At 71.0% G+C, this 54,942-nt stretch carries 55 protein-coding genes; 31 read left to right on the top strand and 24 right to left on the bottom strand.

Annotated elements, in window-relative coordinates; translation table 11 throughout:
• Positions 1-119: 119 nt before the first annotated feature.
• From V5F49_RS03860 to V5F49_RS03845, 4 genes are all read left to right on the top strand, one after another.
• A complete protein-coding gene (locus V5F49_RS03860) occupies positions 120-1,085 on the top strand; it encodes a tripartite tricarboxylate transporter substrate binding protein (RefSeq protein ID WP_394114499.1) in 966 nt (321 codons plus the stop codon).
• Positions 1,086-1,207: 122 nt separating this feature from the next.
• Positions 1,208-1,882, top strand: a complete 675-nt coding sequence (locus tag V5F49_RS03855; RefSeq protein ID WP_394114500.1) for a tripartite tricarboxylate transporter TctB family protein — start codon at positions 1,208-1,210, stop codon at positions 1,880-1,882.
• 6 nt (positions 1,883-1,888) lie between these two features.
• Complete coding sequence (locus tag V5F49_RS03850) at positions 1,889-3,430, top strand: tripartite tricarboxylate transporter permease (protein ID WP_394114501.1); 1,542 nt, start codon at positions 1,889-1,891, stop codon at positions 3,428-3,430.
• 177 nt (positions 3,431-3,607) lie between these two features.
• Positions 3,608-3,865 (top strand): hypothetical protein, encoded by a 258-nt coding sequence (locus tag V5F49_RS03845; protein ID WP_394114502.1) that lies wholly within the window; start codon positions 3,608-3,610, stop codon positions 3,863-3,865.
• Between the two features lie 329 nt (positions 3,866-4,194).
• Here the strand turns inward: V5F49_RS03845 and fae are convergent, their stop codons facing one another.
• Both fae and V5F49_RS03835 read right to left on the bottom strand, forming a co-directional pair.
• Complete coding sequence (gene fae, locus V5F49_RS03840) at positions 4,195-4,704, bottom strand: formaldehyde-activating enzyme (RefSeq protein ID WP_394114503.1); 510 nt, start codon at positions 4,702-4,704, stop codon at positions 4,195-4,197.
• A gap of 36 nt (positions 4,705-4,740) precedes the next feature.
• Positions 4,741-5,988, bottom strand: coding sequence for a glycoside hydrolase 5 family protein (locus V5F49_RS03835; RefSeq protein ID WP_394114504.1), 1,248 nt, complete (start codon positions 5,986-5,988; stop codon positions 4,741-4,743).
• A gap of 187 nt (positions 5,989-6,175) precedes the next feature.
• Between V5F49_RS03835 and V5F49_RS03830 the strand changes: the two genes are divergently transcribed.
• From V5F49_RS03830 to V5F49_RS03815, 4 genes are all read left to right on the top strand, one after another.
• On the top strand, positions 6,176-7,090 hold the full coding sequence (locus V5F49_RS03830) for a metallophosphoesterase family protein (protein ID WP_394114505.1): 915 nt from the start codon (positions 6,176-6,178) through the stop codon (positions 7,088-7,090).
• Positions 7,091-7,251: 161 nt separating this feature from the next.
• The gene (locus tag V5F49_RS03825; RefSeq protein WP_394114506.1) at positions 7,252-7,785 is read left to right on the top strand and encodes a Spy/CpxP family protein refolding chaperone; all 534 of its coding nucleotides are present in this window, start codon (positions 7,252-7,254) and stop codon (positions 7,783-7,785) included.
• A gap of 157 nt (positions 7,786-7,942) precedes the next feature.
• Positions 7,943-9,187 carry an MFS transporter gene (locus V5F49_RS03820; protein WP_394114507.1) on the top strand — a complete coding sequence of 415 codons (1,245 nt, stop codon included), beginning with the start codon at positions 7,943-7,945 and terminating at the stop codon, positions 9,185-9,187.
• A gap of 151 nt (positions 9,188-9,338) precedes the next feature.
• Positions 9,339-9,794 (top strand): hypothetical protein, encoded by a 456-nt coding sequence (locus V5F49_RS03815; RefSeq protein WP_394114508.1) that lies wholly within the window; start codon positions 9,339-9,341, stop codon positions 9,792-9,794.
• A 243-nt stretch (positions 9,795-10,037) separates the two neighbouring features.
• On the opposite strand, the gene V5F49_RS03810 is transcribed toward V5F49_RS03815, so the two are convergent.
• Complete coding sequence (locus tag V5F49_RS03810) at positions 10,038-10,946, bottom strand: LysR family transcriptional regulator (RefSeq protein ID WP_394114509.1); 909 nt, start codon at positions 10,944-10,946, stop codon at positions 10,038-10,040.
• 100 nt (positions 10,947-11,046) lie between these two features.
• On the opposite strand from V5F49_RS03810, the gene V5F49_RS03805 reads away from it, so the two are divergent.
• Positions 11,047-11,475 (top strand): DoxX family protein, encoded by a 429-nt coding sequence (locus tag V5F49_RS03805; RefSeq protein ID WP_394114510.1) that lies wholly within the window; start codon positions 11,047-11,049, stop codon positions 11,473-11,475.
• Positions 11,476-11,548: 73 nt separating this feature from the next.
• On the opposite strand, the gene V5F49_RS03800 is transcribed toward V5F49_RS03805, so the two are convergent.
• Positions 11,549-12,556, bottom strand: coding sequence for a polyprenyl synthetase family protein (locus V5F49_RS03800; protein WP_394114511.1), 1,008 nt, complete (start codon positions 12,554-12,556; stop codon positions 11,549-11,551).
• Positions 12,557-12,683: 127 nt separating this feature from the next.
• Here V5F49_RS03800 and V5F49_RS03795 point away from each other — a divergent pair, with 127 nt between their 5' ends.
• The 5 genes from V5F49_RS03795 (at position 12,684) to V5F49_RS03775 (ending at position 19,566) form a co-directional block, all read left to right on the top strand.
• Entirely contained in the window at positions 12,684-12,911 is a 228-nt protein-coding gene (locus V5F49_RS03795; RefSeq protein WP_394114512.1) for a putative signal transducing protein, read from the top strand.
• On the top strand, positions 12,901-13,692 hold the full coding sequence (locus V5F49_RS03790; protein ID WP_394114513.1) for a tRNA1(Val) (adenine(37)-N6)-methyltransferase: 792 nt from the start codon (positions 12,901-12,903) through the stop codon (positions 13,690-13,692). Before V5F49_RS03795 ends, V5F49_RS03790 begins: the two co-directional genes overlap by 11 nt.
• A 295-nt stretch (positions 13,693-13,987) precedes the next feature.
• Positions 13,988-14,866, top strand: a complete 879-nt coding sequence (locus V5F49_RS03785) for a S49 family peptidase (protein WP_394114514.1) — start codon at positions 13,988-13,990, stop codon at positions 14,864-14,866.
• Positions 14,867-14,947: 81 nt separating this feature from the next.
• Entirely contained in the window at positions 14,948-16,618 is a 1,671-nt protein-coding gene (locus V5F49_RS03780) for an NAD+ synthase (RefSeq protein WP_394114515.1), read from the top strand.
• A 134-nt stretch (positions 16,619-16,752) separates the two neighbouring features.
• Positions 16,753-19,566 carry a DUF2339 domain-containing protein gene (locus V5F49_RS03775; RefSeq protein ID WP_394114516.1) on the top strand — a complete coding sequence of 938 codons (2,814 nt, stop codon included), beginning with the start codon at positions 16,753-16,755 and terminating at the stop codon, positions 19,564-19,566.
• A 12-nt stretch (positions 19,567-19,578) separates the two neighbouring features.
• Here the strand turns inward: V5F49_RS03775 and V5F49_RS03770 are convergent, their stop codons facing one another.
• Positions 19,579-19,911 carry a YnfA family protein gene (locus tag V5F49_RS03770; protein WP_394114517.1) on the bottom strand — a complete coding sequence of 111 codons (333 nt, stop codon included), beginning with the start codon at positions 19,909-19,911 and terminating at the stop codon, positions 19,579-19,581.
• 13 nt (positions 19,912-19,924) lie between these two features.
• Positions 19,925-20,806, bottom strand: coding sequence for a 4-(cytidine 5'-diphospho)-2-C-methyl-D-erythritol kinase (locus V5F49_RS03765; RefSeq protein ID WP_394114518.1), 882 nt, complete (start codon positions 20,804-20,806; stop codon positions 19,925-19,927).
• 320 nt (positions 20,807-21,126) lie between these two features.
• On the opposite strand from V5F49_RS03765, the gene V5F49_RS03760 reads away from it, so the two are divergent.
• From V5F49_RS03760 to V5F49_RS03750, 3 genes are all read left to right on the top strand, one after another.
• Entirely contained in the window at positions 21,127-22,866 is a 1,740-nt protein-coding gene (locus tag V5F49_RS03760) for a tetratricopeptide repeat protein (RefSeq protein ID WP_394114519.1), read from the top strand.
• Positions 22,867-22,972: 106 nt separating this feature from the next.
• Positions 22,973-24,670: a formate--tetrahydrofolate ligase gene (locus tag V5F49_RS03755; RefSeq protein WP_394114520.1), complete on the top strand. Its 1,698-nt coding sequence runs from the start codon at positions 22,973-22,975 to the stop codon at positions 24,668-24,670.
• Positions 24,671-24,741: 71 nt separating this feature from the next.
• Entirely contained in the window at positions 24,742-25,908 is a 1,167-nt protein-coding gene (locus tag V5F49_RS03750) for an acetyl-CoA acetyltransferase (RefSeq protein ID WP_394114887.1), read from the top strand.
• Positions 25,909-25,962: 54 nt separating this feature from the next.
• Here V5F49_RS03750 and V5F49_RS03745 read toward each other — a convergent pair whose 3' ends face one another.
• Positions 25,963-26,730, bottom strand: a complete 768-nt coding sequence (locus tag V5F49_RS03745; protein WP_394114521.1) for a DUF1223 domain-containing protein — start codon at positions 26,728-26,730, stop codon at positions 25,963-25,965.
• Positions 26,731-26,846: 116 nt separating this feature from the next.
• Positions 26,847-27,215: a gamma-butyrobetaine hydroxylase family protein gene (locus tag V5F49_RS03740; protein ID WP_394114522.1), complete on the bottom strand. Its 369-nt coding sequence runs from the start codon at positions 27,213-27,215 to the stop codon at positions 26,847-26,849.
• A 202-nt stretch (positions 27,216-27,417) separates the two neighbouring features.
• Between V5F49_RS03740 and moaA the strand changes: the two genes are divergently transcribed.
• The gene (gene moaA / locus V5F49_RS03735; protein ID WP_394114888.1) at positions 27,418-28,464 is read left to right on the top strand and encodes a GTP 3',8-cyclase MoaA; all 1,047 of its coding nucleotides are present in this window, start codon (positions 27,418-27,420) and stop codon (positions 28,462-28,464) included.
• 329 nt (positions 28,465-28,793) lie between these two features.
• The gene (locus V5F49_RS03730) at positions 28,794-29,759 is read left to right on the top strand and encodes a DMT family transporter (protein ID WP_394114523.1); all 966 of its coding nucleotides are present in this window, start codon (positions 28,794-28,796) and stop codon (positions 29,757-29,759) included.
• A 258-nt stretch (positions 29,760-30,017) separates the two neighbouring features.
• Here V5F49_RS03730 and V5F49_RS03725 read toward each other — a convergent pair whose 3' ends face one another.
• From V5F49_RS03725 to V5F49_RS03685, 9 genes are all read right to left on the bottom strand, one after another.
• Complete coding sequence (locus V5F49_RS03725) at positions 30,018-30,206, bottom strand: hypothetical protein (protein WP_394114524.1); 189 nt, start codon at positions 30,204-30,206, stop codon at positions 30,018-30,020.
• Between the two features lie 300 nt (positions 30,207-30,506).
• On the bottom strand, positions 30,507-31,562 hold the full coding sequence (locus V5F49_RS03720; RefSeq protein ID WP_394114525.1) for a sulfate/molybdate ABC transporter ATP-binding protein: 1,056 nt from the start codon (positions 31,560-31,562) through the stop codon (positions 30,507-30,509).
• Positions 31,559-32,464, bottom strand: a complete 906-nt coding sequence (gene cysW / locus V5F49_RS03715) for a sulfate ABC transporter permease subunit CysW (RefSeq protein ID WP_394114526.1) — start codon at positions 32,462-32,464, stop codon at positions 31,559-31,561. The genes V5F49_RS03720 and cysW overlap by 4 nt, the downstream gene beginning before the upstream one ends.
• Positions 32,461-33,315, bottom strand: a complete 855-nt coding sequence (gene cysT / locus V5F49_RS03710; RefSeq protein ID WP_394114527.1) for a sulfate ABC transporter permease subunit CysT — start codon at positions 33,313-33,315, stop codon at positions 32,461-32,463. The genes cysW and cysT overlap by 4 nt, the downstream gene beginning before the upstream one ends.
• A 128-nt stretch (positions 33,316-33,443) precedes the next feature.
• Positions 33,444-34,454 (bottom strand): sulfate ABC transporter substrate-binding protein, encoded by a 1,011-nt coding sequence (locus V5F49_RS03705; protein WP_394114528.1) that lies wholly within the window; start codon positions 34,452-34,454, stop codon positions 33,444-33,446.
• Between the two features lie 115 nt (positions 34,455-34,569).
• Positions 34,570-35,274, bottom strand: coding sequence for a phosphoadenylyl-sulfate reductase (locus V5F49_RS03700; protein WP_394114529.1), 705 nt, complete (start codon positions 35,272-35,274; stop codon positions 34,570-34,572).
• A 5-nt stretch (positions 35,275-35,279) separates the two neighbouring features.
• Positions 35,280-35,774 (bottom strand): DUF934 domain-containing protein, encoded by a 495-nt coding sequence (locus tag V5F49_RS03695; protein WP_394114530.1) that lies wholly within the window; start codon positions 35,772-35,774, stop codon positions 35,280-35,282.
• The gene (locus tag V5F49_RS03690; protein WP_394114531.1) at positions 35,761-37,416 is read right to left on the bottom strand and encodes a nitrite/sulfite reductase; all 1,656 of its coding nucleotides are present in this window, start codon (positions 37,414-37,416) and stop codon (positions 35,761-35,763) included. The genes V5F49_RS03695 and V5F49_RS03690 overlap by 14 nt, the downstream gene beginning before the upstream one ends.
• Before the next feature lie 62 nt (positions 37,417-37,478).
• Entirely contained in the window at positions 37,479-37,793 is a 315-nt protein-coding gene (locus V5F49_RS03685) for a DUF2849 domain-containing protein (protein WP_394114532.1), read from the bottom strand.
• A 368-nt stretch (positions 37,794-38,161) separates the two neighbouring features.
• Here V5F49_RS03685 and cysD point away from each other — a divergent pair, with 368 nt between their 5' ends.
• From cysD to V5F49_RS03655, 6 genes are all read left to right on the top strand, one after another.
• On the top strand, positions 38,162-38,956 hold the full coding sequence (cysD, locus tag V5F49_RS03680; protein ID WP_394114533.1) for a sulfate adenylyltransferase subunit CysD: 795 nt from the start codon (positions 38,162-38,164) through the stop codon (positions 38,954-38,956).
• Between the two features lie 42 nt (positions 38,957-38,998).
• Entirely contained in the window at positions 38,999-40,957 is a 1,959-nt protein-coding gene (cysC, locus tag V5F49_RS03675; protein WP_394114534.1) for an adenylyl-sulfate kinase, read from the top strand.
• 99 nt (positions 40,958-41,056) lie between these two features.
• Entirely contained in the window at positions 41,057-41,851 is a 795-nt protein-coding gene (locus tag V5F49_RS03670; protein WP_394114535.1) for an enoyl-CoA hydratase/isomerase family protein, read from the top strand.
• Between the two features lie 448 nt (positions 41,852-42,299).
• A complete protein-coding gene (locus tag V5F49_RS03665; RefSeq protein ID WP_394114536.1) occupies positions 42,300-43,331 on the top strand; it encodes a GntR family transcriptional regulator in 1,032 nt (343 codons plus the stop codon).
• A 213-nt stretch (positions 43,332-43,544) separates the two neighbouring features.
• On the top strand, positions 43,545-43,667 hold the full coding sequence (locus V5F49_RS03660) for a hypothetical protein (RefSeq protein WP_394114537.1): 123 nt from the start codon (positions 43,545-43,547) through the stop codon (positions 43,665-43,667).
• A gap of 111 nt (positions 43,668-43,778) precedes the next feature.
• The gene (locus V5F49_RS03655) at positions 43,779-44,315 is read left to right on the top strand and encodes a hypothetical protein (RefSeq protein ID WP_394114538.1); all 537 of its coding nucleotides are present in this window, start codon (positions 43,779-43,781) and stop codon (positions 44,313-44,315) included.
• Between the two features lie 51 nt (positions 44,316-44,366).
• Here V5F49_RS03655 and V5F49_RS03650 read toward each other — a convergent pair whose 3' ends face one another.
• Positions 44,367-44,789, bottom strand: a complete 423-nt coding sequence (locus tag V5F49_RS03650; RefSeq protein ID WP_394114539.1) for a SufE family protein — start codon at positions 44,787-44,789, stop codon at positions 44,367-44,369.
• A gap of 132 nt (positions 44,790-44,921) precedes the next feature.
• Positions 44,922-45,359 (bottom strand): DUF5330 domain-containing protein, encoded by a 438-nt coding sequence (locus V5F49_RS03645; protein ID WP_394114540.1) that lies wholly within the window; start codon positions 45,357-45,359, stop codon positions 44,922-44,924.
• A 243-nt stretch (positions 45,360-45,602) separates the two neighbouring features.
• Between V5F49_RS03645 and V5F49_RS03640 the strand changes: the two genes are divergently transcribed.
• The 4 genes from V5F49_RS03640 to V5F49_RS03625 all read left to right on the top strand — a co-directional run bounded on the left by V5F49_RS03640 (position 45,603) and on the right by V5F49_RS03625 (position 48,446).
• Complete coding sequence (locus V5F49_RS03640; RefSeq protein ID WP_394114541.1) at positions 45,603-47,093, top strand: sensor histidine kinase; 1,491 nt, start codon at positions 45,603-45,605, stop codon at positions 47,091-47,093.
• Positions 47,090-47,800, top strand: a complete 711-nt coding sequence (locus tag V5F49_RS03635; protein WP_394114542.1) for a peptidoglycan-binding domain-containing protein — start codon at positions 47,090-47,092, stop codon at positions 47,798-47,800. The genes V5F49_RS03640 and V5F49_RS03635 overlap by 4 nt, the downstream gene beginning before the upstream one ends.
• Positions 47,801-48,145 carry a DUF1491 family protein gene (locus V5F49_RS03630; RefSeq protein WP_394114543.1) on the top strand — a complete coding sequence of 115 codons (345 nt, stop codon included), beginning with the start codon at positions 47,801-47,803 and terminating at the stop codon, positions 48,143-48,145.
• A 106-nt stretch (positions 48,146-48,251) separates the two neighbouring features.
• Entirely contained in the window at positions 48,252-48,446 is a 195-nt protein-coding gene (locus V5F49_RS03625; RefSeq protein WP_394114544.1) for a hypothetical protein, read from the top strand.
• 84 nt (positions 48,447-48,530) lie between these two features.
• Here V5F49_RS03625 and V5F49_RS03620 read toward each other — a convergent pair whose 3' ends face one another.
• From V5F49_RS03620 to purD, 4 genes are all read right to left on the bottom strand, one after another.
• A complete protein-coding gene (locus V5F49_RS03620; protein WP_394114889.1) occupies positions 48,531-49,064 on the bottom strand; it encodes a DUF1254 domain-containing protein in 534 nt (177 codons plus the stop codon).
• A 128-nt stretch (positions 49,065-49,192) separates the two neighbouring features.
• Positions 49,193-49,768, bottom strand: a complete 576-nt coding sequence (locus V5F49_RS03615; RefSeq protein WP_394114545.1) for a DUF1214 domain-containing protein — start codon at positions 49,766-49,768, stop codon at positions 49,193-49,195.
• Between the two features lie 81 nt (positions 49,769-49,849).
• On the bottom strand, positions 49,850-50,284 hold the full coding sequence (locus V5F49_RS03610; protein ID WP_394114546.1) for an acyl-CoA thioesterase: 435 nt from the start codon (positions 50,282-50,284) through the stop codon (positions 49,850-49,852).
• Positions 50,284-51,549, bottom strand: coding sequence for a phosphoribosylamine--glycine ligase (gene purD, locus V5F49_RS03605; protein ID WP_394114547.1), 1,266 nt, complete (start codon positions 51,547-51,549; stop codon positions 50,284-50,286). The genes V5F49_RS03610 and purD overlap by 1 nt, the downstream gene beginning before the upstream one ends.
• Positions 51,550-51,683: 134 nt before the next feature.
• On the opposite strand from purD, the gene xseA reads away from it, so the two are divergent.
• Both xseA and V5F49_RS03595 read left to right on the top strand, forming a co-directional pair.
• A complete protein-coding gene (gene xseA, locus V5F49_RS03600) occupies positions 51,684-53,138 on the top strand; it encodes an exodeoxyribonuclease VII large subunit (protein ID WP_394114890.1) in 1,455 nt (484 codons plus the stop codon).
• A gap of 92 nt (positions 53,139-53,230) precedes the next feature.
• On the top strand, positions 53,231-53,452 hold the full coding sequence (locus V5F49_RS03595) for a DUF2093 domain-containing protein (protein WP_394114548.1): 222 nt from the start codon (positions 53,231-53,233) through the stop codon (positions 53,450-53,452).
• 133 nt (positions 53,453-53,585) lie between these two features.
• Here the strand turns inward: V5F49_RS03595 and V5F49_RS03590 are convergent, their stop codons facing one another.
• On the bottom strand, positions 53,586-54,926 hold the full coding sequence (locus V5F49_RS03590) for a dihydroorotase (protein WP_394114549.1): 1,341 nt from the start codon (positions 54,924-54,926) through the stop codon (positions 53,586-53,588).
• Positions 54,927-54,942 lie beyond the last annotated feature (16 nt).

Here is a 54,942-nt window from a genome sequence, read left to right as displayed (position 1 = left end):
GCGCAAACGGTATTTGAAACGATAAAGGCGGCTCATACTCTCGAACCGCCAGGACCGCATCGGCCGCCGCGCGCGGCCGGAACCAGACGGCCGGACAAGAACAATCTAGGGAGCAAAACATGATCCGTCGCAGTGGAATCGCTTGCGCCGCGGCCATTCTTCTCGCCCTCGGCGCACCGGTGGCGCGCGCGGAGCAGCCCATCTCGATCGTTGTCGCCTACCAGGCCGGCGGCACCACCGACACGCTCGCCCGCGTGCTCGGCTCCCGCCTGTCGGAGAAGCTCGGGACCCCGGTCATCATCGAGAACCGCGCCGGCGCGACGGGGCAGATCGGCTCGAAATACGTCGCGAAATCCGCGCCGGACGGCCGCACGCTGCAGCTCGCCACCCAGACCACGCACGCGGTGGCCCCGGCGCTCTATCCCAACATCGGATACGACCCGCAGAAGGACTTCACGCCGATCAGCCTCGTGGCGTGGTCCCCGCTGGTGCTGGTCACCAACCCGTCGTTCGCCCCGGCGACGGTGAAGGACCTGATCGCCTACGCCAAGGCCAACCCGCGCGACCTGAGCTACGCCACCGGCGGGCGGGGCGACGGCTCGTTCATGGCGGCCATGTTCTTCAACAACATGGCGAAGATCTCCCCGGTCGCGGTGCCGTTCCCGGGCGAGGCGCCGGCGTTGCCGCAGGTGCTCGGCGCCCAGCTGCCCTACATGTTCTGCAGTGCGCCGACGGTGGCCGCCTCCATCGAGGCCGGCCAGCTCAAGGCGCTGGCGGTCACCAGCAAGGTCCGCGCCTCGACGCTGCCCAAGGTGCCGACCATGGCCGAGGAGGGGCTTCCCGGGTACGAGATGGTCAACTGGTGGGGCATCTTCGGCCCGGCCGGCATGTCGCCGGAGCTGGTGGCCAAGCTCAACACCGCCTTCATCGAGATCCTGAAGGAACCCGAGACGCGGGCGCGGCTGGAGCAGCTCGGCTACGAGCTCACCGGCACCTCGGCCGCCGAGTTCAAGGCCTATGTGGCGGCCGAGACCGACAAGTGGGCAGCCCTGGTGAAGGCCGAGAACGCCGTGCCGGCCCAGTAGGGCCTTGCCGGCCGCGCGCCGGCCGGAACCCCCGCCCGTCGCCGGGCCGCCGCGCGCCTTGTCGGCGCGGCGTCTCCCGACCGGCGGGCGTCGACACCCTGGCACATGTTCGGAGACTTCCGATGGACCTCACGCCGCCCCGTGTCCGGGCGTCCCTTATCCGTGATCCGCAGAACTTCGCGGCCGGCCTCGTGCTCATCGGCTTCGCCGTGGTCGGCTGGCTCGGCACGTCCGACCTCGACGTGGGCCGTCTCACCGCCATGGGGCCGGGCCTCGTGCCGCGCTTCCTGGTGGTCTGCCTCACCTGCTTCGGGCTGTTCATGTGCGTCAACGCCTGCTTCCAGGACGGGGCGCGGATCGAGCTCGCCGATTTCAGCGGCGTGCTGGTGATCCTGGCCCTCGGGGCGGCCGCGCTCGGCATCGCCTCGCTGCTGCCGCAGGCGCCCTTCGGGTGGCCGGCAGTGGGCTTCGTCTTCTGCGTCCTCTATCTGGCGCTGATGGTGGTCCTCGTCATCCTCGCGGCGCGGCGCTCCACCTTCCTCGACCGGAGCGGACTGCGCGGGCCGGTGTTCGTCATCGGCGGCATCATCGCCTTCGCGCTGACGGTGCGCTCCGCCGGGCTGCTGGTGGCGGGGCCGCTGCTGGCGATCATCAGCGGGGCGGCGGCCTCCGATACGCGCTTCGGCGAGCTCATCCTCTATGCCATCGGCATGACCCTCGTCAGCATCGGGCTGTTCCGCTACCTGCTGCAGCTGCCGATGCCCGTCCTCGTCATCCCCGGCGTGCTTTATCTGTGAGGAACGATGGACATCCTCGCCAACCTCGGTCTCGGCTTCGCCACCGTCCTCAACCTCGCTGACGTCCATCTGCCGCTCATCGGCACGGTGCCGCTGCCCACCAACATCCTGCTGTGCTTCGTCGGCTGCCTGGTGGGCACGCTGATCGGCGTGCTGCCGGGCGTGGGGCCCATCGCCACCATCACCATGCTGCTGCCGATCACCTTCGGCCTGCCGCCCACCGGCGCCCTCATCATGCTGGCGGGCATCTACTACGGCGCGCAGTACGGCGGCTCGACCACGGCGATCCTGGTCAACATTCCCGGCGAGGCGACCTCCGTGGTCACCGCCATCGACGGGCACGAGATGGCCAAGCAGGGGCGGGCGGGGGCGGCGCTGGGCATCGCCGCCATCGGCTCCTTCTTCGCCGGCTGCGTGGCGACGGTGGTGATCGCGGCGCTGGCCGTGCCGCTGACGCGCATGGCGCTGCTGTTCGGGCCGGCGGAATATTTCTCGCTGATGGTCATGGGCCTGGTGTTCGCGGTGGTGCTGGCCCACGGCTCGCTCCTGAAGGCCATGGCCATGATCTTCCTCGGCCTGCTGCTCGCCACCGTGGGCACCGACCTCGAGACCGGGCAGGACCGCCTGACCTTCGGCTTCGCGCCGCTCTCGGACGGGATCGACTTCGCGATCCTCGCCATGGGCGTGTTCGGGTTCGCCGAGGTGCTGCGCAATCTCGGCATCGACGAGAAGCGCGATCTGGTCGCCAAGCCCATCGGCCGGCTGATGCCCTCGCGGGAGGATTTTCGCGAATCGGCCCTGCCGGTGGTGCGGGGGACCATCGTGGGCGCCATCCTCGGCATCCTGCCCGGAAACGGGGCCGTGCTCGGCCCGTTCGCCTCCTACACGCTGGAGAAGCGGCTCTCGCGGACACCGCAGCGGTTCGGCCGCGGGGCCATCGAGGCGGTGGCGGGCCCGGAGAGCGCCAACAACGCGGGGGCGCAGACCTCCTTCATCCCGCTGCTGACGCTGGGCGTGCCCCCCAATGCCGTGATGGCGCTGATGGTGGGCGCCATGACCATCCAGGGCATCATTCCCGGCCCGCAGGTCATGACCAAGAACCCCGACCTGTTCTGGGGCATGATCACCTCCATGTGGATCGGCAACCTGATGCTGCTGGTCATCAACCTGCCGATGATCGGCATCTGGGTGCGGCTGCTGCGCATCCCCTACCGGCTGCTGTTTCCCACCATCCTCATCTTCTCGTGCATCGGCATCTATTCCATCAACAATTCGCCCCTGGACCTGCTGGTCACCGCCGCCTTCGCGCTGGTGGGCTACCTGTTCATCAAGCTGGGGTTCGAGCCGGCGCCGATGCTGCTCGGCTTCGTGCTGGGCAAGCTGATGGAGGACAACCTGCGGCGCGCGCTGCTGATGTCGCGGGGCAGCCTGCTCGGTGTCATCGAGCGGCCGCTGAGCGCCGCCTTGCTCGCGGTGGCGGTCGTCATCCTGTGCGCCGCGGTGCTGCCGACCCTCCGGCGCGGACGCGACCGGGTGTTCGCCGAATAGGGCGGCACCCGGCTCCGGCGCGGGGTTTGCGGCCCCGGCCGATCTGACCCAGCGTAAATGCTTCGAGCCATTATCCTTTTCGCAAAATGACAAAGAGGGTGTTCACCGCCGCGTTTTCTGCTTTACTCAGCGTCCAAACACACAACCCTGGGGTACCGGGGACCGGGAGGACAAAGGGTGGACTTCAATCGGAACGGGCATGCGCGCCAGCCCATTGGGCGCGCGGCGGCGACCAGCATCGCCGCAGGAGACGAGATGGCGCGGCAGGGAGCGGCAGTGCTGGTGGTGGCCATGTCTTGCGCCCTTTCGGGCCTGGTCATGGGCCTGTGCCTCGCCGGCGCCCACTGGCCGGCGCTGGCGTTCGTGTTCGGCGCGGTTTTGGCCGGAACGGGAAGCTGGTTCGCCAAGGACCTGGTCGCCCAGATCAAGGGCTGACCCCGCGCGGACTGCCGCGCGCCGACATACGGCCGCCGGGCGACGAGAACGCCGGCGTCATCGTTCTCCAGAAGGCCGGCTCCGCCGGCTTCTTTTTTGGCGGGTGCGCTTGCCCGGGCGGGCAGGGGCAGCCAACGCGCCCGAGCGGCGGCGAGCGCGCATCCCGGTCGGCCGAAACCGGCTCACGGCGGGCCGGCGCTGCCGATATCCCCGTCGCAAGCCGGCTCCCCGCATATCCCTAGGAGAAGCGCCGCCGTCCAAGAGGACTTCGCGCCCAAGAGGAGCGCCCTCCGCCGTCCGTCCGCGGGTCGGCCCGCCGAGACCGCTCCTTACCCCGCGGCGAACGGGTGGCGGGCGCTGCCGACGCGCTCCAGCACCTCCTGCGGGCGGGGCGATCCGGTCACCGCGCGCTGGATGGCGAGGCGCGTCGCCTCGTGGTTGAAGGCCTGGATCTTCGCGTCGTCCGTGGCATCCCAGTGGATGAAGACGCCGACGCAGATGAAGATGTCGTCCGCTTCCTCCACCGGGATGATGCCTTCGGCCACGCAGTCGGTCACCGCCTTGGCGACCGCATATTGCGCCGGGCCGAACATCTGCACCGCCTGGCGGGCATCGCGGATGGTCACCTTGTTGAACAGAACCGTGGAGGGCTTGGCCATCAGGTTCGGCTCCACCACCGCGAGCAAGGCGGTGAAGCCGTCCTTGTTGTTGGTGAGGGCGTTGACGAACGCGGTTTCGGCCGAGGAGCCGCGCGGGCCGAGGATGAGGTCGATATGGGCCACCTCGTTGCCGTCGCCCACGAGGGCCTCGCCCACCATGAGCCGGTCGATCTTCGGCATCCAGTCCTCCGGAAAGTCTCAAGCTGAAAGAAGGGGCTACTGCACCTGGAACGGCAGGTTGCCGGTGGCGGCAGCGCCGCGGCCGTCCCGCACCGTCACGAACAGGCGGTAGGCGCCCGGTTGCAGGCCGGCGACGCGCACGCCTGTGGGGGAAGGCTCGCGCAGGCCGGAGGGGAAGCTCGGCGGCACCGGCTCGGGATCGCCGCCGACGCTGCGCACCTGCGTCTCGGCCATGATCTGCCAGTCCACCTTCAGCGGGTCGCCGTCCGGGTCGGTCGCCACCAGCCGCGCCTGGGTCTCGCCCTCGATGCCGAAGCGCGCCGGCCCGGCGAAGGCGAGGGAGACGATGCGCGGCGCGCGATTGGGGGCGCCCGGCACCTGCCCGCCCCACACCTCGGCCATCTCGCCCACGGTCTGCGTCCATTCGCCGGTCGGCAGCAGCAGGGAGTACCAGGTGGGGGTCACTTCCTGCTTCTGGCCCCACAGGAAGGGAATGGCGCCCACGCCCGCCTGGCGGGCGGTCGTCAGGTAGCGCTTCACCCGGTCGGCCTTCTGGGTGGAGGTGAGCTCCACCGGCGCGCCCCACTCGGTCATCGGGGCGTCCCAATGGCCGAGGGCACCCATCTCGGTGATGATGACGGGGCCGGTCCAGCCCTGCGCCCGCGCCCGCTTGGCAGAGGTGAGCAGTCCGTCGCCATAGCCGTTGATGCCCAGAACGTCGATGCTGGGGGCAAGGCGCTTCACCAGCTCGGCCTTGCCGTTCCCCACCTCCGCCACCACCGCCATGGTGGGGTGCTGGCCATCCAGCGTCTTCGCCAGCTTCGCCGCCTCCTCGATGGCCGGCCACACCACCATGGCCTCCTCGGGGGTGAGGTCCACCTCCACCTCGTTGCCGATGCCCCACATGAGCAGGGCCGGGTGGGAGTGGTAGCGATCCACCATGTGGCGCAGCGCCTCGAGCTGCTGGGCCACGGCCGCGCGATTGGCGTAGTCGAAGCCGAGCCGCGGGTGGCCGAGCCAGAATCCCACGATCACCTTCAGCCCGGCGCGCTGGGCGGCGTCGAGGATCTCTCCCGGCTCCTGCCCGTAGGTGCGCAGCACGTTGGCCCCCAGCGCCTTCAGCTCGACCAGCCGCTCGACGCCGCTCGCGCCCATCGGAACGAACGGCTTGCCGTCCACGAGGATCTCGGAGCCGCGCAGGCTCACCTGCGCCGCCGTGGCCAGGGACGGATGGATGCCGGAGAGAAGCAACGCGCTGAGCGCGGAGAGGAAGGCTTTGCGCACGGGAGACGGCTCGCTCGGTGACCGGTCGGTTCGCGCCGCACCATCGCCCGTGTGCGGGCGCGAACGCAACATGAACTTTCGCGTGTGCGCCGCGCCCTTCCGCCGCCGGGCGGGGCCGGCCGATGCCGCGCGCGTCCGGCGCGATCTGCTATAAGCGCCGCGTGTGAGCCGGTGCGAGGTCTGCCTCATGTTCGTGATCGCCCATCTGTCCGATCCCCATCTGGGGCCGATTCCCGAGGCCCGGATCTCGGAGCTGCTGGGCAAGCGCTTCTTCGGCATGATGAACTGGATCGGCGCGCGGCGGCGCAATTTCGGCCAGGCGACGCTGGCGCCCCTCATGGCCGACCTGCAGGACCAGGCGCCGGACCACATCTGCGTCACCGGCGACCTCGTGAACGTGAGCCTGCCGGCGGAATTCGACACAGGCGCCACCTTCCTTGCCGCCCTCGGCGAGGCCCGGGACGTCAGCGTGGTGCCCGGCAACCACGACGCCTATGTGCGCTCGGCGATGCACTATCATCTGGAGCACTGGGCGCCGTTCCTCGCCGGCGACGACAGCCATCCCCACACGCCGGTGGACGTGGACGCCTTCCCGTACGTGCGGCGGCGCGGGCCGGTGGCGGTGGTGGGCGTGTCCACCGCGGTCCCGACCGCGGTGTTCCTCGCCAGCGGCGAGGCCGGGCGCGGCCAGCTGGAGCGGCTCTCCCGGCTGCTCGCCGCGCTGGGCGAGGAAGGGCTGTTCCGCGTGGTGATGATCCACCATTCGCCGGTGGGCGAGCGCCCGTTCCACCGTGACCTGCGCGACGCGGCGCGGGTGCGGGCCGTGCTGGCGGAGGCCGGCGCCGAGCTGGTCCTGCACGGGCACGATCACCGCGCCTCGTTGGGCAGCGTGGCGGGTGCGGCGGGGCCGATCCCGGTGGTGGGCGTTCCCTCAGCCTCGGCGGGCCCGGACTCCGAGCGCGGGCCCGGCGGCTATTGCCTCTACCGCATCTCCGGCGGCACTGGCGCGTGGCGCTGCGAGATGGAGCGGCGGGGCTATCGCGCCGGCAGCGGGGAGGTGCACGCGCTTGCGCGACAGGTCCTCCTCGGGGAAAATACGTAAAGGACAACTTGTCGCCACAAATGTTTTCGCGGAACTGGTTCCTGTATCCGGAAGTTTCCATTTGTAATCACTTGTAACCAGATGCCAATTACAGAAGTTTAAGTTGTTTGCAGGGGCGCGCCGCTCAATTCTCCTCATCGTCCCTTGAAGGAGGACCTGACATGAAACGTGCCGTCATTGCCGCCACCGCCGCTGCGCTCATCGCTGGCTCTGCGGCCACCTTTGCCGCCAATCCCGGCACTGGCGCGGGCCCCGGCAACGGCCCCGGCGCCGAGCGCGCCGCCCGCTGGCAGCCGAGCGCCGAGGACCGCGCCATCCTCACCGACGCCCGCATCGCCGCGCTGAAGACCGCGCTGAAGCTGACCCCTGATCAGGAAAAGCTGTGGCCCGGCGTCGAGACCGCGCTGAAGGATGTGGCCAAGGATCGCGCCGCCCGCCGCGACCAGGCCCGCGCCGCCCGCGAGGCCGCCCGCCAGGCCAGCACGGCGCCCGATCCCATCGCGCGCATGCGGGCCATGGCGACCCGTATGGACGCCGGCGCGGCCGACCTGCGCAAGATCGCCGATGCGGCGGACCCGCTCTACAAGACGCTGGACGATGCCCAGAAGCACCGCCTGAACGCGCTGCTGCACCAGCAGTTTCGCGGCATGCATGGCCCGAAGGGGCCGCATGGCGACGGCCCCCGCCGCGGCTGACGGGCGTTCCGGGGACGGCCGGGCTCCGGCCGTCCCGCGACCCATGAGGTTCCCTGATGGGTCATGTGACGAAGATTGATTTACGCAGGTGTGGACTGATCCCATAGACTGTCTGTGAAACGCGCCGCAGCGGCGCAGCAGCACAGCGAGTCGGTTCATGTCCGCCACGTCCCCGGCGCCCTCCGAAGGAGCGCGCAGCGCGATGCCTGTCGTCGCCATCGTCATCGCCGGCTGCGCGGTGGCGCTCATCACCTTCGGCCCGCGCTCGGTCTTCAGCCTGTTCCTCTTGCCCATGTCGCAGGAATACGGCTGGGGACGCGACGTGTTCGGCCTCGCGGTGGCGGTTCAGAACCTCCTGTGGGGCCTCGGGTCTCCCTTCGCGGGCGCCGTCGCCGACCGCTTCGGCATCGTGCGCGTTCTGTGCGCCGGCGCGCTGCTCTATGCCGCCGGCCTGGCGCTGATGGCGTTCGCGAGCTCGCCGGGCCTGCTGCACCTGAGCGCCGGCGTGATGGTGGGGTTCGGCCTGTCCGCCGCCTCGTTCAACCTGGTGCTCGCGGCGTTCGGCAAGCTGCTGCCCAACGAATGGAAGTCGCTCGGCTTCGGCGCCGCCACGGCGGCCGGCTCGTTCGGGCAGTTCCTGTTTCCCCCGCTGGCGCGCGGGCTCATGGACAGCATCGGCTGGCACGAGACGCTGCTCGTCTTCGCCGCCTGCCTGCTGCTGGTGATGCCCTTCTCCTTCGCCCTCGCGACCCGCCGCGTGGCGCCCGCCCATGCCGGCCCCGCGGCCCCGCAGCAGAGCATCGGCGCCGCCCTGAGCGAGGCGCTGCGGCACCCGAGCTATGTGATGCTGGTGCTGGGCTTCTTCACCTGCGGCTTCCAGCTGGCGTTCGTCACCGTGCACATGCCGGCGTTCCTGGTGGACAAGGGGATGACCCTTTCGGTCGGCGCCTACACGCTGGCGCTGATCGGCCTGTTCAACATCCTCGGCTCGCTCACCGCCGGCTACCTGTCGACCCGCATGTCGCGCAAGTGGCTGCTGGCGTGGATCTATTTCGGGCGCGGCGTGGCCATCATCGCGTTCGTGCTCGCGCCCGTGACGCCCATGAGCTGCTACGTGTTCGGCGCTGCCATGGGCTTCCTGTGGCTGTCCACCGTGCCGCCCACCTCGGGCCTCGTCATGCTGATGTTCGGCACGCGCTACATGGCGATGCTGTACGGCTTCGCCTTCTTCTCCCATCAGGTGGGCGGCTTCCTCGGCGTGTGGCTGGGCGGCATTCTCTATGAGCGCACCGGCAGCTATGACTGGGTGTGGTGGCTATCGGTCGCGCTGTCCTTCGCCTCCGCCGCCATCAATCTGCCCATCAAGGAGCGCCCTGTGCACCGCGCGCCGGTTCCGGCGTGAGTCTGGCCGACCGCGGCCCGGAAGGCACGGTCGGGCAAAATCCGCTTCGGCGGGGGGCGTTCCGTGTTCACCTGCTGTTCCCGACTCTTGACAGGGACAGGGGGTGTCTGCGCAACGTGGGACAACACGAACAGGTATTCGCGAACAAGCCATGCGCAGCATTCTTCTCGCGGCCTTCGGCTGTGCCGCGCTTGCTTCGGCGCCGGCAGCAGCCCAGCAGCTCTCGGCCCAGCAGGCGCGCGAGTTCGTCATCGGCCGTTTGTTCTCGTTCAACTGCTTCGAGGGATCGAAGGGGGCGGGGCGCGTCTATCCGGACGGCTCGGTCGCCGGCCTCATCACCCTGCGCGACGCGGAGCCGCGTTTCGTCCGCCTGCCGGCCAACACGCTGCGGGTGCGTGGCGAGAATGTCTGCGGCTTCGTGAAGGGCATGACCTTCGAGCCCTGCTTCGACCTGGTGAAGACCGGGCCGGGCACGTTCCGCGGCTCGCTCTCCGGCGTGCAGACCATGTGGTGCGACTTCGTGAGCGCCGGCGGCGATCGTCCGCAGGTCGCCTCCCGCCGCTCCAAGGCCAAGACCAAGGGCCCCGCCGAAGCCTCCGCGGAATAGCCACGTCTCCCGAGCCGCGGCGTTCCTTGGCGCGGCGCCTGCTGTGGGCGCGGCGTTTGTGGACGCGGCGTTCGGGCCCGTCTGGAGCTGGTTCATTGCTGCAGGCCAACCGTTCCACCGCGGATTTCCGATCGGGCACGTCCTGATCAGGCTCCGCGCCGGCTATGACTCGCGCCGGGTCGAACGGGCGGCATCCACGCAGGCCGCGTCCCCTCAGGCCGCGTCCCCTCAGGCCGCGTCCCCTCAGGCCGCGTCCTCTTGCGCCGCCACGCCCTCGATGCGACCCCGCAGCTTGCCGATCTCGCGGCCCGCATGCTCCATGAAGGTGCGCACCCGCGCCGTCGCCTTGATGTCGGGATGCGTGAGCAGCCACAGGCCGGACTCCATCTCCGGCTGCGGCCCCATCAGCTGCACCAGCCCCGGCGTCACCGCCGCGATGAAGCAGGGCAGCACCGCAAGGCCGATGCCCTCGGCCGCCGCTTCGGCCAGCCCCAGCACCGTGTTGACGCGATAGACCAGCTTCTCCTCGCCCACCCGCTCGCGCAGCCATTTGGCCGGCTTGATGCCGCCGAGATTGTCGGAAAATCCCACCCAGTCGTGGCGCCGCAGGTCGGCGGCGGCGAGGGGAGCGGGCGGGGCGCGGTCGGCGCGGCCGTAGATGCCCCAGGCGATGGAGGCCATGCGGCGGCCCACGAGCGTGTCGCCCGGCCGGTCGCTGGCGCGGATGGCCACGTCGGCGTCGCGCTTGGACAGGCTGAGCGACTGGTTGGAAATGACCACATCGAGCCGGATCTCGGGATAGGCCTCGCGGAAGGAGGCGAACAGCGGCGTCAGCATGTGGACCAGCAGCGTGTCGTTGGTGGTCACGCGCAGCTCGCCGGAGGGGCGCAGGTCCTGCCCGGTGATGCGGCGCTCCACCGCCAGCACCTCGTCCGCCATCCGGTCGGCGAGGCGCACCATCTCCTCGCCCATGGCGGTGGGGACATAGCCGGCGCGGGCCCGCTCGAACAGGCGGGCGCCCAGCTGCTCCTCCAGCGTGCCGAGGCGGCGGAAGACGGTGGAATGGTTGACGCCCATCTGCTCCGCCGCGCCGGCGAGGGAGCCGCTGCGGGCAATGGCCTGGACCAGCCGGAAATCGTCCCACGCGATCATGGTGTTTGCACCGATGCAAAAATGATCTGGTTTTTATGAGTATGGCCGTGCGCCGTTACAAAAGCTAGATCTGTGTCACCTCAAACCGGAGTTTCCTCCCATGGTTGACACCCGCCTCGCCCCCTACGGCCTTTTCGTCCTGCGCCTCGCCGTCGGCCTCATGTGGCTGTCGCACGGCCTCATGAAGGTCATCGTCTTCACCGTGCCCGGCTTTGCCGGCTTCCTCGGCAAGATCGGTCTTCCGCCCGCCCTCGCGCTGCCGATCATCGCGGCCGAGATCATCGGCGGCCTGCTCATCATCTCGGGCGTCTATGCCCGGCAGGTGTCGGTGCTGCTGATCCCGCTCATGCTCGGCGCCCTGAACTTCCATGCCGGCAACGGCTGGGTCTTCTCCGCCCCCGGCGGCGGCTGGGAATATCCCGCCTTCCTGGTGATCGCCCAGATCGTCGTGGCGCTGGCCGGCGAGGGCGCCTTCGCCCTGAAGCCCGCCGCCCTCATCCCCGGGTTCGGCCGCGCCGCGCACGCCTGAACGCCTCTCTCCTCCGAAACGCGAACGGCCGGCTCCCCGGGGAGCCGGCCGTTCCGTTCTCGGGGTCGAAGCCTCAGTGGGCGCGGGAGAGGCAGAAGTCCACGGCCTCGATCAGCGCATCCTTGGCCGGGCTCTTGGGGAACAGCGCCAGCGCGTCCTTGGCGATGGCGCCGTAATGCCGGGCGCGCTCGATGGTGTCGGCGATGGCGCGGTGGCGCGTCATCAGCCCCACCGCCTGGGCGAGATCGGCGTCGTCGGCCTCGCCCTTCTCCAGGCAGCGCTGCCAGAAGGCGCGCTCCTTCTCGTCGCCGCGGCGGAAGGCGAGCAGCACGGGAAGGGTGATCTTGCCCTCGCGGAAGTCGTCGCCGACATTCTTGCCGAGCTTGGCCTGGTTGCCGCCGTAGTCCAGCGCGTCGTCCACCAGCTGGAAGGCGATGCCGAGGTTCATGCCGTAGGAGCGGCAGGCGGCCTGCTCCGCCTTGGGCCGCTGGCCCAGCACCGCGCCCACCTCGCAGGCGGCGGCGAACAGCTCGGCCGTCTTGCCGCGGATCACCGCGAGGTAGTCGTCCTCGGAGGTGGCGGTGTTCTTGGCGGCGGCCAGCTGCATCACCTCGCCCTCGGCGATGACGCAGGCGGCGGTGGAGAGGATGTCGAGGCAGGTCATGGAACCGACCTCCACCATCATCCGGAAGGCCTGGCCGAGCAGGAAGTCGCCCACCAGCACGCTCGCCTCGTTGCCCCAGAGCTTGCGGGCGGCGAGCTTGCCGCGGCGCATGTCGCTCTCGTCCACCACGTCGTCGTGGAGGAGGGTGGCGGTGTGCATGAACTCCACCGAGGCCGCGAGCTTCACGTGGCCGTCGCCGCGATAGCCGGCAACCGCCGCGCAGGCGAGCGTCAGCATCGGCCGCAGGCGCTTGCCGCCGGACGAGATGAGGTGGTTCGCCACCTCCGGAATCATCGCCACGTCGGAGCCGGTGCGGGCCAGGATGGTGGCGTTCACGCGCTCCATGTCCGCCTTCACGAGGGCGACGAGGGCCTCGATCGACGGCTCATTGGGCTCGAACGGAAGGACCAGGGCCAAGAAACGCTCCCGCTTGTCATTCTTTGGGCCGCACCATAGGGATGCTGACGGGCTCCGCGCAAGCTTTGCCCGCTTCCGGGCGAGCGGCACTCAGGCGCACATGCCACCACAAATGGACGAAAGTCGGATGCAGGAGCTGGTGCGGACCAACGATCTGGTGCTTCTGGGCGCCATCGAGGCGCTGTTCGTCTCGGCCGGCATCGGCCATCTCATCGCCGACCAGCACATGAGCGCCGTCGAGGGGTTCATCGGTGTCCTGCCCCGCCGCCTGCTGGTGGTGGAGGAGGATGCGCCGCGCGCCCGCCGCCTGCTGACGGAGGCCGGTTTCGGCGCGGCGCTGCGCGATGCCCCCTGACGCGGACGCCTCGTCCGCCGCCGCTCCGGCGCCCGAGACCACCACGGACCGGGTTCTCGGCGGGCGACTCACCCTGCGGCAGCCTGTCGCCGGCCATCGGGTCGGCCATGATGCGCTGCTGCTTGCCGCTTTTGCCCCGGTGGACCGACGGTGTGCGGTGGACCTCGGTGCGGGGGTGGGCAGCGCCGGCCTCGCCTTTCTGGCACGCGTGGGGCAGGCGCAGGCCACGCTGGTGGAGATCGCCCCGGAGCTCGCTGCCCTGGCATCGGAGAATGCGGCCGCCAACGGGCTCGCCGAGCGGGTCGCGGTCGTGACGGGCGACGTGCGCGTCCTCGGCCGCCCCTCCGGGCCGCCGCTGCCGGAGGCGGGGGCGGCCGATCTGGTGCTGTGCAACCCACCGTTCAACGCCCATGCCCGGCACCGGACCTCGCCCGATGCGGCGCGCGCCCGCGCCCACATGGCCGACGGCGCGCTGCTGGACGAATGGGTGCGCGCCGCTGACCGCTGCCTCGCGGCACGGGGCGTGCTGTGCCTCATCCACCGGCCGGAAGCGCTGGCCGAGCTTCTGGCCGCGCTCGCCGGGCGGTTCGGCGCGGCGGAGATCCTGCCGGTCCATCCCCGGCCGGACCGGCCTGCCGTGCGCGTGCTGGTACGGGCGGTGAAGGGACGGCGCGCCGCGCCCGCGCTGCTTCCCGGCCTGGTGCTGGCGGAACGGGACGGCACGCCCACCGCGGCCGCCGAGGCCGTGCTGCGCGACGGAGAGGGCCTGCCGCCGGCCTGAGGGCGCCGCGCGACGGCTTGCGGCCTTGCGGCGGGCGCATGCGAAGGGCTGCCTCTGTTGCCGGCACGTGGAGGCGACCTTCCGGTGCCATGCGGGTGCGCGATCTGTTTCCGTTGCGGCATCGCTCCGGACCGGGGCCGGTCGCCCGCGGAGCGTCCGCGTCGCGGACGGCAGGGCTTCCGGGTCCGTCTCGCGACATGACACGTCCGCGCGGGCACATCCGCACGAGAAGCGGTTCCCGCGCCATCGGCGCCTGCGCCTTGAGCGGGGGCCGCGCGCGCCCTACATCTCAACTATGGCCGACAGTTTTCTCTCCTCCATTTCGCGCCGCGCCCGCGGCATCCTGCCAAAGTCCTGGCGCAAGGACGTGCCCGTGGTGCCGGTGGTGCGGCTTTCCGGCGCCATCGGCATGGCCTCGCCCTTCAGCCGCAGCATGTCGCTCGCCAGCACGGCGCAGGCGCTGGACAAGGCGTTCGCGCTGAAATCGGCGCCGGCGGTGGCGCTGCTCATCAATTCGCCCGGCGGCTCGCCCGTGCAGTCGCACCTCATCTTCCGCCGCATCCGCGCGTTGGCGGAGGAGAAGGGCAAGCACGTGTTCGCCTTCGTGGAGGATGCGGCGGCCTCGGGCGGCTACATGATCGCCTGCGCCGCCGACGAGATCTTCGCCGATCCCTGCTCCATCGTCGGCTCCATCGGCGTGGTGACGGCGGGATTCGGCTTCGATCGCGCCATCGAGAAGCTGGGCATCGAGCGCCGCGTCTTCACGGCCGGCGAGCGCAAGGTGACGCTGGACCCGTTCCGACCCACCCGCCCGGAGGATGTGGAGCGGCTCGACCAGCTGCTGAAGGAACTGCACACGGTATTCGTCGATCTCGTGCGCTCGCGCCGTGGCGACGCCCTTACCGAGACCGACGAGACGCTGTTCTCCGGCGAGTTCTGGCTCGGCACCCAGGCGGTGGGGCTCGGCCTCGTGGACGGGCTGGGCGACGTGCGCGGCATCCTGAAGGCGCGCTACGGCGAGGAGGTGCTGATGCCGCTGGTGCAGCGCCCTGCAGGCTTCCTGCTTCGCAAGCCCGGTGGTTTTTCCGTCTCCGGCGCTCTGGCGCAGGCGGCGGTGGACGGCGCCGTTTCGGCGGCCGAGGAACGCGCGCTCTGGGCCCGGCTCGGGCTGTGATCCCGCGGCGCCGCCCGGCGCCCGCATTACCTTGTTATTCTTGATATTTCATCCTTCCATTGCCACAGGTGACCTTGAGCCATGAACAGCGATGAGCCCGCCGACACCCTCTTCATCGCCGTTGCGCAGCTCAATCCCGTGGTGGGTGACGTCGAGGGCAATCTCGCCCTCGCCCGCCGCACCCGGGACAGCGCGCGCGCCGCGGGGGCGGACCTCGTGGTGTTTCCCGAGCTGTTCATCTGCGGCTATCCGCCGGAAGACCTGGTGCTGAAGCCGGCGTTCCAGCAGGCGTGCATGGAGGCGGTGGTGGCGCTGGCGGCCGAGAGCGCGGACGGCCCGGCGCTGCTGGTGGGCTCGCCCTGGGTGGAGGAGGGGCGGCTGCATAATTCCATGCTGCTGCTGGATGCGGGCGGCATCGCCGCCATCTGCCACAAGGTGGACCTGCCCAATTACGGCGTGTTCGACGAGAAGCGCGTGTTCGCGCCCGGCCCCATGCCGGGGCCCATCGTGTTCCGGGGTGTGCGGCTGGGTGTCCCGGTGTGCGAGGACATCTGGGGCGAGGACGTGGTGGAATGCCTCACCGAGACCGGGGCCGAGATCCTGATCGTGCCCAATGCCTCGCCCTATCGCCGCTCCATCTATGCCGAGCGCGAGAACGTGGTGGTGGCGCGCGCGGTGGAAAGCCGCCTGCCGGTGCTCTACGTGAACCAGGTGGGCGGGCAGGACGAGCTGGTGTTCGACGGCGCCTCCTTCGCGCTCAATCCCGACCGCACGCTGGCGCTGCAGTTTCCCGGCTTCATGGAGCGGGTGCGCCTCTCCCGCTGGGAGCGCACGGCGGAAGGCTGGAAGTGCCGTGGCGCCAACGTGGCCGACCGCATCGAGGGCGACGAGGCGGACTATGCCGCCTGCGTGCTCGGGCTGCGCGACTATGTGAACAAGAACGGCTTTCCCGGCGTGGTGCTGGGCCTGTCCGGCGGCATCGACAGCGCCCTGTGCGTGGCCATTGCGGTGGATGCGCTGGGGGCCAAGCGGGTACGCACCCTCATGCTGCCGTATCGCTACACGGCCGCGGAGAGCATCGAGGATGCTGCTGCGGCGGCCGCTGCGCTGGGCGTGCGCCATGACGTGCTGCCCATTGCGCCCGCTGTCGAGTGCCTCATGGCCGCGCTGGCGCCGCTGGAGGACGTGCCTGCCGCGGGGGTGACGGCGGAGAATCTCCAGTCGCGCGCCCGGGGCACGCTGCTGATGGCCGTCTCCAATGCCACCGGGGCGATGGTGGTGACGACCGGCAACAAGTCGGAGATGTCCACCGGCTACGCCACGCTGTATGGCGACATGAACGGCGGCTTCAACCCCATCAAGGACCTGTACAAGACGCAGGTGGTCCGCCTCGCCCGGCTGCGCAACCGGTGGAAGCCGCCGGAGGCGCTGGGCCCGGACGGCGTCGTCATTCCCGAACGGGTGATCGCCAAGCCCCCCTCCGCGGAGCTGCGCGAGGGCCAGACGGACGAGGACGCCCTGCCGCCCTATGGCGTGCTCGATGCCATACTGGAGCGGCTGGTGGAGCGCGACGAGCCGGCGGCGCGCCTGATCGCCGATGGATTCGACCCGGCCACGGTGACTCAGGTCGAGCAGCTGCTGGCGGCGGCGGAATACAAGCGTCGTCAGGCCGCGCCGGGGGTGAAGGTGACCGGGCGCAACTTCGGCCGCGACCGGCGCTATCCCGTCACCAACCGCTTCCGCGAGGGTTGAGCATCGCCGTGGCGTGTCCATGGTACCGCCGTCGCGTGCGTGGAAAACTCTTTTGAAATTGTGGACTTAAGCAGCATCGCCTAGGCTTGGCCCGCGCGGTGGGCTGGGCCGCCGCACCGGCTTGGGTGCGCGTGATGGATGGATGGGCGCTTCTTGTTCTGGCGGTCCTCGCCTTTCCGGTGATGGCGCTGGTGGCATTCGTGCTCGCCCTCGGCCATCGCGGGCGCATCCGGCTGCTGGAGGAGAAGGTGGCCTTGCTGGAGGCGGCAGCCGCGCGCGCCGGCTTCGCCCCGCTGCCCGAGGCCTCGTCCGGCTCGCCCTTCGCGCCGCAGCCGGTGCCGCAGGCGCCGCTCGTTCCCGACGTTCCCTCGCCGGACGGCCTCGCCGCGCCGTCACAGCCGCAGGAAACGGGCACTCCCGCCACGCCCCCGCCGCCGATGCCTCCCGGCGCGCCGGCCGCACCCCCGCCATGGCCGTTCGGCCGCACGCGGGCGCCGTGGCAGCACGCGCCCGCGCCGGAGCCGGGAGCGTCCGCGACACCGGCGTCCGACGCGGATGCACTGCCGCCCCCGCCGCCTGCGCCGCCGGTCCCGCTCAAGGAGCGTCTCGCCGGCTTCGAGGAGAAGGTGGGCGCGCGCTGGGCGGTCTGGGTAGGCGGCCTCGCCCTGGCGCTGGGCGGCGTCTTCCTGGTGCGCTTCGCCGTGGAGCAGGACCTCATCGGCCCCGCTGCGCGGGTGGGGCTGGGCCTGCTGCTGGCGGCCGTGCTGCTGGCCGGCGGCGAATGGCTGCGCCGGCGCGACCGCACGGACGGGTTTGCCGGCGTGCCGGCCGCGCATGTCCCGAGCGTGCTGACCGCCGCCGGCACCATGACCGCCTTCGGCAGCATCTATGCCGCCTATGAGCTGTACCATCTGATCTCGCCGCAGCTCGCCTTCGTGCTGCTGGCGGCGACCGGCGTCGCGACCCTGCTGGCGGCGCTGCTGCACGGCCCGGCGCTGGCCGCCCTCGGCTTCGTGGGCGCGGCGGTGACGCCGTTCCTCATCTCCACCGACGAGCCGAACGCCTGGGGCGTCGCCCTGCTGGTGGCCGCCGTGGCGGCGAGCGCCATGGGCGTGGCGCGGGTGCGCCGCTGGGCGTGGCTGGCGCTGCTCGCCACCGCGGGGGTCGTGGCCTGGGGCCTGACGCTGCTGGCGTTCGACGTGCCGCAGGCGGTGAACGCCTCCGGCGTGCTCGGCCTCGTGCTGCTTGCCCTCACCGCCGCGCTGCTCACGCCCGGGCTGCTCTGGGGCCCCTCCGGCGACGGGCGGCCGGATGCCGTCTCCTCCATCGCCGCGGCCGGCGCGGTGGTGCTGGCCGCTGCTGCGGCTGCGGCCGGCGAGGTGGCGGCCGGGCCGCTCGCCGTGTTCGTGGGGGCAAGCGTCTCCCTCATCGCGCTGGCGTGGCGGGCGCGGGCGCTCTCTTTCGCCATTCTCTCGGTGGCGCTGCTCGCGCCCGGCCTGCTGATGCTGTGGGAGTTCCCGCCGGACGCGGGTTCCGCCGTGGCACCGCCCGGGCCGGTGGCGGGCGCCGTGCCGGAAGCCGCGAGGCTGCCGCTCGGCCATTTCCTCGCCTATGGCTTCGGCATGGGCGCGCTGATGCTGCTGGCGGGCCTCGCCGGCGCGGCGCGGGCCGGGCGGGCGAAGGTGCGTGTCGCCTGGGCGGTCACCGGCACCCTCGGCCCGGTGCTGCTGACCATCGCCGCCTATGCGCGCCTGACCGATCTCGACCGCAGCCTGCCGTTCGCGGCGCTGGCGCTGGCGCTGGCCTTCGCCTTCACCGTTGCCGCCGAACGCCTGTCGCGGTCGGAGCGGTCCCATGGCGCCACCGTGTTCGCCGCCGGCGCCGTGACGGCGCTCGCCCTCGCCCTGACCTTCGCGCTGGAGAAGGGCTGGCTGACGGTGAGCCTCGCGCTCGCGGCCTGCGGCGTCGCCTGGATCTCCACCCTGCGGCCGCTGCCCGGGCTGCGGCAGTTCTCCGCTGCCCTCGCCCTGGTGGTGCTTGGGCGCGTCATCTGGCTGCCCACCATCGCCGGCGTCGATCCGGGGTCGACGCCCATCTTCAACTGGCTGCTGTGGGGCTATGGCGTGCCGATGCTGGCGTTCGCCGGGGCGGCGGCGCTGCTGGCGAAGGGCGGGGACGACTGGAGCCGGCGGGTGCACGAATGCCTCGCGCTGGTGTTCGCCGTGCTGCTCGCCACGCTGGAGGTGCGCCACCTCGCCCACGGCGGCGACATCTATGCCGAGAGCACGCGCCTGTTCGAGACGGGGCTGCTCGCGTGCATCTACGGCGCCTATGCGGTGGGCCTCGCGCGGCTTGCGGCGGTGACCGGGCGATGGCTCTACCGCGCCTTCTCCGATCTGGTGGCGGTGCTGGCGGCGGTGTGCGCGCTGAACGGGCTCGGCGAGCACAATCCGTTCGCAACCGGGGAGAGCGTCGGCGGGCCGGTGTTCAACGACCTGCTCATCGCCTATGCCCTGCCGGCGGTGCTGGCGCTCGCCTTCGCCGCGCTCCAGCCGATCGGGCGCCCGCGCGTTCGCCTTGCGGCCCGCGGCGTGGCGGTGGTGCTGGCGCTGGCCTATGTGACGTTCGAGGTGAGCCGCCTGTTCCAGGGCCCGATCCTCGATCCGGAGGCCATCACCTCGGCCGAGTGGTACGCCTATTCGGCCGCCTGGCTGGTGTTCGGCATGGTGCTGCTGGCGATCGGCCTGTGGCGCGGCTCGCGCACGCTGCGGCTGGCCTCGGCGGCGGTGATGGTGGCCACCGTGCTGAAGGTGTTTCTCTCCGACATGGCGGATCTGGAAGGGGTGCTGCGCGCCCTGTCCTTCATCGGCCTCGGGCTGGTGCTGGTGGCCATGGGCTGGGTCTACCAGCGCCTGCTGGCGCGCGGCGCGGCCGCGAAACCGGAGTAGCGCGCGGCGCCCTCAGCCGCGCGGGCCGAGCACGATCACCGCCGCTCCGGCGAGGCACAGGGCCGCGCCGGCGGCGTCCCAGCGGTCCGGCCGCACGCCTTCCACGCCCCACATCCAGGCGAGGGAGGAGAGGATGTAGATGCCGCCATAGGCCGCGAAGGCGCGGCCCGCCGCCTCGGCCTCCACGAAGGTGAGGGCATAGGCGAAGGCCGCGAGGCTCGCGAGCCCGGGCACCAGCCACCACGCCGAGCCGCCGAGGCGCACCACGTGCCATATGGCGAAGCAGCCGGCGATCTCGCCCAGGGCGGCCAGCAGGAAGGCGGGCAGGGTGGCGGGCAGCAGCATGGGGTCCTCGCGGTCAGCGCAGGACGGTGGGCTTCACCCACCATCGAGGCTCGACGGCTTGCACGCGCCGTGCCAGCGCGGCGGCCGCCCGGCAGGAGGCGGCGAGCGCGAACACCGTGGCGCCGGAGCCGGACATGCGGACCAGCAGCGCCTCGGGCGCGGCGGCGAGCACATCCAGCGCGTGGCGGATCTGCGGGGCGACGGCGATGGCCGGCGGCTCCAGATCGTTTGGCTGGGCGCCGACGAACGCGCGCAACGCGTCCGGGTCGGTCGCGATCTCTGCCGGCAGGCCGGCCGGATGCTCCGGCCCCGGCAGCGCCGCGCCGGGAAACAGGCCGAGGGCGCGGAACACGCCGGCGGTGGGCACCGCCACGCCGCAATTCACCAGCACCGCCGGCAGCGGCGGCAGTCCGAGCGGCGGGGAAAGGAGATCGCCCACCCCGCGCATGATGCGTCCGCGCGGATCGAGGCACACCGGCACGTCCGATCCGGTGGCGCGGGCGGCGGCGAGCAGGCGGGGGTCATCCGTTGCAAGGCCGTTGAGCCGGGCCAGCAGCCGCAGGGCGGCGGCGGCATCCGAGGAGCCGCCCCCAAGCCCGGCCGCCACCGGCAGGCGCTTCAGCAACGAAAAGGCGCCGAGCCGCAGGCCCGGAACGTCGGCTGCCAGGGCGCGGGCGGCGCGCAGCACCAGATTGTCGGCGTCGGGACCCGCCGCGCTGGCGGTTGGGCCACCCACTGTCAGCGCGAGGGGGAGATCGGGCGTCAGGGTGAGGACATCGGCCGCGCCGGCGAACGCCACCAGACTCGCGAGATCGTGATACCCGTCCGCCCGGCGACCGACGATGCGCAGGGTGAGGTTGATCTTGGCCGGAGCCCGCGCGCGCAGCATGTCCATGGCGCGGCTTATGCCTTGCCCTCGCCGGCCGGGCAAGGCAGCGAACATCCCGCGGCGAGCGGTGTGCGGTGCAGCAAGCATGGCGCCGGCACGTCCCGTCTGGCTGACGCAGCGGCGGGAGGGCGGCGGGCCTTCGGCATCGCGCCGGCGGTGCCGGTTGGCCCTGCGGAAGGCGCCCCGTCCGCCGGCGGGAACGACGGGCGGCGGGCACCCGCGGCGCGGGAAACTTGCGGTGCCACAGGAAAGCCGCCATCCTCGCGCCATCTCGCCCGCCGAACACGCGCTCGAACTGCGGGCCCGCATTTCAGGACATACGATCGGTGACGACTGCACGCCCCTTCTTCTCCGTGGCCATGGCGGCCGGCTTCGCTGCGGTGCTCCATCTTGCGGCGACACCGGCCCGCGCCGAGGCGGTCCCCGACGTGGACAGCTCGCTTGCGGGCAACTATCTCGCCGCCCGACTGGCGAGTTCCGAGCGCGATTCGGATGCGGCCGTCACGTACCTGCGCAACCTCATGCGGCTCGATTCCCGCAACGAGGAGGTGGTCGAGCGCACGTTCTTCGCCATGCTCATGGACGGCGAGATCGATGACGCCATGAAGCTGGCCGACCGGCTGGTGAAGACCGACCGCACCCACCGCATCGCCCGGCTGGCGCTGGCGGTGCGCTCCATCAAGAAGGGCCATTACCAGACCGCCCGCACCAACCTCGCCCTCTCGGTGCGGGGCCCCATCGGCGATCTGACCGCGACCCTGCTGGCGGCCTGGACCTTCTACGGCTCCGGCAACACCAAGGGCGCGGTGGAGCTGATCGACCGCCTCGAGGGGCCGGACTGGTACACCCCGTTCAAGGACCTTCACGCCGGCCTCATCCTCGATGCCGCCGGGCTGAAGAAGGAAGCCGGCAAGCGCCTTGAGCAGGCGGTGAAGGACGATCCGGCCTCGCTGCGCGCGGTGGACGCCTATGCCCGCTGGGCCTCGCGCAACGACAGCCTGAATGCCGCGCTCGCCGCCTATGCGGCGTTCGACCGGCAGCTGCCCAACCATCCGCTGGTGGCGCAGGCCATCAAGGAGCTGAAGGCCGGCAAGAACCTGCCGCCGCTCATCAAGACCGCGCAGGAAGGCTCGTCGGAGGTGCTCTACGGCCTCGGCGCCACGCTCGGCCGGCAGGGCGGCGAGGATCTGGCCCTCGTCTATCTGCAGCTCGCCATCTGGCTGTATCCCGAGCACCCCTTCGCCAGCCTGACGCTCGCCGATCTCTACGAGCAGCTCAAGCAGCCGGCCAAGGCCATCGAGGTCTACGAGACGGTGCCGGAGACCTCGCCGCTCAAGCGCAATGCCGAGGTGCAGCTGGCGGTCAACCTCGACGCCACCGACAAGACCCAGGAAGCGCGCGCGCATCTCGACAAGATGATCGCCGCCGATCCGAAGGACATCGAGGCGATCGTCGCGCTCGGCAAGATCCAGCAGACCCGCAAGATGTTCGCCGAGTGCGCGGACACCTATTCCAAGGCCATCGCCCTCATTCCGCAGCCCTCGCGCGGCAACTGGGCGCTGTTCTACTTCCGCGGCATCTGCAACGAGCGGTCCAAGAACTGGTCTGGCGCCGAAGCCGACCTGAAGAAGGCGCTGGAGCTGAACCCGGACCAGCCCCATGTGCTCAACTACCTCGGCTATTCGTGGGTGGACCAGGGCATCAACCTGGACCAGGGCCTCGACATGATCCGCAAGGCCGCCAAGCTGCGGCCCGACGACGGTCCCATCGTCGACAGCCTCGGCTGGGCCTATTACCGCCTCGGCCGCTACGACGAGGCGGTGACCGAGCTGGAGCGCGCCATCGAGCTGATGCCGCAGGATCCGGTCATCAACGACCATCTCGGCGATGCCTACTGGAAGGTCGGGCGCAAGCTGGAAGCGAGCTTCCAGTGGGCCCATGCCCGCGACCTGAAGCCGGAGCCCGACGACCTCGTCAAGATCGTCCAGAAGCTGGACAAGGGTCTCGACGCGGTGGACCAGCCGGCCCCCGTCCGCAAAGCCGAGGAACAGCAGAAGGGCGGCTGATCCTCTTCCGGCATCGAGGGCAGGGGACGCATGCCCCCCGCCCTTCCCGGAGCGCTTTCCTCGCGCGGCCGGACCCGATAGGGTCTCGCCGTCCGGGGACCGCTTCATGCACGAGACCACTGCCCGCCCGCTCGATCCCACCTCCGACGCCGCCATCGCCGCAAGCGTCCAGCCGCTGCCCATCGCTGCGGTGGGCGAGCGGCTCGGCATCCCGGCCGATGCGCTTTTCCGCTACGGGCCGCACAAGGCCAAGGTGGCGCTGGATTTTCTCCGCGCGCTGGAGGACCGACCGCGCGGCCGTCTCGTGCTCGTCACCGCCATCAATCCGACCCCGGCGGGGGAGGGCAAGACCACCACCAGCATCGGCCTCGCCGACGCGCTGGCGCGGATCGGCACCCGTGCGGCGGTGTGCCTGCGCGAGCCCTCCCTCGGCCCGGTGTTCGGCGCCAAGGGCGGGGCCACCGGCGGCGGGCATGCCCAGATCATCCCCATGCAGGACATCAACCTGCACTTCACCGGCGATCTCCACGCCATCACCGCCGCCCACAACCTGCTCTCGGCGCTGATCGACAACCACATCCACTGGGGCAACGCCCTCGATCTTGATGCCCGCCGCATCAGCTGGCGGCGGGTGATGGACCTGAACGACCGGTCGCTGCGGCAGATCACGGTCGGCCTCGGCGGGCCGGCCAACGGCTTCCCCCGGGAGGACGGCTTCGACATCACGGTGGCGAGCGAGGTGATGGCCATCCTGTGCCTCGCCTCCAGCCTTCAGGACCTGGAGGAGCGGCTCGGCCGCATGGTCATCGGCCAGACGCGCGGGCGCCGCATGGTGCGGGCGGAGGAGCTGAACGGCGTCGGCGCCATGGTGGCGCTGCTGCGCGATGCCTTCCAGCCCAACCTGGTGCAGACCATGGAGGGCACGCCGGCCTTCGTCCATGGCGGCCCGTTCGCCAACATCGCCCACGGCTGCAATTCGGTGATGGCCACCAAGGCCGCGCTCGCGCTCGCCGACGTGGTGGTGACGGAGGCCGGATTCGGCGCCGACCTGGGGGCGGAGAAATTCCTCGACATCAAGTGCCGGCAGGCGGGGCTCACCCCGTCCGTGGCGGTGGTGGTGGCCACCATCCGGGCGCTGAAGATGCACGGGGGCGTGCCGCTGAAGGCGCTCGGCGCGCCCGATCCCGCAGCGGTCGCGCTCGGCTGCGGCAACCTTTTGCGCCACGTGGACAATCTGGCGAAGTTCGGGCTGCCGGTGGTGGTGGCGCTGAACCATTTCTCCGGCGATACGGACGGGGAGATCGAGGCGGTGCGCGCCGCCCTCGCGCCGCTGGGCGTCAACGTCCACGTCTGCCGCCACTGGGCCGAGGGCGGGGCTGGAGCGCAGGCGCTGGCGCGCGAGGTGCTGGCGCTTTCCGCCGGTCCGTCGCGCTTCCGCACGCTCTATCCCGACGACATGCCGCTCGCCGCCAAGATCGCCACCATCGCCCACGACATCTACCGTGCGGACCGGGTGGACATCTCGCCCACCGCTGCCGCGCGGCTGAGGGAGTTCGAGGCCGCCGGCTTCGGCGCCCTGCCGGTGTGCATGGCGAAGACGCAGTATTCCTTCTCCGCCGATCCCGCCCAGCGCAACGCCCCCACCGGCCACGTGCTGCCGGTGCGCGAGGTGCGGCTCTCCGCCGGGGCGGGGTTCGTGGTGGCGCTGGCCGGCGACATCATGACCATGCCGGGCCTGCCCTCGCAGCCCGCCGCCGAGCAGATCTTCGTCATGCCGGACGGCTTCATCGCCGGCCTGTCCTGACACCTGCGCCGGTCCGCCGGCCCCACACAAAAATGCAGCGGCCCACGCCGCCGGGAGGAAGACACATGGAGATGAAGGCCGCCATCGTCGGCTGGGCGCACTCGCCCTTCGGCAAGCTGGAGGACCCGGACACCGAGGCGCTGATGGCGCGGGTCGCCGGCGCCGCCATCGAGCATGCAGGCCTGTCGCCGGAGGATGTGGATTCCATCCACGTGGGCGTCTTCAACGCCGGCTTCCAGAAGCAGGATTTCCAGGGCGCCATGCCGGCGCTGTCGGTGCCGGGCCTCGCCCATGTCCCGGCGGTGCGGGTGGAGAACGCCTGCGCCACCGGATCGGCCGCAATCCATTCCGCGCTCAATTTCATCGAGAGCGGGCAGGGCCGCATCGCCCTCGTGGTCGGCGCCGAGAAGATGACGGCGAAGCCCACAGCCGAGGTCGGCGACATCCTGCTCAACGCCTCCTACCGCAAGGAAGAGGCGGACATCGAGGGCGGCTTTGCCGGCGTGTTCGGGCGCATCGCCCAGACCTATTTCCAGCGCTACGGCGACCGCTCCGAGGAGCTGGCCCGCATCGCCGCCAAGAACCACAAGAACGGCGTTTCCAATCCCTATGCGCAGATGCGCAAGGATTTCGGCTTCGAGTTCTGCAACACCATCTCCGAGAAGAACCCCTATGTCGCCGGCCCGCTGCGCCGCACCGACTGCTCTCTGGTGTCGGACGGGGCGGCGGCGCTGGTGATCGCCTCCGCCGATGTGGCCGAGACGCTGGCGCGGGCCGTCGGCTTCCGGGCGCGGGCGCATGTGAATGACATCATGCCCATGTCGCGCCGCGACCCCATCGCCTTCGAGGGCGCCCGCCGCGCCTGGGCCAAGGCGCTGGAGCGCTCCGGCCTGACGTTGGACGACCTCAGCCTGGTGGAGACCCACGACTGCTTCACCGTGGCCGAGCTGATCGAGTACGAGGCCATGGGCCTCGCCAAGCCCGGCGAGGGCTACAAGGTGGTGCGCGAGGGCATCACCGAGAAGACCGGCAAGCTGCCGGTGAACCCCTCCGGCGGGCTCAAGGCCAAGGGCCACCCCATCGGCGCCACCGGCGTCTCCATGCACGTCCTCTCGGCTATGCAGCTCATGGGCGAGGCCGGCGACATGCAGATCGACGGCGCCAAGGTCGCCGGCGTCTTCAACATGGGCGGCGCGGCCGTGGCGAACTACGTGTCGATCCTCGAACGGCTGAAGTGAGCCGCAGCCTCCGGAACGGATGATTGGGCGGGCGGTCCCTCGGACCGCCCGTTTTCAGTCCGTTGCTGCAGCCAGAATCGGCCCGCCGGCGGGCGCCTGCACCAGGATGGCGGTGCGCAGGCCCGGCGCCGTTTCCGGCCGGGTGAAGCGGGTCCGCGTGCCGTTCCAGCTGCCGAGCCGCTCCAGGCGGCGCACCACCCGGGCGTGAGGCAGGGTGCGGCCGGCATTCTCGCCGCGGGCGATCGGCACATCGATCACCCCCGGCTCGTACTCGGCGAGCCAGACGTCGGCGGGCGTCGTGGGCGCGGTGCCGGCGCCGACGGCCACCTCGCGCGCGGCGATGGTCACGTCCGGTCCTGCCAGCGGCTCTGCGGCGCTGATGGCCCGCTCCACCTCCGGAAGGCTGTTGCCGACCCGGCTGAGGCGCCCGTTCACCACCATCTGCGGCGTGAACGGCCCGCGCTCGCCGAGCATGGGCTCGTAGATGTACTGGCGCTGGGTGAACTCCGGCTTGCCGAAGGTGTCGCGCCAGCCGAGCCGGTCCCAGTAGGTCACGCTGAAGCTCAGCGCCAGCACGTCCGGACGCCGGGTCAGGGTGATGAGGTTGGCATCCGCCGGGGGACAGGACGAGCAGCCCTGGCTGGTGAACAGCTCCACCACCGTGAGCCGCTGGCTGCGTGGCGCGGCGGCGGCGCGCTCCGGGGCGAGGAGGCCGGCGGCCAGGAGCGCGGCCGCGCCCACGGCAGCGATGCCCAGGGCGGTGCGAGACGGGCGAGCGGGGTTGAGGGCCGGGGAGGGGAGGGCGGTCGGGGTCTCTGCCATGGGCGTCTCCATGCGGGGACGCGCCTGCGCGCGAGCTGCGACGCGGTGCCGTCCCGCTCCTCCTTCGTGCGGCGGGGCCGGCCGGTTACGCGCTCACGGCATCGTGCGCCGGCGCCTCACCCCCGCGAGAGGCCGCGGGCCTCCAGCGCCTTGAGATAGGCGCCGAACTTCTCCTCCTGCTGCGTCCCGTAGGCGTGCAGCAGCTCCCAGGTGTAGATGCCGGTAGAATGGCCGTCGTCGAACACGAGACGCACCGCATAATTGCCCACCGGCTCCACCTCGACGATGCGCACCGCGCGCTTGCCGGGGATGAGCTGCTTTTCATCCGGCTGGTGGCCCTGCACCTCCGCGGAGGGGCTTTCCACCCGGAGATATTCTGCCGGCAGCGTGAAGCGGGCGCCGTCCTCGAAGGTGACCGCGAGGGCATGGCGCTCGTTCACCACACGCAGCTCGGTGGGCCAGGGGGCAGAGGCGGGGCTGGACATCTCGTTCTCCAATCGCACGCTCGGGCGGGCCACACGGCGATGTGTATGGCGCGCGGGCCTGTTCAGGGCCGTGTTGCATACGATATATTGGGACCGCGCCGAAGCCCGCGCGCTGCCGCACCCGCGGCGCGCTCGGGGCGAGACCGGCGGCGCAGCCGGCGCATCGGCGGGGCGGAGACGACGGAGCAGACGCGTGAGTGACGTGTTGAGGGATCTGATCGACAGGCCGGGCGCGGCGGCCACCGGCACGGCCGGGCCGCTGGTGGATACCTTCGGCCGCGCCGTCACCTATCTGCGGGTCTCTGTCACGGACCGGTGCGACTTCCGCTGCGTTTACTGCATGTCCGAGCACATGACGTTCCTGCCCAAGCAGGATCTGCTCTCGCTCGAGGAACTGGACCGCCTGTGCAGCGCCTTCGTGCTGCGCGGCGTGCGCAAGCTGCGCCTGACCGGCGGCGAGCCGCTGGTGCGGCGGGATGTGATGACGCTCTTCCGCAGCCTCTCGCGCCATCTGGACAGCGGCCGCCTCGACGAGCTGACGGTGACCACCAACGGCTCCCAGCTCGCCCGCCACGCGGCCGACCTTGCCGCCTGCGGGGTGAAGCGCATCAACGTCTCCATCGACACGCTGGACCCGGCGAAGTTCCGCGCCATCACCCGCTGGGGCGACCTTTCCAAGGTGCTGGAGGGGGTGAACGCCGCGCGCGATGCCGGCATCCGCGTGAAGATCAACGCCGTCGCGCTGAAGGACGTGAACGAGCACGAGATCGCCTCCATGATGGAATGGGCCCATGGCGAGGGCCACGACCTGTCCCTCATCGAGGTGATGCCGCTCGGCGAGGTGGGCGAGGAGCGGGTGGACCAGTATCTGCCCCTGTCCGCCGTGCGCGCGCGGCTGGAGGAGCGCTTCACCCTCACCGACATCGCCTATCGCACCGGCGGCCCGGCGCGCTACGTGGAGGTGAAGGAGACCGGCGGCCGGCTCGGCTTCATCACGCCGCTGACCCACAATTTCTGCGAGGGCTGCAACCGCGTGCGCGTGACCTGCACCGGCACCCTCTTCATGTGCCTCGGCCAGGAGGACGCCGCCGACCTGCGCGCACCGCTGCGCGCCTCCCAGGATGATGGGCTGCTGCACCGGGCCATCGACGAAGCCATCTTCCGCAAGCCCAAGGGCCATGACTTCGTGATCGACCGCACCACCCGCCAGCCGGCGGTCGGGCGGCACATGAGCACCACCGGCGGCTGATCCCGTCGCCGATTGCGGCGACGCGGTGGCAGGGCCATGCCGCACGCGGGGGACTCGCCTGCCAGTTCCCGCATTTGCGCAGGACGGGATTTACTGTCCTTAGGGTAAACCTGCCTCATTCAATCGATGAGAGCGGGCCGGTGCCCGTTCCTGCGGAGAATCCGGGAGGTCCCGGTGGAGCGGTGCGCCATGACGCGAGGCGATGCGGTGCGGCCCGGTGCGATGCCGGGGACTGCCGTATGTCACGCATCCGCGGCAGGCGCCGCCCTGTTCTCCCGGCCGTCGCGCCCGGCCTGTCGCGCGGCGGTGCCCCCCAGGGAGTGCGCCCGATGAATGCCGCCGCCGCCCGCATGCTGCCCGCCAGCGTCAAGGGCGTGATCGCCATGGCCGCCTCCATGGCCATGTTCGTCACCCACGACACCTTCATCAAGCTGGCGGTGCGGGAGCTGCCCGTGGGCGAGGCGCTGGGCCTGCGCTCGCTGCTCGCCGGCCTCGTCCTCCTGGTGCTGATCGCCCGCTCGGGCGACCTGCCGGCGCTGCGCTATGCGTTCCACGGGCGGGTGGTGACCCGCTCGCTGCTCGATACGCTCACCACCTTCGCCTACGTGGCGGCGCTGGCGGTGATGCCCATCGCCTCCTCCACCACCATCTACATGGCGGCGCCGCTCGCCACGACCGCCCTCGCCGTGCCGCTGCTGGGCGAGAAGGTGGGCTGGCGCAGCTGGTGCGCCATCATCATCGGCTTCATGGGCGCGGTGATCGTGACGCGGCCCGAGCCGTCCACCTTCGAGATCGTGGCCCTGCTGCCGCTGCTCGCCGCCCTCACCGGCGCGGTGCGCGACGTCTCCACCCGCCGCATCGGCATGGAGATTCCCGGCGCGGTGGTGGGCTTTTCCAGCACCCTTGCATTGTGCGTGACGAGCCTCGTGTTCGCCTTCTCCGAGCACTGGGTGGTGCCCTCGCTCGCGGTCTCGGCCTACCTTGTGGCCGCAGGGCTGTTCTTCGCGGCGGCGACGCTCCTTCTGGTGTTCGCCTTCCGCAATGCTCCGGTCGCCTCGGTGTCGCCGCTGCGCTACCTGCTCGTGCTGGGGGCGCTGGTCTCCGGCTATTTGGTGTTCGGGGATCTGCCCGATGCCTGGACCACCATCGGCATGGTGCTGGTGGTGGGCGCCGGCCTCTATGCCCTGCGGCACGAGCACCAGAAGAGCCGGGCTGTGCGCTCCGCCGCCGGCGCCGCCACCGTCACCTCGGGCACCGGGCGCGCCGTGCCGGCCTGCGCGCCGTCCCACGACTGAGCCAGACGCGGGTCATCCGGCGTCGGGTCAGTCTGTCGCGGAGGGACGCCCGGCAGGGAACGGCACGTCTTCCGTGGACGTCTTCCCGGGTGAGTGGATCGGCGCCTCATCGATCGCGATGGCCGCAGCGGACGACCGCCAGCTGAACGGACACAACCCTCCCCAGCGGAGACGTGCAAGGCGGCCGGAGGCAGGGAGGCCGCCGCGGAGGTTTCCCCGGAACGCGGCATCTGGCGGGAGAGGCCGACCCAGGCGTGCCTAATCGGCCCTGGGGCGATAGGCGCCGGTCACGGGATCGCGTTCCAGCCTGATGGGGGCGGGCTCGTCGGGGGCAGGGGCGCGGTGGCGGTCGAGGGCGGCGTTGATGCGACGGGCCTCGGCGGCGATGACCTTCACCACGGCTGCTGCGCCGAGCGCGCCCAGAGCGACGACGACGATGGGTGGCACTGTCCCGACTCCCTTGCGATCCCGAGGCACACGCATTCTTTCACCATGCGCGCATGGCGAAAAGGCGTCAGGCACGGTGCCCCCGGTGACCTCGGTGACCTCGACGCGATCGCGCCACCCGGCCGGTCGCGTCCCGGTGCCCGGGCAAGGCCATGTGCCGTCAGGCGCCCGTCGAACTGCCGTCAGGCGGCGGTCGAACCTGCAGTCAGGTGCCGGCCTGACGCGACTCATCCGGGCAGGTCGCCCGAATGGCAGCCGGACCGGGCCGCTCCGAGCGTCCCGACGCGGCAGGCGCGCCGTTCAGCGGGCGGGCTGGGGGAACACCTTGTAGCGGCGCGGCACGAGGCCGACGCGGGTGCCCGGCTCCAGCGTGCGGCCATGGGGCACCGCCGCTTCCACCACCACCGGGCCGGCGCCGGCGTCGGACAATTCCACATCGGCCCGGCGCGTGGGGCCGAAGGTGCGCACCGCCAGCACCTTGCCGGCGAACGGCGTCTCGTCCGGCTCGGCCAGCTCCACCTCGTGGGGACGGGCGAGGATGCGGGCCGGGCCGTCCGCCACGCCCTGCGGATCGAGCCCCAGCGCATGGCTGCCGAAATAGAGCGCGCCGCCGCGCACCTCGCCGGGCAAAGCGATGGTCTCGCCGATGAAGTCGTGCACGAAGGCGGTGGCCGGGTTGTCATAGACCTCGGCCGGGGAGCCGACCTGCTCGATCTTGCCGTGGCCCATCACCACCACGCGGTCGGCGAGCTCCAGCGCCTCCTCCTGGTCGTGGGTGACGAGCACGGAGGTGACGGGCAGCTCCTCGTGCAGGTGACGGAGCCAGCGGCGCAGCTCCTTGCGCACCTTGGCGTCCAGCGCGCCGAACGGCTCGTCCAGCAGCAGCACGCGCGGCGAGATGGCGAGCGCGCGGGCGAGCGCCACGCGCTGGCGCTGGCCGCCGGAGAGCTGGGCGGGGTAGCGCTCGGCCAGCCAGTCGATCTGCACCAGCGAGAGCAGCTCGTTGACCTTCTCGCGGATGGCGGCTTCCGGCAGCTTGTCCGCGCCGCGCCGCACGCGCAGGCCGAAGGCCACGTTCTCGAACACGTTCATGTGCCGGAACAGGGCGTAGTGCTGGAACACGAAGCCCACGTTGCGCTCTCGCACCGAGCGGGAGAGCGCGTCCTCGCCGTCGAAGCGCACCTCGCCGGCGTCGGGCCATTCGAGGCCGGCGATGATGCGCAGGAGCGTGGTCTTGCCCGAGCCGGACGGGCCCAGCAGGGCGACGAGCTCGCCCGAGCGGATGGTGAGGCTCACATGGTCGAGCGCGGTGAAGGTCTTGAAGCGCTTGGTGACGCCGACGACGTCGATGGTCATCTGTCTTCCTCGGCGAGGCGGTGTTCCAGGATGGTCTTGGCGATCAGCGTGACGAGCGCCAGCAGCGCCAGCAAAGACGCCACCGCGAAGGAGGCGACGAACTGGTACTCGTTGTAGAGGATCTCGATGTGCAGCGGCATGGTGTTGGTGACGCCGCGGATGTGCCCCGACACCACCGACACGGCGCCGAACTCGCCCATGGCGCGCGCGTTGCAGAGCAGGACGCCGTAGAGCAGCGCCCATTTCACGTTGGGCAGCGTGACCCGGAAGAAGGTGGACAGGCCTGAGGCGCCGAGCGAGATGGCCGCCTCCTCCTCCGCCGTGCCCTGCTCCTGCATGAGGGGGATCAGTTCGCGCGCGACGAAGGGGAAGGTGACGAAGATGGTGGCGAGCACGATGCCCGGCAGCGCGAAGATGATCTTGATGTCCCACGCCTGCAGCCACGACGCGAACAGCCCCTGGGCGCCGAACAACAGCACGTAGATGAGGCCCGCCACCACCGGCGACACCGAGAACGGCAGGTCGATGAGGGTGATGAGCAGGCTCTTTCCCGGGAACTCGAACTTGGCGATGGACCAGGAGGCGACGAGGCCGAACAAGAGGTTCGCCGTCACCGAGATGGCGGCGACGATGAGGGTGAGACGGATGGCGGCCAGCGCGTCCGGCTCGATGATGGCGGCCACATAGGCGGCCCAGCCGCGCTTCAGGGCCTCGTAGAACACGCTCACCAGCGGCAGGCCGATGAACAGGCCGAGGAAGGCGAGCGCCACCACGATGAGGGCGATGCGCACGGCCCGCGGCTCGGTATGCACCGGACGCGGACCGTGGTTGGCGTAGATGGTTGACTGGGCGAGGGCGGAGGGCAGGCCCTCGCTGGCGCCGGCGTGGTCGAGCGCGTTCATGCGTTGCGGCCCCCGCGCGTCTCGGCCCAGCGCTGGAGCCGGTTGATGATGAAGAGCATGACGAAGGAGGCGAGCAGCATGACCGTGGCGATGGCGGTCGCGTCCGCATAGCGGAACTCCTCCAGCCGGATCACGATCAAAAGCGGCGCGATCTCCGAGACGCCGGGCAGGTTGCCGGCGATGAAGATGACCGAGCCGTACTCGCCCACCGCGCGGGCGAAGGCGAGGGCGAAGCCGGTGAGCAGCGCCGGCCAGATGGAGGGCAGCACCACCTTCACCAGCGTCTGCACGCGCGAGGCGCCGAGGCTGGCGGAGGCCTCCTCCAGCTCCTTGTCGAGATCGGCCAGCACCGGCTGCACCGTGCGCACCACGAACGGCAGGCCGATGAAGATGAGCGCCACCAGGATGCCGAGCGGCGTGAACGACACCTTGATGCCCAGCGGCGCCAGCAACGAGCCCACCCAGCCGTTCTCGGCATAGAGCGCGGTCAAGGCGATGCCGGCCACCGCCGTGGGCAGGGCGAAGGGAATGTCGATGAGGGCGTCGGCGACGCGCTTCAGGGGAAAGTCGTAGCGCACCAGCACCCACACCACGATGGCGCCGAACACGGCGTTCACGGCGGCGGCCGCCAGCGAGAGGCCGAACGAGATCTGCAGCGCATGCAGGGTGCGCGTGGCGGTGACGATGGCGATGAAGCGGTCGAACGTCAGCTCGGACGTCTTGATGATGAGCGCCGACAGGGGCAGCAGCACGATGAGCCCCAGCCACGTCAGCGTGAGGCCGAGCGTGAGCCCGAAGCCGGGGAGGACGCTCTTGTGCCGGAAGGCGATGCGGACCGGAGTGGCGCTCATGGCTTGCGGTTCAGTTCAACGTTGGGCCGGATCGACGTTGACCCGGGCGAGTGAAAGCCCGGCGGCCGCTTCTTCCGCGCGGTTCAGGCGCGGAGGAAACGGCCGCCGGGGCGGAAATGTGGGCCGGCTCAGTTGCCGGTGATCTGGTCGAAGACGCCACCGTCGGAGAAGTGGGTCTTCTGCGCCTTCTGCCAGCCGCCGAACACCTGGTCGATGGTGAACAGCGAGACGGGCGCGAACTTGTCCTTGTAGGCGGCCGCGACCTTCTCGTCACGCGGACGGTAGTAGTTCTTGGCCGCGATCTCCTGGCCTTCCGGCGTGTAGAGGAACTTCAGGTAGGCATCGGCGATGGCGCGGGTGCCCTTCTTGTCCACCACCTTGTCCACCACGGCGACCGGCGGTTCGGCCAGGATGGAGAGGGAGGGGGTGATGATGTCGAACTTGTCGGGGCCAAGCTCGTTCACCGAGAGATAGGCCTCGTTCTCCCAGGCGATGAGCACGTCGCCGATGCCGCGCTCCACGAAGGTGACGGTGGAGCCGCGGGCGCCAGTGTCCAGCACCGGGGCGTTCTTGAACAGGGCCTGCACGAATTCCTTCGCCTTGGCCTCGTCACCGCCGCTCTTCTTCAGCGCGTAGCCCCAGGCCGCGAGATAGTTCCAGCGGGCACCGCCGGAGGTCTTCGGGTTGGGGGTGACGATCTTGATGCCGGGCTTCACCAGGTCGTCCCAGTCCTTGATGCCCTTCGGGTTGCCCTTGCGCACCAGGAACACGATGGTGGAGGTATAGGGCGCAGCATTGTCCGGCAGGCGCTTCTGCCAGTCGGCGGCGATCAGTCCCTTCTCGGCGATGGCGTCGATGTCGTAGGCGAGGGCGAGGGTCACCACGTCCGCCTCGAGCCCGTCGATGACGGAGCGCGCCTGCTTGCCCGAGCCGCCATGCGACTGGTTGATCTTCAGCGTGTCGCCGGGGTGCGACTTCAGCCACTCGGCCGAGAACGCCTTGTTGACGCTCACATACAGCTCGCGGGTGGGGTCGTAGGAGACGTTGAGCAGCGTCGTGTCGGCCGCTGCGGCGACCCCGCCCGAAAGCGCCAGCGCGGCGAGCGCGAAACCGGTGCGCAGGAAGGTGCGGCGAGACATGAAAACCTCCGGCGAAAGCTATCCGTCAAACGGATCATTCGTTCGATGAACCGAACGATGGCACCGCCCTCCCGGCAGGTCAAGTCATATCATCACAAAATCGATGGAATTAAATCTAAATGCCATCGCCGAAATGGATACCGCACTCCGTCTTGGCCTTGCCGCGCCAGCGGCCGGCGCGCGGGTCCTCGCCCGGCTTCACCCGCGTGGTGCAGGGCATGCAGCCGATGGAGGCAAACCCGTGCTTCTCCAGCGGGTGCCGGGGCAGGCCGTGGGCGTCCATGTAGGCGAGGAGGTCATCCCGGCCGAGGGCGGCCAGCGGGTTGAACTTCACCCGCGGCCCGTCCTGCTCCACGAACGGAATGTCGGTGCGGGTCGTCGCCTGATAGCGCTTGCGGCCGTTGATCCAGGCGGCATAGGGGCCAAGCGCGCGGGCCAGCGGCTCCACCTTCCGCAGAGCGCAGCAGGCGTCCGGGTTCTCGGCCCACAGGGCGCTGTCCGCATCGTGCGCGGCGAGCGCAGCCGGATCGGGGGAGAAGGTCTGCACGTTGGTGAGGCCGAGATGCTCGGCCAGCGCGTCCCGGTACGAGAGGGTCTCCGCGAACAGGTGGCCGGTGTTGAGGAACAGCACCGGGGCCGCCTTGTCCACCTGCGCCAGCATATGCAGCAGCACCGCCGATTCCGTGCCGAAGGACGACACGGCGGCGATCCGGCCGGGGAAGGCATCCAGCGCAGCGGCGATGATCTCCACCGGGGAGGCCTCGCGCAGGCGCGCGTCCAGCGCGGCGACATCGAGAACAGGGCGGTCCATGGCGTTCATGGCGGTCATCCCCGCGCGGCCGTGCGGGCGTCGCGGACGGTGGCGCGCCGGTCGCCCGTGGGCTGGTAGAAGACGGAATAGGTGGCGATGGCCTTGCCGAAGGCGTCGGCGTCCGCCTGCTTCTCCAGCGCGAAGGCATCGAAGCCGGCGCGCACCATCATCAGCACCTGGTCGCGCAGCACGTTGCCGGTGGCGCGCAGCTCGCCGCGGAAGCCGAAGCGCTCGCGCAGCAGCCGGGCCTGGCTGTAGGCGCGCCCGTCGCGGAACTTGGGGAACACCAGCGCCACCAGCGACAGCCGGTCGAGGTAGGGCGCAAGCTCGGCCACGTCGCGGTTGTTGGGCCAGAGCACGCCCAGCTCGCCGTTGCGGCCGGCGAGGGCGGGCCCCTCCGCCAGCAGGCGCTCGGCGGTGACGATGACCGCGCCGTCGGGCAGCGGCTCGCCGTCGGCCACGGTGACGAAAGGATCCGCGGCGGCCGCGCCGTTCTTAACGAGGGGCATAGGCGCGCTCCTTGAAAGGCTCGATGCCGAGGCGCTGCACCGCGGCGATGAAGGTCTCGGACGGGGACTTCCGCAGGTCGAGATAGGTATCGACGATGCGTTCCACCACATCCACGATCTCGCTCTCGGGCACGGCGGGGCCGATCAGCTCGCCGATGCGGGCCTTGGAATTGCCCTTGCCGCCGAGGGTGATCTGGAAGAACTCCTCGTCCTTCTTCTCCACGCCCAGGATGCCGATGTGCCCCACATGGTGGTGGCCGCAGGCATTGATGCAGCCGGAGATGTTGAGGTGCAGCCGGCCGATGTCGGCGATGCGCGCCTCGTCGGCGAAGCGCTCGGTGAGCTTCTGCGCGATGGGGATGGAGCGCGCATTGGCGAGCGAGCAATAGTCGAGGCCGGGGCAGGCGATGATGTCCGTCACCAGCCCGACGTTGGGGGTGGCGACGCCGATCTCCCGCAGCTTCGCCCACAGGGCCGGCAGGTCCTTCTGGCGCACGTGGGGCAGGGTGAGGTTCTGCTCGTGGGCGACGCGGATCTCGCCATAGCCATACTGGTCGGCGAGGTCGGCGATGGCGTCCATCTGGTCGGCGGTGGCATCGCCGGGCGGGGCGCCCACTGGCTTCAGCGACAGGGTGACGATGGCATGGCCCGGCACCTTGTGGGCGTCGACGGAATTCGAATACCAGCGGGCGAAGGCGGCATCACCCTCCAGCGCCGCCGTGAGCTCCGCCGGATCGTCGGACAGCGCCGCGAAGGCGGGGGTGGCGAAGCGCTCGCGGATGGCGTCGAGGGCGGCATCGTCCAGCTTGAGGGCGCCGTCGCGGATCTCGGCCCATTCGGCCTCGACCTTGCGGGCGAACGCCTCCTCGCCCATCTCGTGCACCTGGATCTTGATGCGCGCCTTATAGATGTTGTCGCGCCGGCCGCCGAGGTTATAGGTGCGCAGCACCGCCTCCAGATAGGAGAGCAGGTCCTCCTTGGGCAGGAAATCGCGGATGGTCTTGCCCACGTAGGGCGAGCGGCCGAGCCCGCCGCCCACGATCACCTCGAAGCCGGTCTGACCGTCGCGGGTGTGCAGGCGCAGGCCCACGTCGTGCACGCGGATGGCGGCGCGGTCGCGGGCGGCGGCGGTGATGGCGATCTTGAACTTGCGCGGCAGGTAGGTGAACTCGGGGTGCAGCGTGGACCACTGCCGGATCACCTCGGCATAAAGGCGCGGGTCCTCCACCTCTTCGCGCGTGGCGCCGGCCCACGGGTCGGTGGTGGTGTTGCGGATGCAGTTGCCCGAGGTCTGCAGGCCGTGGATGCCCACCTCGGCGAGGTCGGCCATGGCGTCGGGCAGCTCGGCGAGCTTGATCCAGTTGAACTGGATGTTCTGGCGGGTGGTGAAGTGCCCGTAGCCGCGGTCGTACTTGCGGGCGACGCGGGCCAGCGCGCGCAGCTGCTGCGACGACAGGGTGCCGTAGGGAATGCACACCCGCAGCATGTAGGCATGCAGCTGCAGGTACACGCCGTTCATCAGCCGCAGAGGCTTGAACTCCTCCTCGTTCAGCTCGCCCGAGAGGCGCCGCGCCACCTGGTCGCGGAACTCGGCGACGCGCTCCTGGAGGAAGGTGCGATCGAACTCGTCATAGACGTACATGAGGCGTACTCGCTTGGGCGTGGCCTGTGAGGCTTGGCCTGTCGGGGCGGTCGGCTGCGATATCAGGCGGCGCCGGGCACGGAAATGGTGGGGCCGCCGAGGCGGATGCGCTCGCGCAGGTTGGCGGGCTGCGGCGTCCCGTCGCTCGCGAGGGAGACGGGAGCGGAATATGCACCCACGGCGGTGTTCTCGTCGGCGTGGGCGATGTCGAGCAGCCTGAGCACCTCCTCGCCGGTCCGGCCGACGGCGGCGTCGGCGAGGCGCTCGCTCCAGCCGCCTTCGGCCGTGAGCCACACCACGCCGCCGTCGGCGAGGCGGTTGGCGGTGACGACCGTGGGGCCGTGGATCTTCAGCTTGCGCTGGAGGGGAGAGGTCATGTGCGGCGGCTCCGCGCGCTCCAATTCCCGACCACATCCGGGTGAGCGCACAATAATCCAGTTGACGTGTGCCTTAAGCTAAATTACCGATCAAAAATGCGCAATATGAAAATAACCGCCTCTCGGGAATGTAAAATCTACTGGATTGGTAGACTTTCGAGCCGGCGCCGCGCAGGTCACGCTGCACTGGTCAGGCCCGGTGACGGGCAAGATCAAGGACGTGGCGCCTCCGGGCGGTTAGGGATTGACAATTGTCCCCGGCAGGTCGCGTAGCCTTTGGCGGGCGGGATCGACGGGGGCGGCACGGCGCCAAGGGCGGCGCGACGAAGGCAGAACGGTGCCCGGCGGCGCCACGAAGGAATGACGGCATGACGCGTCTCGATGCGCTGGAAGCGCAGAGCATCTTCATCTTCCGCGAGGCTTTCGCTCAGCTCCGCAAGGTTGCGATGCTGTGGTCGCTGGGCAAGGACTCCAACGTGATGATCCACCTGGCGCGCAAGGCCTTCTTCGGCAAGCTGCCGTTTCCGGTGATGCACGTGGATACCGGCCGCAAGTTCGACGAGATGTACGCCTTCCGCGACCATTACGCGAAGGAATGGGACCTCGACCTGATCGTCGAGGACTGCCCGCCCATCGAGAGCACCGATCCCACCCTGCCGCCCGCCGCCCGCTCGGCCGCCCGCAAGACCGAGGGCCTGCGCCTTGCGCTCGCCAAGCACGGCTTCGACGGCGTGATCGCCGGCATCCGCCGCGACGAGGAGCCGACCCGCGCCAAGGAGCGCTTCTTCTCGCCGCGCGGCACCGACGGCGCCTGGAACGTGCGCGAGCAGCCGCCGGAGTTCTGGGACCAGTACAACACCGCCCTGACCCCCGGCGCCCATGTGCGGATCCATCCGATCCTGCACTGGACCGAGATCGACATCTGGGCTTACACCCAGCGCGAGAACATCCCCGTCATCCCGCTGTACTTCTCGCACGGCGGCAAGCGCTACCGCTCGCTGGGCGACAAGGACATCACCAGCCCCGTGGTGTCGGACGCCGCGACGCTGGACGAGATCCTCGCCGAGCTGGCCACGACCAAGACGGCCGAGCGCTCCGGCCGCGCCATGGACCATGAATCCGAGGACGCCTTCGAGCGCCTGCGCGCCGCCGGCTACCTGTGAGCCGGCCCGCCGCGCCGCCCGTCATTTGAAGAGATGAAGCCCATGCCTGCTTCCACGTCGCCTGCTTCCACGTCCGTTTCCGCGCCCGCTTCCGCCGCCGTCTCCGCGCCCCCGGCGCCCGGCGCCGCCGCCCGCGAGCGCGAGCTCCTGCGCATCGTCATCGTGGGCCATGTGGACCACGGCAAGTCCACCCTCGTCGGCCGCCTGCTGCACGAGACCGGCTCCCTGCCCGACGGCAAGCTGGAGATGCTGAAAGCCGTCTCCGCCCGCCGCGGCATGCCGTTCGAGTGGTCGTTCCTGCTCGACGCGCTCCAGACCGAGCGCGACCAGGGCATCACGGTCGACACCAGCCAGATCCGCTTCAAGACGCCGAAGCGCGACTATGTGCTGATCGACGCGCCCGGGCATGTGGAATTCCTGCGCAACATGGTCACCGGCGCCGCTCAGGCCGATGCCGCCGTGCTGCTGGTGGATGCGGGAGAGGGCGTGCGCGAGCAGACCCGCCGCCACGCCTTCCTGCTGCACCTGCTCGGCATCCGCCAGGTGGCGGTGGTGGTGAACAAGATGGACCGGGTGGCCTTCGACCGCACGGTGTTCGCGAGCATCGAGGAGGAGGTGGGCGCCTATCTCGGCGGCTTCGGCCTGCGCCCCACCTGCGTCGTCCCGGTGTCCGCCCGTGACGGCGATTTCATCTCCGAGCGCACCACGCGCCTGCCGTGGTACGAGGGCCCGACCGTGATCGAGGCGCTCGACGCCTTCACCGCCCCGCCGACGCTCGCCGACCAGCCGCTGCGCTTCCCCATCCAGGCGGTCTACAAGTTCGACGAGCGGCGCATCCTTGCCGGCCGCATCGAGAGCGGCCGTCTCTCCGTGGGTGACGAGCTGGCGTTCGAGCCGGCCGGCACCACCGCCCGCATCAAGTCCATCGAGGCCTGGCCCGGCCCGGCGCCGGACACGGTGGAGGCCGGCCAGTCGGTGGGCATCACCCTCGACAAGGACCTGTTCGTCACCCGCGGCGACATGGCCGCCCATGCGGACCAGCGCCCGCGCGCCGCGCGCAGCCTGCGCATCCGCCTGTTCTGGCTGGACGACGCGCCGCTGAAGGCCGGCGATCCGGTGGTGGTGCGCCTTGCCACCGCGGCCGCGCCCGGCATGGTTTCGGCCGTTGCCAGCGCCGTCGACCCGGCCAACCTCATCACCGAGGGCCAGGCGACCCTCGGCCGCAACCATGTGGGCGAGGTGGAGGTGACCCTGCGCCGCCCGCTTCCGGCCGACCCGTATCACCTCAACGCCCTCACCGGCCGCATCGTGGTGGAGCGCGACCGGCGCATCTGCGGCGGCGGCATCATCCTGCACGCCGCCCGCGAGGCGAGCGCCGAGGAGGCCCGTCGCGGCCCGGTGGTGGCGGTCGATTCGGCGGTGACCCCGGCCGAGCGGCTGACGCGCTTCCGCCATCACGGCGCGGTGCTGTGGCTCACCGGCCTGCCGGCGGCGGGCAAGTCCACGGTGGCGCGGGCCATGGAGCGGCGGCTGTTCGATCTCGGCGGCTCGCCGGTCTATCTCGACGGCGACACCCTGCGCACCGGCCTCAACTCCGACCTCGGCTTCTCGCCGGAGGAGCGCTCGGAGAACATCCGCCGCGTCGCCAACATGGCGTCCTTCCTCGCCCGGAATGGCCACATCGCCATCGCCGCGCTGGTCTCGCCGACCCGGGCCGACCGGGCGCGCGCGCGCGAGGTGTGCGGCGCGGGCTTCCACGAGGTGTTCATCCGCGCCTCGCTCGACGTGTGCGAGGGCCGCGACCCGAAGGGCCACTATGCCCGCGCCCGGCGCGGCGAGATCGCCAATTTCACCGGTATCTCCGCGCCTTACGAGGAGCCGCTGACGCCGGAAGTGGTGGTGGACACCACCGGTGACCTCGCCGCCTCGGTGGCTGCGCTCGAGGCCTATCTGGAAGAGGCCGGCGTCCTGTTCCCGGCCGAGGCCGATTCGCCGATCTGATCCGGCCGGCGCCGCTTGTGGCGGCGCCGCGCCTTTGGCAGCCTGACGCTCCATACGATTGAACCGCCGCACGATGCGGCGGTCGCGCGAGGAGCGTCCATGAGCGCCGAAGACAACCCCATCCGCCTCGATATCGCGGAGGGCATCGCCCGTATCCGCTTCAACCGTCCGCAGGTGCTGAACGCCATCAACGAGGCGGCGGTGCTGGCCTTCCGGGCGGCCGTCGACGAGGTGGCCCAGGACCGGAGCGTGCGCGTGGTCGTGCTCTCCGGCGAGGGGCGCGCCTTCATGGCCGGCGGCGACGTGGGCCGCTTCCACGAGGCGGGCCGCGACGCGCCGAAGGTGGTCAACGCCATCATCGATCCCTTTCACCACTGCGTTCTCGCGCTGGCCGCCATGCCGGCGCCGGTGATCGCGTGCCTTCACGGCGCGGTGGCGGGGGCGGGGGTGTCCGTGGCGCTGGCGGCGGACCTCGCCATCGCCGCCGACGACATGAAGATGAACCTGGCCTACGCGCGCATCGGCACCTCGCCGGACGGCTCCGCCAGCTTCTCGCTGCCGCGCGTGGTGGGCCTGCGCAAGGCGCTGGAGATCGCCCTCCTGTCCGATCAGGTGGACGCCGCCGAGGCGCTGCGGCTGGGGCTGGTGAACAAGGTGGTGCCCGCCGCCGACCTCGCGGCCGAGACCGAGGCGCTGGCGAAGCGCCTCGCCGCCGGGCCGACGCTGGCCTACGGCCGCATCAAGCACCTGATGCGGGCCTCCTTCGGCCACAGCCTCACCGAGCAGCTGAACGCCGAGCGCGACGCCTTCGTCGCCAGCGCGGGGACCCACGATTTCGCCGAGGGCGTCGCCGCCTTCGTGCAGAAGCGCCCCGCAGTGTTCGAAGGGCGCTGAGTGGCCCCTGCGCCGCGGCTTCGGCCGCGGCGCGCGCCGGAGCGGAAAGGGTGGCTTCCAAAACCACATGATAAAACTGGTTATTGACTTATTTCCATCATTCCATAAAACTGCTGGAAATTATGGAATGTGGAATATGACCCAGGTTCGTGGACAGGTCCTTCGGGACAGCATCCTCTTCCTTCTCGCCTACGGCATCATCGTCGGCGCTGTCGTTTTCGGCTGACCCTATCGGGCGCGGAGCGCTGATCCTGCGGGCAGCCGGAGCGGGCGCCCTCATACTTTCCGCTTCCGTCCAACGTCGGGGTGCGGCATCCCGCTCCACCCCCAAGCCATTGCACCGCTTGGCATCCGGCTTCGGGTCCGGCACCTTTCGCGGATGCGCTGCCGCCTGATGCAGCGCACTGGGGATGGGGACCGAGGAAGCCCGATGCAGCAGGCGAGCCGGATGGCCCGCGACGAAACCGCAGAGGAGACGGCTTACGGCACCGCGCGCTCGGCGCTGGCGCCCCGGCTCCACGAACGGGCATTCCACATCCTCGCCGGGCAGATCCGCTCCGGGGCCCTCGCGCCCGGCGAGCGGCTGCTTGAATCCCGCATCGCCGATCGCTTCGGCATTTCCCGCGCCCCGGCCCGCCAGGCCCTCGCGCGTCTGGCCGAGATCGGCCTGGTGCAGCGCTCGGAAGGCCACGGCTTCGTCATTCTGGCGGTGGAGGGGGCGGCCCGGGATGAGATCGCGCAGGTTCCGCCGGCCGGGGAGCCGGAGGGCGACGGCGCCATCCAGCTTGCGCCCGAATCCACCGGCGAGCGCATCTACAAGGAAGTCGAGCACGAGGTGGTGGCCCGCAGCGCCTTCGGGGCGTTCCGGCTGGTGGAGAACCATCTCGCCGCGCATTACGGCGTCAGCCGGACGGTGGCGCGGGAGGTGCTCTCGCGCCTCCACCGCCGCGGCATCGTCCGCAAGCATGCGCGGCTGCACTGGTTCGCGCCCGCGCTGACGCCGGGCTATCTGGCCGAGCTGTTCGAGATGCGCGCCATCCTCGAGCCGGCGGCGCTGCGGCTCGCCGCGCCAAGGCTGCCGCCGGCCGCGCTCCACCGGCTGAAGGTCAACCTGCGCGACGCCCTGGACGCGCCCGCCGGCATCGACGGTGCCCGGCTGAGCGCGCTCGAGGAGGAGATGCACATCGACCTCCTCGCCCATTGCGGCAACGCCACCCTGATGGAAGCGCTCTCGACCTACCAGACCCTGCTGGTGGCGCTGACCTTCCTCTATGACGCCGCCTCGCGCGGGCAGCGGGGAGAGCCGTTCCTTGCCGAGCACCTCGACGTGGCCGACCGGCTGCTGGCCGGCCATGCGGACGCGGCGGTGGTGGCGCTGCGCAGCCATCTCGATGGCTCGTTCGTGCGGGCCATGGAGCGGCTCGAACGGGTGCGCCGGAGCGAGGCCCCGGGCATGCTGCCCTATCTGGCGCCGCTGTGAGGGGCGGCCCGCGTCGTCATCCTCTGTCGTCATCCTCTGTTGTCACCCTCTGTCGTCACATGGGCGTGACCGCCTTGGCGCGGCGGGCGCAAAGGCCCATTTGTTGATCTGGACGGGTGGCGCTCGGCGCCAGCCGGTTTAAGATTGCGTTGTTCGCCGGCGCATGGATCTGCCCGAAGACAGGTTCTGCCGGCGTTGCGGTGGAGAATGTCCATGTCTCTCGTTGCCGGTTCCGCTGCCCTCGCCGCGCTCGCTGCGATGGCGCTCGCCCAGCTTGCGGCGCGGCGCAGGCAGCCGGTGCCCGTGCGTGTCCGCGCCCGGCGCGAGCGACGCTGAGCGGCCCCATCGGGGCCTGCTTCCGGCGGGCCCCGTTTCTTCGAGCTTTCCCCACCAGCGCCCGTTCCTGCCCGCGCGCCTCGCGCCGTGCCCGCCTCCGAGCCCCGCCTGATGGTCACTGACATCGAGATCCGCGTGGAGCGGGTGTCGCAGCTCTTCAACATGCTGGACCCCTTTCCCTTCCGGGAGCGGGATCTCGATCCGGATGCCGAGGCATTCATCGTCGAATGGGCGCGCGAGCTTCCGCGCGCCGCGCCGGTGCGCGTCGTGGTGCATCTGCCCGGGTCGCAGGCGGAAACGGCGGAGGCGGCCGGGCTGCCCGAGGCGCTGCGCCATTATTTCGAAGGCCGGGAGGCGACCCTTGCAGCCGAGCTGAAGGAGCTGTTCCGCATCGGCCGGCTCTCGCTCGCCATCGGCGGCGTGGTGCTGGCGCTCTGCATGGTCCTCGCCGGGGTCATCGGCGAGGGCACCTACTCCAAGACGCTCGCGGGGTTTGCCGCCGAGGGGCTCATCATCCTCGGATGGGTCGCCTTGTGGCGGCCCATGGAGATCTTCCTGTACGACTGGTGGCCCATTGCCCGCCAGCGCACGCTGTTCCGCCGGCTGGCTCGCGCGGACGTGAGCGTCCGCGGCGACCTGCCGGGATAGGGCTGCCGGGATAGGGCGGGGCGGAGCCGGACCTTTCCCCGCCGCGCGGTCTCAGGCGGCGGCGAGGGCGACGCGGGCGTGGCCGCGGATGCGCTCCACCATGGACCGAAGGCCGTTGGAACGCTGGGGGGTCAGGTGCCCCTCAAGCCCGATCTGCCGGAACACGCCGAGGATGTCGGTCTCCAGGATGTCCTTGGGGCTGTGGCCCGACACCAGCGTGAGCAGCACCGCCACGAGCCCGCGCACGATGTGCGCGTCCGAATCGCCCTGGAACTCGATGACCGGTCCGGCGGGGGTCTGCTTCAGCTCGGAGATGAGCCACACCTGGCTGGCGCAGCCCTGCACCTTGTTGGTCTCGTTGCGCTCGGCCTCCGGGAACGGCGGCAGCTTCTTGCCGAGCTCGATCACGTGGCGGTAGCGGTCTTCCCAATTGTCCAGGAATTCAAAGTCGGCAATGAGGTCGTCTGCGTTCATGAGGCCAATTCCTCGTCCCACCTGCGCGCCCGGCCGCAATGTCTGGCGGGCGACGGTCAATCCTTGCATCGCAGCATAACACAGCCGGCAAGGCGTCGGCGATTTTCTCGCCGGTAAAGCGGTATGTCTCGGTCAGGCCGGGCGGCGCGGCGGCAGCGGCGGCTGGGCGGCCGGGCCGGCCGGCGGGGCGCCGGGCGGCAGGATGGTGCGGCCGTTCTCGCCGCCGCCCCAGACGGGGGCGAGGTCCTCGGGCGTGAGCGAACCGGCGGCGCTGCCGGCCGGGCGGGGCGCCTCGGGCCTGCCGTCCGCTGCCGGGGCATGGCCGAGCGAATCGTAGAGCCATTTGGCGCCCACCTGCGCCTTCTCCGCCAGATGGCTGGCCATCTGCCCGCCCACGGCGCAGGCTTGGGGCTGGCGATCGCAGAAGCCGCGCAGGTCGGACACCAGCGCCTGCACCGCGCCGAACGTCTCGAACACGCTCACCTCCCGCCCGTCCTGGCCCTTGAGGCCGAGCGGCAGGAGCAGCAGCACGAGGCCGATGAGGAAGGCGAGGCGCAGCAGGAAGAACATGGCTCCCTCGGTTGACGGACGCGCCTGTTCTTGGGCGCCCCCCGATTATACCGGAGCCGGGCGGCTGCGGGCGCCGGCGCGCCGGTCGGCTCCCCCGACTTTTCAAGACATCGTTAACGCTGCCGCCGGCTGCGGTCGGCGCTTAGCGTTCGCTTAAAGCTCCCGTGCGAGGGTTTCCGACAAGGCGCGATCCCCTCCGGCGCGCCGGATCTGCGGACAAACGGCAGCTGGCAGGCAACCCACGTGCGGCACCTCGGCATCAGCGACGCGGCGGAGCGCGATATCCCCGCCTCCGCGCGGGACGCGGGGGCAGCGGCCCTGCCGCGCCTCGCGGTGCTCGGCCGGGTGACGTGGGCGATCCTGACCGCCCTCGGCATCCTCGGCCTGGCCTTCGGCGGCATCGCGCTGGTGGGCGAGGTCTCGGGCCTCGTGCAGGGCGCGTTCGTCAATGCCGCCGTGCTGGTCACCATCGGCCTCGTGTGCGCCGCGCTGGCGGCGGTGGCCGGCGGCCTTGCCCGCGCCGCGGCCCGCGCCAGCGAGGAGGTGCCCGACGACGCCCTGCTCGTGACCCGCCACGGCCCGCGCGGCGAGGTCTCCGCCGTCGAGGCCCGGCAGGGCCCGTTCACCGGCTCCCCCATTGCCGCCTTCGCCGGTACCGCGCTGTTCGAGCGCGTGCTGGTGGCGGATCGTCCCGCCTTCCTGTCCGCCGTCCAGGCCGCCGCCGCCGGGCGCGTGGGAACCTGCGGCCTGCGGCTGCGCTGCGACCTGCCGCCTGACGGGGCGCCCTCCTTCATGACCGTGGAAGCGCGCTGCGCGCCGGTGCGGGGCGGGCAAAAGCTGGGTGGGCAAAAAGAGGGTGGACAGGTGCGCATCATCTGGCGCGCCCCCTGGCAGGCCGCCGCCGCCGAGCGCGAGAAGGCCGCCGCCGCCGCCCGCGCCCGCGCCGAGGCGGAGGAGGCGAACGCCGCGAAGAGCCGGTTCCTCGCCGCCATGAGCCATGAGCTGCGCACGCCGCTCAACGCCATCCTCGGCTTCTCGGAGCTGCTGGCCACCGAGGCCGGCGCGCCCATGGACGACGCCCGCAAGGCCGACTACGCGCGCATCATCCATGAGAGCGGCCAGCACCTGCTGGGGCTGGTGAACGACATTCTCGATCTCTCCCGCGTGGAGGCCGGCGCCTACGAGCTCGAGCGCGAGCCGGTGGACGTGGTGACGCTGGTGGCCGGCTGCGCCGAGATGGTGGCGCTCGATGCGGGCAAGTCCGCGGTCGCCGTCAAGACCTCCTTCGCCCCGCGCCTGCCGACGCTCGATGCCGACCGGCGCGCGCTGCGGCAGATCGTGCTCAACCTCATGTCCAACGCGGTGAAGTTCACCCCCGCCGGCGGCCGGGTGCATGTGAGCGTGCGCCTGCAGGGCGAGGCGCTCGACATCCGCGTGCGCGACACCGGCCCCGGCATGAAGCCGGAGGACGTGGCGCGGCTCGGCGAACCGTTCTTCCAGGCCGGCGACTGCGTGCAGCGGGCGCGCGGCAGTGGCCTCGGCATCGCCGTGGTGAAGGGGCTGGTGAAGCTGCACGGCGGCACCTTCCGGGTGGAGAGCGCCCCGGGGCGCGGCACCAGCGTCACCGTCAGCCTGCCGCGGGCGGTGGCTCCGGCGGAGGTGGCACGGCCGGAGGGTGTGGTGGCGCCGTTTCCGGCCCGGATGGATGAAACCCGCGCGAAGAGGATGGCATGAAGCTCGAACCTGTCATGGACGGAGCGGCCGCGGAGCCCGTCGCGGACGTCCACCTCGCCGACGGACCGACCCCGGAGCAGCGTCGCCTGCGCCGGCTCGACATCCTCGCCGGACTGGTGGCGGTGGTGGCGTGTGGCGGTTTCCTCGCGAACGTGCTGCTGCTGCAGGCCCCGCCCGCCGGCGCGCCGCTGCCGGAAGCGCGCCCCGCCGGCGCCATCCAGGCGTTCGACCGCGGCAAGGGCAACCGCACCACCGTGCCCCTGCCGCCGGCCCACGCGGCCGCCGCGCCTGCCGCCCAGGCCGGAGGCGCCACGAACGGCGCGCTTGGCTACCTCTCCATCCGCACCACCGTGACCGGAACCGCGGCACCGCTCGTGCCCGTCACGGCCACCCCCAACCGCGCCACCGCGGATGCCGCTTCCGAGCCGCCGCCCCGGCGTCCGCCGGCCAGCGTCGGCGCGACGGCCGACGTGACCGGCGCGGTCCGCCCGCCGGCGGATGTGACGGCCTCGCCGCGCATCCTCGCGGTGCAGAAGGCGCTGGCGAAGCTCGGCTACGGTCCGCTCAAGGTGGATGGACGGCCGGGCGGGGAGACCCGCACCGCCATCCAGCGCTTCCAGCGCGACCGCAATCTCTCGCCCGACGGGGAGATGTCCGACCGGCTGGTGCGCGAGCTCGCCTCCGTCTCCGGCACGGCGATCAACTGAATGCGGCTGAAGAGCGCCATCTTCGTCTCCGCCCTCATCCGCCGCGCGCAGGTGGAGGGTGCTTTCGCAGCCGTGGTCCGGCGCGGCGCGGAGGAGGCGGGCGCCATCTTCGTGAAGGTCTCGCAGCTCGACGGCACCGCCGCCCTCTATGGACCGGCGCCGCAGAGCGCCTTCGACGAAAGCGCCCCCGCCGACCGCCTGTTCAGCATGATCATCGCGCCCGGCCGTCCCGAGGCCGACGCGGATGCGCGCATCGCCCGCGAGCTGAAATTCGACCCCGACATCTTCGTGGTGGAGATCGAGGACCGGGCCGGCCGCCATTTTCTCGACCTCGCGAAAGCGTGATCGCGGCCGCCGGCCGGCAGGGGTCGGTTAATGGATCGTTAAGGTTCAGGAAACCATAAGGACGCAAGCGACGTTGTGATCACGGCTCTCGATGGAGGATCAGAGCATGAGCACGGTCATTGCGTTTCCCGGGACGCGCCCCGTGGCGCCCCGCCTCAGGCCGGACGATCGCGGGGACGGCACGCGCGCACAGCGGCGCGAGGCCGATATCGTTATCCTGCCGGTGGTGCGCATCGAGCGGCATGAGGCGCGCCTGCCCGGGCCGGTGATGCCGCTGGGCAACGGCCGCCGCGCCCACTGACGCGGCTCCGCGCCGGCGCAGGCCCGCCGGTGAATGAACGCCCGCGTGGCCCGAGATGCCCGCGCGCGACGGCTTTCCGTTCCGTCAGTTCGACAGGGTGCAGGCCGCAGCCTCCAGCTGGCGCCGCACCAGATCCCGCATGCCCCGCTCGCGCACGAAGGCGCGCACCGCGACGATGCCTTCCAGCGCCGGGGATTCGATCACCAGCCGGTCGGCGGCGGTGATCTCCTCGTCCTCCGGCAGCGCGGCTTTCTGGCTGGGGGTCATCAGATCCAGCTCGATCACCTTGCCTGCCGCCTGGTCGCTCAGCGCATAAAAGGCGAGGCCGTCCGCCGTGTAGAACGACACCGACGTGTAGTCGGACGTGGCCGGCACCCGCACCTTCAGGGCGCCCTGCGCCAGATCATAGAGGCACACGGCGGAGATGAAGGCCGGGTCCATCATGGGCAGGGGCTGCTGCTGCGGCGTCGGGTCCGGCAGCAGGGTCATGGTGTTGGATTCCATCCGCTCGGACAGGCGCGCATAGGCGTTGCGCTCGGCCAGCGCCGGCATGGCGAGGATGGAGACGATGTGCGCGATCGCGCCCAGCACCACCGCGAATGCCGCGAACAGCAGCACCTGGCCGGGCGAGCCGAAGTGCGGCCGGCGCAGCCGTGGCCGCGGCAGGCGGGCGGCGGCTCCACCGGCAAAGCGGGAGAGACGGCCGGCGACGTCGCCGGCTTCCTCGCGCAGCTCCTCCAGCGTGCTCACTGGCAGGCCTCCCGGGTGATGCGCGGCAGGCCCGAGGCCTCCGCCGCGCCGGAGGTGAAGGAGAACGGCGCATCATAAAGCCGCAGCGCCACCTTCAGGCGCGGACGGGCACCGGTGGGCAGCCAGTTGCCGGCGCGGGCGCGGGGCGAGAGGCGCACGTCGATGGCGCCGTCGTCGCGGTAGACCACCTCGGCGCTGGTGAAGCCGTAGCGGCCGGCGTCATTGGGGATGAGGTGGCCGTCCTGGTCCATCACCGTCAGCGTCCACAGCCGTGCCTGGGGCAGGATGCCGACGATGCGCGTCTCGCAGCGGCCGTCGAGCGGTTGTCCGGCATCGTCCGTGCTGGCGAGGAAGAGGAGGCCGTCCGCCAGCTCCAGCGGCAGCTCGCCCGAGCGGGCGAAGGCGGCGCGGGCGTAGGGGTCCGCCTTGGCGGTGCCGGCGCGCGGCCAGCCTTCCCACGCGCCCGCGCGCACCACGTCGAGCCCGCGCGAGTGCGTCACGGCGAACCAGGTGACGCCGAGCCCGAGGACCGTGGCGAGAAGAAGCGTGAAGGCGAGAGGCAGAAGGCGCACGGCACGTCCGGAGGCTGTCGCCTCCTATCTAGAGCACAAAGCCGCCGGGGGCAAAGCCGGCGGAGCGGCCGGGCGCGAAGCCTAGCGGCGCCTGTGCTGCTCCAGCACGGCGCGGCTCGCCTCCGGCAGGGGCAGGGGGCGGCGGTGGACGGTGTCGAACAGCACGATCACCGTCTCGGCGGTCGCCGTGCAGGTGCCGTCCTGGAACAGGGCCTGCGCCAGCGTGACGGAGCTGCGGCCGATCTCGAGCACCGCGGTGCCGATCTCGACCTGCCCGGGCCAGTGCATCTCGGCCCGATAGTCGAGGACGAGACGGGCGATGACGAAGCCCGCCCCTTCCGGTGCCACCGCAGGCTCCGAGCGCAGCAGCAGGCCGGTGCGGCCGGTCTCCAGGAAGGTGGAGAACACCGCGTTGTTGACATGGCCCAGCTTGTCCGTGTCGCCGTAGCGGATGGTATCCACGGACCGGATGGGGAACTCGTCCAGCGTCGGCAGCGGCGCGCGTTCCTTCGCCATCACGCGCCCCGGCCCAGCGCGCGCCAGCCGATGTCGCTGCGGTAGAAGCCGTCCGGCCAGTCGATCCGCGCCAGCGCGCCGTAGGCCCGGTCCCGGGCCTCGCCAAGGGTCGCGCCGGTGGCGGTGACGTTCAGCACGCGCCCGCCGTTGGAGACCAGCATGCCGGCCTTGCGACGGGTGCCGGCCTGGAACACGATCACCCCCGGCTCGGCGGTGGCCCGCTCGATGCCGGCGATCTCGCTGCCGGTCTGGTGCGGGCCGGGATAGCCGCGCGAGGCGTAGACCACGGTCATCGCCGAATCCTGCGACCACAGCGGCGTCACCGCGGCAAGGCGCCCGGTGGCCGTGGCGTGCAGCACCTCCACCAGGTCACCGGTGAAGAGCGGCATCAGCACCTGGCACTCGGGGTCGCCGAAGCGGCAGTTGTATTCCACCAGCTTGGGGCCGTCCTTGGTCAGCATCAGCCCGGCATAGAGCACGCCGCGATAGGGCGTGCCGGCCCGCACCATGGCGCGGGCGGTGGGGATGACGATCTCCTCGATGGCGCGGCGCTCCAGCTCCGGCGTCAGCACCGGGGCCGGGGAATAGGCGCCCATGCCGCCGGTGTTGGGGCCGAGGTCGCCGTCGAACGCGCGCTTGTGGTCCTGCGCGCTGCCGAACGGCACGACGGTCTCACCGTCCACCAGGGCGAACAGGCTCGCCTCCTCGCCCTCCATGAATTCCTCGATGAGCACCTCGGTGCCGCCGCCGGCGAACACCTGCTCCACCGCCTCGATGGCTTCCTCGACGGTGAAGGCGACGACAACGCCCTTGCCGGCCATCAGCCCGTCCGCCTTCACCACGATGGGCGCGCCCTGCGCCCGCACATAGGCGGCGCCCTCGGCGGCGGTGGTGAAGCGGCCGAAGGCGGCGGTGGGAATGCCGTTGGCCTTGCACAATTCCTTGGTGAAGAGCTTGGAGCCCTCCAGCCGCGCGGCGGCGGCGGTGGGGCCGAAGGCCGGGATGCCGGCGGCCTCCAGCCGGTCCACGAGGCCGGCCACCAGCGGCGCCTCGGGGCCCACCACCACGAAGTCGATGCGGCTCTCCTTGCACCACTTCACGATGCTGTCATGGGCGGAGAGCGGGATGCCCTCCACCAGCTCCGCATGCTCGGCGATGCCGGGGTTGCCCGGGATGGCATAGAACTGTCCCAGACGCTTGCTCTGCGCCAGCTTCCAGGCCAGGGCGTGCTCGCGCCCTCCCGAACCGAGCAGCAGGATGTTCATGCGGCCTCCCCAGAGATCGTGTCACATTCGCCCTATCGGCTCGCGGCCGCGCAAACAAGAGGCAGGCTCTGCGCTCGCCGCATGAGGGACCTTCCCGCTATGCTGTTTCCTTGAGCACTGAAGGCCCCGATTCGATGGTGGATGCCCCCGAAAGCCGCGCGAATGCGCCGGAATGGAGCGTTTCCGAGCTGTCCGCCGCGCTCCGGCGGACGGTGGAGGACGCCTACGGCCATGTGCGCGTGCGCGGCGAGATTTCCGGCTATCGCGGTCCGCACGGCTCCGGCCACGCCTATTTCAGCCTGAAGGATGCCGGCGCCCGGCTGGATGCGGTGATCTGGAAGGGCACGTTCCAGCGCCTGCGCCTGAAGCCCGAGGAGGGGCTGGAAGTTGTGGCGGTGGGCAAGCTCACCACCTATCCGGGCAAGTCGGGCTACCAGATCGTGGTGGAGGCGCTGGAGTTCGCCGGCGCCGGGGCCATCATGGCCATGCTGGAGGAGCGCAAGCGCCGGCTCGCGGCGGAAGGCCTGTTCGATCCCGCGCGCAAGCAGGAGCTGCCGTTCCTCCCGGCGGTGATCGGCGTCGTCACCTCCCCCACCGGGGCGGTGATCCGCGACATCCTGCACCGCCTGTCGGACCGCTTTCCCCGCCGGGTGGTGGTGTGGCCGGTGCGGGTGCAGGGGGAGACATCGGCCGCCGAGGTGGCCGCCGCCATCCGCGGCTTCAACGCCCTGCCGGCGGACGGCCCCATTCCCCGGCCCGACGTGATCGTGGTGGCGCGGGGCGGCGGCGCGCTGGAGGACCTGCTCGGATTTTCCGACGAGGAGGTGGTGCGGGCGGCGGCCGAGAGCTTCATTCCGCTGGTTTCCGCCGTGGGGCACGAGACCGACGTCACGCTCATCGACTTCGCCGCCGACGTGCGCGCGCCCACCCCCACGGCCGCGGCGGAGATGGTGGTGCCGGTGCGCTCGGACCTCATCGCCACGGTGGAGGACCTGGGCGCGCGCCTTGCCGCCGCGCCGGTGCGGCTGATGGAGCGGCGAAGGGCGGAGCTGCGCGCGCTGTCCCGCCTGCTGCCGGGGGCGGAGAGCCTGCTCGCGGTGCCCCGCCAACGGCTCGATGCGGCCGCCGACCGGCTGCCGCGGGCGCTCAAGGCCAATGCCCACGCCCATCGCCTGCGCCTCGTCGCCGCCCGCGCCCGCCTCTCGCCCGATGCCCTGCGCGCCCGCATGGGCCGGGGGGAGGACCGGCTTCGGGCGCTGGGCGAGCGCCTGCGGCTGGCGCTTTCCGTCGCCAGCGAGCGGCGCGGCGCCCGGCTCGCGTCGGCGGCGCAGCTGCTCAAGGCGCTGTCCTACAAGGATGTGCTCGCGCGCGGCTATGCGCTGGTGCGCGACGGCGCCGGCCATCCGGTGCGCAGCATCGCCGCCGTCGCGCCCGGCGTTGCGCTGGAGCTGGAGTTTGCCGACGGCCGCGCGGCGGTGGTCGGGGCAGGGGCCGATGCCCCGCTTCCGCCGGAGCCACCGGGCCGCGCCGCCCCCACGAGCCGTCCCCGTCGCAGCCGGCGGATCGAGGGTCCGACCCTGTTCGACTGACGGGACGGCAGGGTCTGAAGCCGGCGCCCCTTTCGCGCTGCGGCGCGAGGGATTATGTTTGAACCAGACAGTTCAGGATGACCACTGCGGTGATGAACAGATTCGAACGCTTCCCCGAGCCCCACGGCGAGGCGGAGGTGCGCTACCTCGACGGCGAGTTCCGTATCCTGCGGCCCGGCAGCTTCGTGCGCTGCGCCGTGACCGGGCAGAACATTCCGCTGGATGAGCTGCGCTACTGGAGCGTCGACCTTCAGGAGGCCTATGTGGGCCCCGAGGCGGTGCTGACTCGCGTGCGCGACCTGCCGCGCGAGTAATTGCCGCGCGAGTAGATTGCCGCGCGAGTGGATTGCCGCGGGAGCAACCCTGCGCCGCACGTACCGGCGATCATGAAAAAGGGGGCGCCCCGGCCGGGACGCCCCTTTTTCGTTTCGTCCATCTTGTCCGGCTTCAGCGCTGCGGCTGGAGGGTTTCGAGGAAGCGGATGGGCTGGCCGGCGGAGGGGCCGGTGAGCTCGCCCTCCCACATCACCTTGCGCCCGCGCACGAAGGTGCCGACAGGCCAGCCGGTGACCTCCTTGCCGTCATACGGCGTCCACTGGGCGCGCGAGGCGATCCAGCCGTTGGTGATGGTGGCGCGGCGCTTCAGGTCCACCACCGTGAAGTCGGCGTCGTAGCCCTCCACGATCCGCCCCTTGCAGGCAATGCCGAACAGGCGCGCCGGGCCGGCGCTGGTGAGATCGATGAAGCGCTCCAGCGACAGGCGGCCGGCGGCGATGTGGTCCAGCATCAGCGGCACCAGCGTCTGCACGCCGGTCATGCCGGAGGGGCTGTCGGGATAGGGCTTCTGCTTTTCTTCCAGCGTGTGGGGCGCGTGGTCGGAGCCGAGCACGTCCACCACGCCGCCGGCGATGGCGGCCCACAGCGCGTCGCGGTGGCGGGCGTCGCGCACCGGCGGGTTCATCTGGGCGAGGGTGCCGAGGCGGGCGTAGCAGTCCGGCGCAGCCATGGTGAGGTGATGGGGCGTCACCTCCACCGAGGCCACGTCGCGGGCGTCGGCGAGAAACGCCATCTCCTCGGCCGAGGTCACATGCAGCACATGGACGCGGGCGCCGGTCTCGCGCGCCAGAGTGACGAGCCGCCGGGTGGCGGTCAGCGCCGCCACCTCGTCGCGCCACACCGGGTGCGAGGAGGCATCGCCCGGCACGCGCAGGCCCTTGCGCTCGATGAGGCGCGGCTCGTCCTCGCAGTGGAAGGCGGCACGGCGGCGGATCACCTTCAGGATGTTGCGCACGCCGTCGTCATCCGCCACCAGCAGCGAGCCGGTGGAGGAGCCGATGAACACCTTCACGCCGGCCGCGCCGGGCAGGCGCTCCAGCTCCGGCAGGTCGGCTACATTGTCGTGGGTGCCGCCCACATAGAAGGCGAAATCGCAGTGCATGCGGTTGGTCCCGCGCGCGATCTTGTCCTCCAGCGCGGCGGCGGTGGTGGTCTGGGGAATGGTGTTCGGCATCTCGAACACGCCGGTCACCCCGCCCATGACGGCGGCGCGCGATCCGGTCTCCAGATCCTCCTTGTGATCAAGGCCGGGCTCGCGGAAATGCACCTGCGTGTCGATCACGCCGGGCAGCACGTGGAGGCCGGTGGCGTCCACCATTTCGCCGGCGCTCGCGGCGGAGAGATCGCCGATGGCGCGGATCTTCCCGCCCGAGACTCCGACGTCCGCAACGGCGATGCCGGCAGGGGTCGCGACCGCGCCGCCCTTCAGCAGCAGATCGAATGTCACGGGCATGGGAGGAGCCTCGCTC

This window comes from Xanthobacter lutulentifluminis, from assembly GCF_043194675.2.
In the GTDB taxonomy this organism is placed as follows: domain Bacteria; phylum Pseudomonadota; class Alphaproteobacteria; order Rhizobiales; family Xanthobacteraceae; genus Xanthobacter.
Note: the sequence above shows the minus strand (reverse complement) of the source record. Positions and strands in the feature narration are given on the sequence as shown.

Coding starts and splice junctions, on each gene's coding strand:
- V5F49_RS03750 (WP_394114887.1), top strand. CDS start 24,742: ATGAAGGCCGCCATCGTCGGCTGGGCGCACTCGCCCTTCGGCAAGCTG.
- cysC (WP_394114534.1), top strand. CDS start 38,999: ATGCCTGCTTCCACGTCGCCTGCTTCCACGTCCGTTTCCGCGCCCGCT.
- fae (WP_394114503.1), bottom strand. CDS start 4,704: ATGCCGAAGATCGACCGGCTCATGGTGGGCGAGGCCCTCGTGGGCGAC.
- V5F49_RS03770 (WP_394114517.1), bottom strand. CDS start 19,911: ATGCTGCTGCCCGCCACCCTGCCCGCCTTCCTGCTGGCCGCCCTGGGC.
- V5F49_RS03635 (WP_394114542.1), top strand. CDS start 47,090: ATGAAGCTCGAACCTGTCATGGACGGAGCGGCCGCGGAGCCCGTCGCG.
- V5F49_RS03595 (WP_394114548.1), top strand. CDS start 53,231: ATGAACAGATTCGAACGCTTCCCCGAGCCCCACGGCGAGGCGGAGGTG.
- V5F49_RS03755 (WP_394114520.1), top strand. CDS start 22,973: ATGCACGAGACCACTGCCCGCCCGCTCGATCCCACCTCCGACGCCGCC.
- V5F49_RS03730 (WP_394114523.1), top strand. CDS start 28,794: ATGAATGCCGCCGCCGCCCGCATGCTGCCCGCCAGCGTCAAGGGCGTG.
- V5F49_RS03860 (WP_394114499.1), top strand. CDS start 120: ATGATCCGTCGCAGTGGAATCGCTTGCGCCGCGGCCATTCTTCTCGCC.
- V5F49_RS03740 (WP_394114522.1), bottom strand. CDS start 27,215: ATGTCCAGCCCCGCCTCTGCCCCCTGGCCCACCGAGCTGCGTGTGGTG.
- V5F49_RS03660 (WP_394114537.1), top strand. CDS start 43,545: ATGTCTCTCGTTGCCGGTTCCGCTGCCCTCGCCGCGCTCGCTGCGATG.
- V5F49_RS03815 (WP_394114508.1), top strand. CDS start 9,339: ATGCGCAGCATTCTTCTCGCGGCCTTCGGCTGTGCCGCGCTTGCTTCG.
- V5F49_RS03745 (WP_394114521.1), bottom strand. CDS start 26,730: ATGGCAGAGACCCCGACCGCCCTCCCCTCCCCGGCCCTCAACCCCGCT.
- cysD (WP_394114533.1), top strand. CDS start 38,162: ATGACGCGTCTCGATGCGCTGGAAGCGCAGAGCATCTTCATCTTCCGC.
- V5F49_RS03805 (WP_394114510.1), top strand. CDS start 11,047: ATGGTTGACACCCGCCTCGCCCCCTACGGCCTTTTCGTCCTGCGCCTC.
- V5F49_RS03795 (WP_394114512.1), top strand. CDS start 12,684: ATGCAGGAGCTGGTGCGGACCAACGATCTGGTGCTTCTGGGCGCCATC.
- V5F49_RS03775 (WP_394114516.1), top strand. CDS start 16,753: ATGGATGGATGGGCGCTTCTTGTTCTGGCGGTCCTCGCCTTTCCGGTG.
- V5F49_RS03665 (WP_394114536.1), top strand. CDS start 42,300: ATGGCCCGCGACGAAACCGCAGAGGAGACGGCTTACGGCACCGCGCGC.
- V5F49_RS03705 (WP_394114528.1), bottom strand. CDS start 34,454: ATGTCTCGCCGCACCTTCCTGCGCACCGGTTTCGCGCTCGCCGCGCTG.
- V5F49_RS03655 (WP_394114538.1), top strand. CDS start 43,779: ATGGTCACTGACATCGAGATCCGCGTGGAGCGGGTGTCGCAGCTCTTC.
- V5F49_RS03700 (WP_394114529.1), bottom strand. CDS start 35,274: ATGAACGCCATGGACCGCCCTGTTCTCGATGTCGCCGCGCTGGACGCG.
- V5F49_RS03610 (WP_394114546.1), bottom strand. CDS start 50,284: ATGGCGAAGGAACGCGCGCCGCTGCCGACGCTGGACGAGTTCCCCATC.
- V5F49_RS03650 (WP_394114539.1), bottom strand. CDS start 44,789: ATGAACGCAGACGACCTCATTGCCGACTTTGAATTCCTGGACAATTGG.
- cysW (WP_394114526.1), bottom strand. CDS start 32,464: ATGAACGCGCTCGACCACGCCGGCGCCAGCGAGGGCCTGCCCTCCGCC.
- V5F49_RS03590 (WP_394114549.1), bottom strand. CDS start 54,926: ATGCCCGTGACATTCGATCTGCTGCTGAAGGGCGGCGCGGTCGCGACC.
- V5F49_RS03810 (WP_394114509.1), bottom strand. CDS start 10,946: ATGATCGCGTGGGACGATTTCCGGCTGGTCCAGGCCATTGCCCGCAGC.
- V5F49_RS03780 (WP_394114515.1), top strand. CDS start 14,948: ATGAACAGCGATGAGCCCGCCGACACCCTCTTCATCGCCGTTGCGCAG.
- V5F49_RS03645 (WP_394114540.1), bottom strand. CDS start 45,359: ATGTTCTTCCTGCTGCGCCTCGCCTTCCTCATCGGCCTCGTGCTGCTG.
- xseA (WP_394114890.1), top strand. CDS start 51,684: ATGGTGGATGCCCCCGAAAGCCGCGCGAATGCGCCGGAATGGAGCGTT.
- cysT (WP_394114527.1), bottom strand. CDS start 33,315: ATGAGCGCCACTCCGGTCCGCATCGCCTTCCGGCACAAGAGCGTCCTC.
- V5F49_RS03790 (WP_394114513.1), top strand. CDS start 12,901: ATGCCCCCTGACGCGGACGCCTCGTCCGCCGCCGCTCCGGCGCCCGAG.
- V5F49_RS03830 (WP_394114505.1), top strand. CDS start 6,176: ATGTTCGTGATCGCCCATCTGTCCGATCCCCATCTGGGGCCGATTCCC.
- V5F49_RS03625 (WP_394114544.1), top strand. CDS start 48,252: ATGAGCACGGTCATTGCGTTTCCCGGGACGCGCCCCGTGGCGCCCCGC.
- purD (WP_394114547.1), bottom strand. CDS start 51,549: ATGAACATCCTGCTGCTCGGTTCGGGAGGGCGCGAGCACGCCCTGGCC.
- V5F49_RS03685 (WP_394114532.1), bottom strand. CDS start 37,793: ATGACCTCTCCCCTCCAGCGCAAGCTGAAGATCCACGGCCCCACGGTC.
- V5F49_RS03630 (WP_394114543.1), top strand. CDS start 47,801: ATGCGGCTGAAGAGCGCCATCTTCGTCTCCGCCCTCATCCGCCGCGCG.
- V5F49_RS03850 (WP_394114501.1), top strand. CDS start 1,889: ATGGACATCCTCGCCAACCTCGGTCTCGGCTTCGCCACCGTCCTCAAC.
- V5F49_RS03820 (WP_394114507.1), top strand. CDS start 7,943: ATGTCCGCCACGTCCCCGGCGCCCTCCGAAGGAGCGCGCAGCGCGATG.
- V5F49_RS03825 (WP_394114506.1), top strand. CDS start 7,252: ATGAAACGTGCCGTCATTGCCGCCACCGCCGCTGCGCTCATCGCTGGC.
- V5F49_RS03690 (WP_394114531.1), bottom strand. CDS start 37,416: ATGTACGTCTATGACGAGTTCGATCGCACCTTCCTCCAGGAGCGCGTC.
- V5F49_RS03695 (WP_394114530.1), bottom strand. CDS start 35,774: ATGCCCCTCGTTAAGAACGGCGCGGCCGCCGCGGATCCTTTCGTCACC.
- V5F49_RS03765 (WP_394114518.1), bottom strand. CDS start 20,806: ATGGACATGCTGCGCGCGCGGGCTCCGGCCAAGATCAACCTCACCCTG.
- V5F49_RS03670 (WP_394114535.1), top strand. CDS start 41,057: ATGAGCGCCGAAGACAACCCCATCCGCCTCGATATCGCGGAGGGCATC.
- V5F49_RS03720 (WP_394114525.1), bottom strand. CDS start 31,562: ATGACCATCGACGTCGTCGGCGTCACCAAGCGCTTCAAGACCTTCACC.
- V5F49_RS03855 (WP_394114500.1), top strand. CDS start 1,208: ATGGACCTCACGCCGCCCCGTGTCCGGGCGTCCCTTATCCGTGATCCG.
- V5F49_RS03785 (WP_394114514.1), top strand. CDS start 13,988: ATGGCCGACAGTTTTCTCTCCTCCATTTCGCGCCGCGCCCGCGGCATC.